The organism is Lutibacter sp., assembly GCF_021647475.1.
GTDB lineage: Bacteria > Bacteroidota > Bacteroidia > Flavobacteriales > Flavobacteriaceae > Lutibacter.
This window is the reverse complement of record NZ_JAKIUR010000016.1, coordinates 1-54,181: the sequence shown is the minus strand read 5'-3', so window position 1 is coordinate 54,181 and position 54,181 is coordinate 1. Positions and strand designations below refer to the sequence as shown.

Genomic DNA, 54,181 nt, shown 5'->3' with positions numbered 1-54,181 from the left:
AGATGTAAATTATTAGCTAGAATTTTTGCAACTATAAAACGACAAACACCTTATGTAGATATACTAAAATATGCTGCCTGAAAATATTTGAAATATATTTGGTGGAGTCATAGAATACGCAATGACGAAATAACCCGTCACTGCGAGGAGTTTTTAACGACGTGGCAGTCTTATTATAACAAACAAATTGCCACAGTTTTTCTCAAAACTTAGCAATGAGTAAGGCTAATTATTTTCAGTTCTGTAATTATATTATCGAACTCAGGTTAAAAGTAAAAATTACAATTTCATTTTTGTAAATTTGTATCAATTCAAAAAATAATGAAAGAAGAACAAGTAATTTTGGTAAATGAAAAAGATGAACAAATTGGATTAATGCCAAAAATGGAAGCTCACGAAAAAGCTATATTGCACAGGGCATTTTCAGTTTTTATTTTTAATGATAGAAATGAATTGTTATTACAGCAACGAGCTTCGGATAAATATCATTCGCCTTTATTGTGGACTAATACGTGCTGTAGCCATCAACGAAATGGGGAAACCAATATTGAAGCCGGTAAAAGACGCTTACAAGAAGAAATGGGTTTTGAATGTAAATTGACTGAAAAAACTTCATTTATCTATAAAGCACCTTTTGATAATGGCTTAACTGAACATGAATTAGATCATATTATGGTTGGGTTTTACAATAAAAACCCGATTATAAATAGGGAAGAAGTGGAAGATTTTAAATGGATGTTACTGGAAGATGTTAAAAAAGATATAGCTCAACAACCAGGGTTATATACCGAATGGTTTAAAATTATTTTTGCTAAATATTATAGTTTTTTAAATACCTAAGTTATGAAAGTTACCGTTAACAGAAAAGCACATTTTAACGCTGCACATAGATTGTATAATGCTGATTGGACAGATGCTAGAAATACAACCGTTTTCGGAAAATGTGCAAATCCGAATTATCACGGACATAATTATGAGTTAATTGTTTCGGTAAAAGGTGAAATTCATCCTGAAACAGGATTTGTTATGGATATGAAAATTTTAAAAAATTTGATTGAAACCGAAATAGAAGAAAAATTTGATCATAAAAATTTGAATGAAGAGTTAGAGGAATTTAAAACATTAAATCCAACTGCCGAAAATATTGTAGTGGTTATTTGGAATAAATTGCGTAAAAAAATTGATAAAAAATTAGAACTTTCTATTACGCTATATGAAACTCCAAGAAATTTTGTTTCATATTGTGGAGAATAAAATTAGAAGTTAATTAAATTAAAAAGGCTGTCTAAAAAGTAAAATCTTCGTCAACCTGAACTTGCCAGCAGTAGGCGGGCTTGGTTCAGGTTCTTATAATAACTAGTAGCTACTAAGATAAGATTCTAAATTAAATTCAGAATGACAATTTTTAAAACTTTTTAGGCAGTCTTTAATTCGTTTCTTAAAAACTTTTTATTCTTCTTTTACCTTGCAAGTATTTATCTTAAATATAGAATAAAGAGGACAAGAACTAATTAGGCTTGTTAGTAAGAAAATAGCTCCTACAATCAATAATACAATAGCAAGTGTGCCTGATATGATATCTTTCCAATATAAAACGGCAATAACAATGGCAATTAATATTCTGATAATTTTATCAGCAGAACCCATATTTTTTTTCATTTTTTCATTTTTTAAGATTAATAATGAGTTAAAAGTATCATTTTTTTTAAAAATAACTATTCTTTTTTTTGCTTATTTAATTCATCTTGTAACTTTCGCATTACTTTTTGTTCACGTTCTAAAGCTTTTGTTCTGTGTTCATTATATTCATCTTCTAACTCTTTTAAAGCTTCTTTTATATGTTGAGTTATGGTGTTACTTTGTTTAAATTTAGATATAAAAAGGACTAATAATAATGCTAATACACCAATTGTAAAAAATAAAATAGATTTAAAGGTGGCTTTTTTAATTAACATTCCTAAAAAGGAAATGCTTTGTTTTTCAACAGTTAAGGTTTCAATATTTTTATTAGAATTTTTTATACTTACTTGTAAACTATCAATTTTAGTTTTTTGAGAAGTAATAGTTTTGTAATTATTAACTATTTCTTTTTGTGATTTTGAAAGTGTATCTGCCACATTTCGTTTTAATTTTTGTAACCAATTATATTGTACTACTTTATAGTTTTGATATCTGTTAGATTTGTTTATTAAGTAGTTAAATTGATTTTTAACTGAACCAGTATCAATAAATTTTTTATTGATTTGGCTAAATCCATTCCAAGAAATTAGCATTACAGTAATTAATAAAGTTAACTGTTTTTTCATAAGTAAAATTAGTTTGTTTTAGTAACGATTTATGCAGTTACTTATTGTTTTTTTTTAAGATTATTGAAATCTATTATCCGATTTAAAATAATATTTATTTAAATCCTTTATATTAGCTAACCATCCTTTTTTTGTGCCTGTTCTATTATCAAAATCTTCAAAATAGGGTTTTATATCTAATAAAGGAGAATTATTCATCATATCAACATCTAATATATGAATTTTATTTCCTTCTAATTTTTCAATCTCTACTACGGAAACTCCTATTTTGTTTGGTCGTTTTGGCGATCGCGTTGCAAAAATACCTTTAGGAGTGTTATCCATAAATGGGATAACTTCAAGCTGTGGATTTTTTACCAAATGCAGTTGATAAATTAGCATAATATGAGAAAATCCATCAACGCCATTTAAACCTTTGCTAAATTTTGGATAAACCTCAACTATACCTTTTATCCCTTTTGCTCCAATAGGTTGAATTGGCATGTTTTCAGGAGTTTCCCAAGGTGTTTTTATAACTCCAATGGCTTCTAATTCAATAGTTTTTGTTTTCATTAATTATTTAATTTGTAATAATTTTCTAATTCCGTTAAATAAATTTGTTTTGTTTTATCATCTAAAAAGGAATATTGAAACGAATTTTTTACCAATTCATAGATGTCAGCTTTTGTTAAATTTAAAGCCTTTTGAATTTCAATAAAATTTTGATTTACTTGTCCGCCAAAATACGCAGGATCATCGGAGTTAATGGTTACTTTTAAACCTAAATTCATCATTTTTTTTAAAGGATGATCTTTTAAATCGGTTACCACCTGTAATGCCGTATTTGAAAGCGGACAAACGGTTAATGCTAAATCACGTTTTTTAATTTCTTCAATTAACTTTTCATCTTGTAGCGCATTATTTCCGTGGTCAATACGTTTAATTTTTAATAAATTAAGTGCTTCCCAAACATAATCGGCATTTCCTTCTTCACCTGCGTGAGCCACCGGAATATAACCTTCTTTAATGGAAGCTTCATAAACATTTTTAAATTTTGATGGAGGATTTCCTTTTTCGGAAGAATCTAATCCAACAGCGGTAATTTTATCTTTAAAAGGAATAGATTGTGCTAATGTTTTAAAAGCTTCTTCCTCACTTAAATGGCGTAAATAACTCATTATTAATAAAGAAGTAACACCTAAGTTTTCTTTAGCATCTTCACAAGCTTTTGATATTCCATTAATTACGGTTTTAAACTCAATTCCACGTTCGGTATGGGTTTGTGGATCGAACATAATTTCGGTATGTCTTACATTTTGAGTTGCACATTTTTGTAAATAACTATATGTTAAATCGTAAAAATCTTGTGCTGTTATTAAAACGCTTGCACCTTGATAATAAATATCTAAAAAATCTTGAAGGCAATTAAATTTGTATGCTTTTTCAATTTCTTCTACTGATTTATATGGAATATCAATTTTATTTCTGTTAGCTATTTTAAACATTAAAGCTGGCTCAAAAGAACCTTCAATATGTAAATGTAATTCTGCTTTTGGTAAATTTTCAATAAATGCTTTCATTTAATTCTATTTTTTTAATGGAAGTAATTAGCTTTAAAGTTTTTTACTTTAAAATCAATTAATGTACAAAATTACTGATTAAATATTTTTATTAGATATTTGTTTGAAAATAAATTATGAAAAAAATGAAAATTTTAATTATTGTAACAATTGTTTTAGGAGTTCTCATTTTAAAAAAAGAAGATAAGAATATGAAAAAGATTGAAGTTGGTGATGCTATTCCCACAATTAATTTAAAAGATGAAAATGGCGTTGAAGTAAATATTAATGCGATTAAAAAACCATTGATAATCTATTTTTATCCAAAAGATGAAACTCCGGGTTGTATTAAAGAAGCTTGTAAATTTAGAGATGAATTTCAGCGTTTTACAGATTTAGGCGTTCAAGTTTTTGGAATAAGTGGTGATTCTTCAGCTTCGCATAAAAAATTTAAAGAGAAATATCATTTACCTTTTACTTTATTGGCAGATACTAATAATGAGATTCGTAAAAAGTTTGGTGTACCAAAAAGTTTGCTTTTTTTACCGGGTAGAGTTACTTATGTAGTAAATAAAAACGGAATAGTAACATACATGTTTAACAGTCAGTTTGGTGCGGAAAAGCATATTGAAAAGACTTTAGAATTTTTAAATAAAAATAAGGCCGACATTAACTAATAATGGCAGTCTTAAATACTCAAAACTTGTTAAGAGGCTTTTGATATTGTTTCCTTAAATTCGAGCTTAAAAACAGCTTTGCAAATTAAGGATTGCATTTTTTTATTCTCTTTGTTAACTAAAACTAATAAATTTAGCTTTTCATTATTAATGGCTATTATCTCTGCTTTAAAACATAAATTATCGTTTAAATAAGCATTTTTTAACAATTTCAACTTTGTTAACTTCGGATTTTCTAAAATTAGATTATTTTGATCAGATATTAAAATAAAAACAAATTTTTCCATTTGTTGATATAATATATTTGGCAATAAGGCTTTGTTATTGTTTATATCATTTTTTGTGACTTTAAATTTTTTTTGAGGGTTTGAAAATAAATTTTGTAATGTTTTCATAATATTTTTTAAGAATTTTTTTCAGTGAGAAATTCTAGTTTGTTTTTATGTTATAATTATAGATGGAATTTTTTGACATTTATTTTAAAGTTTATCACAAAAAAAAAGCACCTTTTACAAAAAGCACTTTTAAATGATGTTATCGTTTTATTAATATTTAATCTATTTTATAAAAAGTACTTTTAGTTTATATATTGATTGACGCTTCATAGCATGCGAATTTCGCATTGTATAAAGAGAAATTATGGAAGACACACAAATACTAATAGTCTCCAAAATTGTTTTATATATATATGGTAACATTTTCATAATTAATTCAAATGTAGAATTATATATTTAAAATCAAATTATAAATAAATTTATTTAACAATTATGGTGTATTGTTTAAGTATTTAACAAACAAAAGTTAATTAATCTATAAAATATGCTTTAATTATAAACATTAAACAATAATAGTATATATTTAAAAAATCGAAATTATAGCACAATATAAATTTTCTTCTTTTTTTTGTAAAGAACTAAATTTAGGTTCGTCTATACTTCAAAATAATATTTAATTTAATTACTAATTTATGAAAAATTTCAAAAAAACCTCATTATTAACTGGCTCATTAGTTGCTGGTGTTTTACTTTCAACTTCTAATGTTGAAGCAGCAAACAACTTAACATTTGATTATTTAGGAACTGGTGCAACCGTGCGTACACAATTATTAGCTAACGGAACAGTTAATGTTTTAACTTCAGTTACGGATGGGTTAAAATCTATTGAAGGTAAATGCGGAGAAGGAAAATGTGGAGACAAAAAAACTGATAAAAAATCCGAAGCAAAATCTAAAGACGCCAAATGTGGAGAAGGAAAATGTGGAGATAAAAAAGCGGACACCATAAAAAAATCCGAGGCAAAGTCTAAAGATGCCAAATGTGGAGAAGGAAAATGTGGTGGTAAAAAGGCAACTAAAAAAGCTGAATCAAAATCTAAAGATGCCAAATGTGGTGAAGGTAAATGTGGTGGTAAATAATCACTAATTTATAATAGATATGGTTGATTAAAAATCAATTTTAATCAACCATATTAATTAAAGAAAAACAAAATGGTAGGTATTGGTTATCGAAAAGATTTTGCAGAAGAGTTTTCTGAAAATACATTAAATCCGGCTTTTATAGAAGTAGCTCCTGAAAATTGGATAAATGTTGGCGGTTATTACAAAAAAATGTTTGATAAAATTTTAGAAAAATATCCATTATTTGTTCATGGTTTGTCACTTTCTGTTGGAAGTCCTGAAGGAATTGATGTTGCTTTTGTAAAACAAGTAAAGCAGTTTTTAGATGAAACTAAAGCAGTTGAATATTCTGAACATTTAAGCTTCTCAAAATGTGAAAATGCACATCTTTTTGATTTGTTGCCTATACCGTTTACGGAAGATGCTGTTAAAAATGTTTCAAAAAATATTCGTCAAGTTCAAGATATTTTAGAGCGAAAAATTGCTATCGAAATTGTAAGCTATTATACGCCAATTGCACCTGAAATAAGCGAAATTGATTTTATAAATAGTATTGTTTCTGAAGCCGATTGTAATTTGTTATTAGATGTAAACAACGTTTATGTAAACGGATTTAATCATCAATATAATCCAAAGGAATTTATTCCAAAATTAGATTTATCTAAGGTAAAATATATTCATATGGCCGGCCACACTAAAGTTGCATCAGATTTAATTATTGATACACATGGCGAAAATATTATTGATCCTGTTTATGATTTATTTCAGTTTACTATGGAATTAATGCAAAGAGATGTTCCTATTTTATTAGAACGAGATTTCAATATTCCTGAATTAGAAGTTTTACAACACGAAATGGATAGACTTCAAATAATAAAAACAAATGCACTTAAACAACATAAGCATGCCATTATCTCTTAAAACTTTTCAATATCAGACTGATTTTGCAAATTACTGTAAAACAGGAATTTATAATGAAATACCTGGGGTAATTGAAAAAAACATAAAACAATATAGAAGACTAGTTTTTAATAATGTTTATGATAGTATTTCAGCGGCATATCCTATTACAAAAAAATTATTAGGAAAAAAGAAGTGGAAAAAATTAGTACATCGATTTTTTAGCTCGCAGAAAATTCAAAGCCCGCAAATTTGGTATATGCCAAAGGAATTTAAAGATTATATAATTGATAAAGAGTTAAAATTACAAAGCAAATATGTTTTTTTAGCAGATTTACTTCAATTTGAATGGTTAGAAATAGAAGTTTTTATGATGCCAGATGAAGCTATTGAATTTCTTTCTGAAACTAATCTCTATTATATTAATCCAGAAATAAGATTAATGAGCGTAGAGTATCCTATTCATTTAAAAAAAGCGAAAAAAATTACAGAAAAGGATAAAGGGAATTATTTTATCTCTTTACATAGAAATAGAGAAACTGGAGTGGTAGAATTTACTAATTTATCTATTCCGTTTGTAGATGTTTTAGAAAATTTATCAGAAAAGTCGTTAAATCAAAAATCTATTTTAAATATTTTACAAAAATATGTTGATGAAACTACAGCAAAAAATGTATTTTATCAGTTTGAACAAATAGCTATTAACAACCAATTATTATTCAAAAAATGAAAAAATTAATTACATTCAATCAAAATTTAGGAAAAAAATTAAGTAAGCTTGAAAGTTTACCACTATTATTATTTCGTTTAGTTTTAGCTTATGGTTTTTACGGGCCAGCTATGATGAAATTGAAAAATATAGATGGTATAATATCTTGGTTTACAGATATGGGCATGCCAATGCCAGCATTAAATGCCTATATGGCTACGGCAACAGAAAGTTTAGGGGTTCTATTTTTAATTTTAGGATTTTCAACACGTATTATTTCTGTTCCATTAATTGTAGTAATGTTAGTGGCTATTAAAACAGTTCATTTAGCAAATGGTTTTGAATCGGGGAATAACGGATTTGAAATTCCTTTATACTATATTTTTATGTTATTCGCTTTGTTTATTTATGGACCAGGAAAATATAGCTTAGATTATTTATTAAGCAAAAAAGTGAGATAATTTATTTACTTTTTTTACTGCTATTTTCAAAATGTTTAAAATGAAAATTGATTGTCCGTAATTAATCATAAAATGTTCGTCACCCTGAACTTGTTTCAGGGTCTCATCAATATAAATTGGTGATTAGTAAAAACTATGAGATGCTGAAACAAGCCCGCCTGCTGCTGGCAGGTTCAGGTTGACGGATAAATATGAAATATAACACAAAACGGATATACATAAATGAAATTATTTTTATGTTATTGCGTTTAAAACTTGTAAATTTGTAATAATCTAAAAATAGATATTATGGCAAGCATTAGAATTTTAAAAAAGGATATTAATTACGTATTAGGTGATATTATTGAAGAGTGTTATACTTGGGAACTATTAAATCCAAAGGCTGACACCAAAAAAAGTGAAGCAATTATTGAAGAAGCAATTACTACTTTTGATACGCTAATTGATAAAATTAATTTAAAAAGTGTTGATAAGAAAAAAGATCATTTTAAAAAAATAGAAGCAGAGTTAGACAAGAAAGCTAATGATTTGATAGCTAAAGTAAATAAGCTTTAAAAATCTTAGCTAAAGATTTGTTTTTTACGCTGTTTTTTATTAAATTTATACAATAAATAATAGTAATAATACGTTCTTAATTTACCAACTTAAACCTATAATTTATGGCAAGAGCAATGTTTGAGTACACTAAAGTGGTACTCCAAAAAGTTAGCTTTAATAAAGATTTATTTAAAAAAGAATTAGAAAAAGCAATTAACCGATTGCTACCGTACGAACTAAAAGAGTTGTATTTATGGTTGAAAGATTTTACGCATAACAAACCTAGTCTTCAGCCATGTTTAGCAATAATTAAAAATTAAAAAAAAAAGGAGCTTATTGCTCCTTTTTTTTATGTAATGGACTTATTATTTTTACATCATTAAAAGCTATTACGCCTCTAACAATACCATCAACTACATTTTTTAAGGTGTCAATTAAATGTAATTTTAATTGTGATTTATGATATATTATACTTACTTCTCTCGCAGGAACAGGATGATTAAAATTACGAAGATTTTTTTTGTCCGTTTCATTTAAGTCTAGCGTTTGTAAATAGGGTAATAAAGTCATTCCTAAACCTTCTTTAGAAAGTTTTATGAGTGTATTAAAGCTCCCACTCTGCAATTGAAAATTTGGAGAATTTACTTTATTAGCATTACATAAATTTAAAATATTTTCTTTAAAACAATGTCCATCTTCTAAAAGTAAAATATCATCAATATCTAAATCATCAACATTTAAATAGGTTTGTTTAAATAATCGATGTTCTTCAGGTACAAACCCAACAAAAGGTTCGTAATAAATCACTTTTTCTTTAATATTATCATTTTCTAACGGTGTTGCTGCAATTCCAACATCAATATGTCCATCTTCTAATTTTTTTATAATTTCTTCAGTTGTTAATTCTTCGATTTTTAAATTTACTTTTGGATATTTTTTAATAAATGTTTTTAAAAATAAAGGCAATAGCGTTGGCATAATGGTAGGTATTATACCCAATTTAAAATCACCACCAATATATCCTTTTTGTTGTTCCACAATGTCCGTAATTCTATTACTTTCATCAACAATAATTTTAGCCTGCTCAATAATTTTTTTACCAATTTCAGTTAATTGAATTGGTTTTTTACTTCTGTTAAAAATTTTAGTATCTAATTCATCCTCTAATTTTTGAATTTGCATACTTAAAGTGGGTTGTGTAACAAAACAATGTTCACTTGCAACAGTAAAATTTCTATGTTCGGCTACTGCCAAAACATATTTTAATTGTGTAATAGTCATAACTATAAATATTTTAGATAAAGATATAAAAACTATCAATAATAATTATGATTTATTGAGTATTTTTTTAAGGAATTTTGTTGAAGTAATAAAAAGGAATAATTAATTAAAATTTAGAAATATGAAAACAACATCAATAGGATTAAACATTAAAGAAACAGAAGAATTAATAGTTACTTTAAATGGATTATTAGCAAATTTTCAAGTGTATTACCAAAATTTAAGAGGTTTACATTGGAATATTAAAGGAAAATCATTTTTTGAATTACATATGAAATTTGAAGAGTTTTATACGGATTCTCAGGAAAAAGTAGATTTAATTGCGGAAAGAATTTTAACATTAGGAGGAACTCCGTTACATACTTTTAAAGATTACATAAATTTATCTAAGGTTAAAGTGGGTAAAAATATTGTAGAAGATGAAACTTCCGTGAAATTAATTGTAGATTCTTTGTCAATCTTACTTCAATTAGAACGTGCAATTTTAGAACAATCAGATAAAGCAAATGATGAAGGAACTAATGCAATGATGAGTGATTTTATTTCAGAACAAGAAAAAACAGTTTGGATGTTAAATGCTTGGTTAAATTAAATTACATTGTAATTTTTTAAGTGTTAAGTGTATTTTCTTTTTTATTATTTATTATAATTCTAAATGAAAATACACTTAATTTGCATTTAATAATGCTTAAAGTTATTAAATGAGAACGCTAACAAAAGAATTACAGGCAACAATTACTCCAAAAGATGCACATAAAATTTTAGTTGAAGGCAATCTTCGATTTATTAAAAATTTAAAGGCTGACCGTAACCATAAAGAGCAGGTACTGGCAACAAGCGATGGTCAATTTCCTTTTGCAGTTATATTGAGTTGCATGGATTCTAGAGTTCCGGCAGAATTAGTTTTTGACCAAGGTATTGGCGATATATTTAGTGTAAGGGTTGCGGGTAATATAATTAATGAAGATGTATTGGGCTCAATGGAATACGCTTGCAAAGAAATTGGATCGAAAATATTAGTAGTTATGGGGCATACTAATTGTGGAGCTGTTACTGCTGCTTGTAATCATTATGAAATGGGTAATATAACTACCTTACTTAGTAAAATTAAGCCTTCAGTTTTAGAAGTTAGTAAGGGTAAAGAAAAATTATCAATTTCAGAAATAGAAAAAGTTAGTCATTTAAATGTTATTCATGCTATAGAAAGAATTAGAGATGAAAGTCCAATTTTAGCTGCATTAGAAGTTAAAGGAAGTATTGAAATTGTTGGAGCAATGTACAGTGTAGAAACAGGAAAAGTTACTTTTTTAAATAACTAAGAAAAATTCCAAAATTTCCTTTTTTTGTTTAATTCTTCTTCTCGTTTTTTGTATTCTTCTTCTGAAATAACTTTTAATAGATTTGGATCTTGTTCAATTTCAAATTCAATCTTTTTTACAATTTCATCAATAGTTTCATTTTCATAATCAATATCCATTGGTTTTTTTATAACCATAGATTGTAGTACGTTTCGTTTTTTAATCATTAAACCTTTTTTATCAAAAGATCTTCTAAATCCATCAATTACAATAGGAACAACAATTGGTTTGTAGGTTTTAATAATATGAGCTGTACCTCTTCTAATAGGATTAAAAGGTTTTGTAGTTCCTTGAGGAAAGGTAATTACCCATCCATCTTTTAATGCCTTTCCTATATTACTTATGTCTGACATTTTCACTTGTCGGTTTACATTTTCACCTGCACTTCTCCAGGTTCTATCAATAGAAACGGAACCTGCATAAGCAAATAATTTTGGTAATAAACCAGATTTCATAGTTTCCTTGGCAGCTACAAAATAAATGTTAAGTTTTGGATTCCAGATATATCCAATATTTTTTATTGAATCAACTCTTCCTTTTAATGCCGCATTAAAAACGTGCATCATGGCTGCAACATCGGCAAAATAAGTCTGATGATTTGAAATAAAAAGGACATTAGTAGTTGGTAAATTTCTTATAATTTCAGAGCCTTCGATTTGAAGTTTATTAAATCTGCGATATCTACCGTGAGATACTACTCCAAAAATTCTAATAAGCCATTTTTTCAAAAATAAAATATGTCCAAAAGGATTCCTTTTAAATATTGGCATGTGGTTGGTTTAATTTGAATGAACTACAAATTTACTAAAAAATACTTTAAATATTTTTTAATAATTCTTTAATTTCACTTAACATCATTGCGGTTGCTCCCCAAACTATGGTATCATTTAGAATAAAACAAGGAACTTTCATATTTGTTGCATATGAGGTGGTAACTTTGGTTGTTGAAAGGCAATTTTCTGATAATAATTCTGATAATTTAACAGATATGATTTTTTCAACTTCATGATTTAATTTGAAAGTAGGAGCCAAAGATAAAAAGCCCATAAAAGGAGTAACTAAAAAATTACTTGGTGGAATATATACATCAGTTAATTGTTTAAAAATAGAGATGTCAGAAGGATTAATTCCAATTTCTTCATTGGTTTCTCGTATTGCAGTATTTTTAAGATTTTTATCGGAAGTTTCAAATTTACCTCCTGGAAAACTTATTTGGGAAGCATGAGTTCCTTTGTAATTAGCTCGTAAAGTTAAAATAAATACAGTTTCATTATTTTCATTTGGATAAAATAGGGCTAAAACAGCAGATTTTTTTGCATCATCACTAATAACTAGTTCTTTTAAATATGGTTTTCTAGATGCTGGAGCCAGTTTAAATTGGGCATCTAATCCGCCTAATTTTGTTAAGGCATACATATCAATTTTATTTTTGAAAATATTAAAATCCATTACATTTGTTGCGTATAATAATTATAATCTTTAATAATTGTGTTTACAAAATCAACAGCTCTTAAATCTGTTTTGACCTCTGTTAGTTCAATAATTTTTTCTTTTATTGCATTTATTGCGGTGTAATTTCTTTTTTTTAAAGCATTGTTGTACAGCAATTTAATAGTTTGCACATCTTTATCGCTGAGTAAGGTAACTTGTGGAAAAGTTGGTTTGTATTCTTCTGATAAATCAACATTTAAAGTGTCCTCAATAGTTATTCGTTTTTTTTCTGAAATTACGGTGGTATTTGCTGCTAAATCACCTAATCGTTGTCCTTTTCCGTTTAGTAAAATGGAGAGTAAAGCTACTGAACCTGAAGCTAAGCTAATATCAATTAAACGCAATATCCATCGTATTAAATAACTTCCAAAAGTTGGTTTTGATCCATCAATTTTTGTAACTCTAATATGTAAAAAATATTTACCAGGACTTTGTCCGTTCATTAAAACTTCAAATAGTAAATGATATAAAAATACAGGTAAACTTAGTAGTGCATAAACTACTATCAATGATTTTGAAGGTTTATAACCTAAGCTATTTAATATTAAAAACAGTATAATATAGTAACCTATTATAATGAGCATATCAATAATAAATGCTAAAATTCGATCACTTACTGGAGCAACGTTTTGCTTTATGATAATATTTTGAGCTGTTTCTATTTGAAAATTATTCATTTTTAGTGTATATCTTTTTGGCTGATAACTTTTGATTTTTTACATTCGTTAACTAAATTGATTATCTAAGGTTTTTATGTTAAGCAACAACAAAAATATAAAAAATGCGTGAAGCAGCATTTGTAAAAAAAAATAAAAAAAAGTGGTTGCTGTTTGAAGATGTTTTAAATAAAAAAATTGCACTATCACCTAATAAGCTTTCTGATTTGTATATTGAAGTTTCTGAGGATTTAAGCTATGCTAAAACGTTTTATCCAAATAGTAATACCGAATATTATTTAAATAGTATTGCAGCAAAATCGCATTTAAAAATTTATAAAACTAAAAAAGAAAGTAAAAATAGATTATTATCTTTTTTTAAAACGGAATTCCCTTTAGAATTTGTTAATTATCATAAAGAGTTATTGATTGCATTTGCTACTTTTCTCTTTTTTGTAATTATTGGTGCGTATTCAGCATCGCAAGATGCTTCTTTTGTTCGTTTAATATTAGGCGATAATTATGTAAACACAACTTTGGCTAATATTGAAAAAGGGGATCCTATGGCTATTTATAAAAATATGGGCGAAACAACAGCATTTTTGGTAATTACCCTTAATAATATAAAAGTAGCTATGATGGCTTTTGTATTTGGAATGTTGTTTTCCGTGGGAACATTATTTATAATGATGCGTAACGGAATAATGTTAGGCTCATTTGCATACTTTTTTTATGATAAAGGTTTGCTTTGGGAATCTTCTAGAACTATCTGGCTTCATGGAACTATTGAAATTTCGGTTATAATTATTGCTGGTTGTGCAGGCTTGGTACTAGGAAACGGTTTACTTTTTCCAGGAACTTATACAAGATTGGCTTCTTTTAAAAGAAGTTTTAAAGCAGGACTTAAAATTATGGTAAGTACCATTCCATTTTTTATTATTGCTGGTTTTTTAGAAGGTTTTGTTACACGACATACAGAAATGCCTGACTTTTTAGCCATTTTAATTATAATAGCATCATTAACATTAATACTATATTATTACATTTTTTATCCCATAAAACTAAACAAACAAAAAAATAATGGAAGATTATAATTTTATTGAATTTAAAAAAGAAAGAGATTTAGGAGCAATTATTACAGATACATTTGCCTTTATTCGCCAAAATTGGAAAAGCTATTTTTTAACTATTTTAAAATTAGTAGGTCCAGTACTTTTAATGACTTTAGCCGTATTAGTTTTTTATTTATTGGCAATGTCAGATGTGTTTAATAAATCATCTTTAGATAGCAATCCTGAAGGTGTATTTTCTAAATTAATTTCTTGGGTTTTTGCCTTAATGTTTGTCTATGTAATGTTATATTCATTACTATCTATGACTTCATTATTCTTTATTAAATCATATATTGATACCAAGGGAAAACCAGATTTTTATAAGATAAAAGAGCAAGTTTATCAAAATGTTTGGAAATTTTTAGGGTTAGGTTTTTTAGTTACTGTTGTAACTGTTTTTGGAATGGTATTTTGTTATATACCAGGTATTTATCTGGGTACAATTTTATCTTTAGCAACTTCTATATTAGTTTTTGAAGAGCGAACAGTTGGCGATTCTTTTTCACATTCCTTTACTTTAATAAAAGGTGAATGGTGGAATACTTTTGGTGTATTAATTGTAGTTTGGTTATTAATAGGAATACTTGGGCAAGTTTTTTCAATTCCAACTATTATTTATCAATTTATAAAAATGGGAACTGTTATGGGAGGAGATGATCCAACTAAATTTTTCGAAGTATTCAAAGAGCCCATCTATTTAGCCCTAAATATTGGTTCTTATGTGTTTCAATTTATGTTATACTCAATTCCACTTATATCTACCGTTTTTATCTATTTCGATTTAAATGAGCAAAAAAACTTGACGGGGACTTTTGAGAAAATTGATAATTTGGGAAACAATAATTAATTTTTTTTTGATGATAAGTAAATTCATTTTTTATAGTTTATTTCTTTTTACGTTAACAACTTTTTCGCAACAAAAAGATAGAATTATTAAAATGGATACTACTAAAGTTAGTCAAAAAAAGTTTGATGCTAAAAGTTTAGAAAAGTACAAATCCAATAAAGATTTTGATTATACTGAAGCTACAAAAAAAGAGCCTACTTTTATAGATAAAGTTTTAAATTGGTTATGGCGACAGTTATTACGGTTTTTTGAATGGATTTTTGGAGTTAAATATGCTAAGGGAATATTAGCAACTATTTTAATGGCTTTACCTTATGTTATTGGAGGAATTGTGTTGTTTTTGCTAATTAAATTTTTTGTGAAAACAAAAATTAAATCTGCAGTTTCATTCTCAAAAAACCCTGCGATTATAAATTTTTCAGAGGATGAAAAATTACTTCAAAAAGCTGATTTAGAGGCTTTAGTGCAAAAGGCTATTAAAAATAAAAATTATCGTTTAGCAGTGCGATTTTTATATTTAAAAACACTAAAATTACTTACAGATAATGAAGTAGTTAACTGGGAGCAACAGAAAACAAATGATGATTATATTAGTGAAATAGTTGATAATTCATTAAAAAAATCTTTTGAAAATACTACACGCATTTATGATTTTGTTTGGTATGGAAATTTTCATATAAATAATGTACAATTTAGCCGAATACAAATTGAGTTTACTGCTACTAATAATCTAATTAATCCTCAAAAAAATGGATAAACTATCTAAAACATATCTGGTAGCTTTTATCTTATTAATTTTGGGATTTATGTACATTGAAAGTACTAAAAAAAAGCCTGTTAATTGGTTTCCTAGTTATGTGGCAAAACATAAAATTCCATACGGAACTTATGTTTTAAAAAATGAATTACCCAAATTATTTCCAAAAATCAAAATTAAAGACAGTTTTGAACCACCATTTATACATTTAAAAGATACGACATTAACAGGTACTTATTTTTTTGTGGATGAAGCCATTAATTTTGGAAACGATGAATTTTATAGATTAATGAAATTTGTAAAAAAAGGAAATGATGTTTTTATAGCTACACACGGTATTAACATTGATACACTTGGTTTTAAAACGAAACGATTAATTGGAAAAAATTTAGATGAAAAAGTGTTTTTTAAATTTAAAAACAAAGTATTTAATAACAAAGAATTTTCTTTTGATAGAGATTTTAATAATCAAATATTTACTAAAATTGATACTTTAAACACCACAGTTTTAGGAATCACGGGTTATGTAAATAATCAAAATAAGCGAAGTGTTGAAGGCGTTAATTTTGTAAGATATAATTATGGTAAAGGGCATTTTTATTTTTACACGTTTCCTGAAGTTTTTACAAATTACACTATTTTAAAATCAGCTAACGTCCAACAAGTTGCTAACGTATTGTCTTATATTAGAGCTGATATTCCTATAATTTGGGATGCGTATTATAAAACTGGAAAAACTAAAATTACCTCACCAATACATTATTTATTAAGCTCAAAATCACTTAAATACGCGTATTACACATTACTTTTAGGGGTATTGTTCTTTATCGTTTTTAAAGGAAAACGAACTCAAAGAAGCATTCCAATTATAACTCCTTTAAAAAATCAAACCTTAGCTTTTACTCAAACTATTGCTAATATGTATTTTGAAAAAGAGGATCATAAATCCATTGCAGAACAACAAATAAATTATTTTTTAGATTATATAAGAACTAAATTTCACCTATCAACAGCTAATTTTAATGAAGAATTTTATAAAAAATTAGCAAGCAGAAGTGATAATTCTATTGAATTTGTTAAAAAAATAATTTCAGAATGCAATACTATTCATTTAAAAAATACAATTACCAAAGAAGAATTAATGGCACTAAATAAAAATATTGAAAAATTTAAAAATAAATACACTTATGGAAAATAATGATGTAAATTTTAATAATAGAATTGACTTAGAAGGTTTAAAACAAGCAGTTCAAAATATTAAGTTAGAATTAGGTAAAATAATTATAGGTCAAGAAAATTTTATTGAACTTTTGTTAATCGCTCTTTTAGCTGACGGTCATGTACTTATTGAAGGCGTTCCGGGAGTTGCCAAAACCATTACCGCTAAATTATTGGCAAAAACTATTGAAACAGGCTATAGTAGAATACAATTTACGCCAGATTTAATGCCGAGTGATATACTTGGTACTTCAGTTTTAAATATGAAAACTTCTGAATTTGAATTTAAAAAAGGACCAATTTTTTCAAACTTAATATTAATTGATGAAATTAATCGTGCTCCAGCAAAAACCCAAGCTGCCTTATTTGAAGTTATGGAAGAACGCCAAATTACTATGGATGGAATTACTTATAAAATGAATCCTCCATTTATGGTTTTGGCAACTCAAAATCCAATAGAACAAGAAGGTACTTATGCTTTGCCAGAAGCACAACTAGATCGTTTTTTGTTTAAAATAGCGGTGGGTTATCCAAATGAAAATGAAGAAGTACTCATTTTAAAAACACATCAAGAAAGAAAGGGCATTTTACCTCAAACAACAATTAAAACTACTATTAAAGAAGCTGAGTTAAAAAAATATAAAGCACTTATTTTTGAGGTTTTGGTAGAAGATAAATTGATGAATTATATTGCTCAGTTGATTACTAAAACTAGAAATCATCCACATTTATTTTTAGGAGGTTCCCCAAGGGCAAGTATTGCCGTTTTAAATGCTGCTAAGGCTTTTGCTGCTATTAGCGGAAGAGATTTTGTAATTCCTGAAGATATTAAAAAAGTGATAGTACCAGTATTAAGGCATCGACTTATTTTAACTCCAGAGCGTGAAATGGAAGGGCTTACAACTGAAAAAGTAATTGAAATGATTGTTCAATCCGTTGAAGTACCAAGGTAAATTTAATTAAATAATAATTGTTACACTGAACTTGTTGAAGTGTTTTCAATACTAAAAACCAGATAATTTTCAGGTGCAAATTGAATTGATTTATAATGAATATTTTTAAAAATTTATACATACACGAGCGTTTTTTCAATTACTTAAGTGTAATTGTAATTGTGTTTTTATTGTCTTTTTGGTTTTCTGTGTTTTACAATATTGCTTGGGTTTTACTATTTGTATTAAGTATTTTATTTTTAATGGATATTTATCTTCTTTTTAAAAAGAAAAAAGGAGTACAAGCAAGTCGAATACTCGGCAATAAATTTTCAAATTCTGATGAAAATAAAGTGCCAATTACCATTAAAAATAATTATAATTTTAAAGTTGAGGTTAAAATTATTGACGAACTACCAGTACAATTTCAGAAAAGAAATTTTCTTCAATTAGCTAGTGTAGAGGCTTCTGAAGATTATAATTTTGAATATAAGGTAACTCCTTTTGAACGTGGAGAATATGTTTTTGGTAATCTAAATGTATATGTATCTTCATTTTTTAAAATAGTTTCACGGCGGTATAAGTTTGAAGAAAATAAAATGGTAGCTGTTTATCCTTCCTATTTACAAATGCGTAAATATGAATTTTTAGCAATGAGTAATCGGCTTACTGAATTTGGTTTAAAAAAAATTAGAAGAATAGGGCATACGTTAGAATTTGAACAAATAAAAAATTATGTTCAAGGTGATGATGCAAGAACTATAAATTGGAAAGCCACTGCCAAAAAAGCCCAATTAATGGTGAATCAATATCAAGATGAAAAAGCACAACCCATTTACTCAATTATTGATGTTGGTAGAGTTATGAAAATGCCTTTTGAAGGTTTAAAATTATTAGATTATGCTATAAATGCAACCTTAGCTTTTTCAAATATAGCCATTAAAAAAAACGATAAAGCAGGATTAATTACCTTTTCAAAAAAAGTAGATGCTATAGTTGCTGCAAGTAATAAAAAAACTCACTTAAATAGTATAAATGAATCGCTTTATAATGTTGATACCAAATTTACAGATTCAGATTTTGGCTATTTATATGCCATAACTAAAAGGGTAATTAAGCAGCGGAGTTTAATACTATTATATACCAATTTTGAGCATATATCATCATTAAAACGGCAATTACCTTATTTACAGGCTATTTCAAGACATCATTTATTGGTAATAGTATTTTTTGAAAATACGGAATTACAAAAATTATTGAAAGAAAATGCGAAAGATTTGCAAACTATTTACCATAAAACGATTGCTGAAAAATTTAATTTCGAAAAGAAACTTATTGTTAAAGAAATTGAAAGTAGGGGAATGTATGCTATTCTTACCAAGCCAAAAAATTTAACATTAAATGTAATTAATAAATATTTAGAATTTAAATCTAAAGGGTTTATTTAACAGGGCAAACTCACACTTTTATTTTTAGCACCTTTAATAAATACTGATTATCCCAGCCTGCTTTTAGTCTTTTTCCTTTAATTCCTTGCTTCTCTGTTTTTTCGTTTTTTAATAAATTTAAAGCGATTTTTAATAGTACGGAATAATTCTGTGAAGCATTTCCTGCTCTTTTTCTTGATGCGTCTTCTGAAAAACCAACATCCAATGTCCAGTGCAATTTATTTTCAACAGCCCAATGAGAACGTATTGCAGATTGAAAATACGAGGCGTCATTTTTTAGACTTGATATATAATAACGTATAGATGTTTCCTTTTCTTTATCGCTATTTTTAAATTCTCGAATACTTTCTATTCGTAGTATACTTCTTAAATTCATCCATTCGTTTTGTTTTTCAATAAATTGAAAATCAGTTATTACACTACAAATACGTGTTTCTATTCTTCCGTGTCCTAAATCTTCGTTTTTATCTATTTCTAGTTGTTTTGAAAACCTAAATTCATCTTCTATATGTTCTAATAACTGTGGTTGATTACCTTTTACTGCCAAGATATAATTAGCATCATTATCAATTATTTTTTTTGCAATTTCTTTTTGAGTTCCCATAGCATCAATACTCACTGTATTTCCAGATATATCAAGAATCTCCAATAGATTTGGTATAGCAGTAATTTCATTAGATTTCTCGTCTGTTTTTACTTGCCCTAATACAAGGTTATTTTCACAAGCCCAAGCACTAACCATATGAATAGGTGATTTTTTGCCTTTATGTTTTTGCCATCGATTGCAATTATTTGTCCTAAACTTAAATCTGCAATAGAACTTACCCATTCTATAAAACAATTTTCTAATTGAATACTATCAATTGATGTAAACAGTCTATTTATAGTGTCTTCCGAAGGTATTCCGTTTGGTAATTCAAGAAAGGTTCTTAGGAAATCTTCTTTTGATTTTGCAAAACCAACCATTTGTTTCCAAGTTTCTGCTCCACAAATCACTGAAATCATACCTATAAGAAGGATGTCAATTAGATTGTGTAGTTTGTTTATATGGCTTCTAGGATCTTCTACTTGGTTAAAAATACTGACTAACTTATTCTGCTTATCCATTGATCTAAATTATTGACTATCAGTATAATATACAAATAAAAAATAACTTAATAGACTATTAATCAGTCAATTATTGTGAATATTTAATTTTAAAAGTGTGAGTTTGCCCTGGTTTATTTAAGCTTATATTTTGCAGCCAATGCAGCTCCAATTATTCCCGCATTATTTTCAGCTTTAGCAGGAACAATTTTAGTTTCAATATCAATTTGTTTTTCAAATTTAGCTAACTTTTTACTAGCACCACCACCAACAATAAATAAATCAGGTGATAGAATAAAATTTATATGCTGAAAATATTCGTGTAAACGTTTTCCCCATTGTTTTTTACTTAAATCATCTCTTTTTCTAGCTGCATCAGAAGCATATTTTTCAAAAATTTCACCATTTTTATATAAAACATGACCTAATTCAGAATTCGGTAATAATTTTCCGTCTAAAAAAAGACCAGAACCAATTCCAGTGCCAATTGTTATCATAATTACAACTCCTTTTACATCTTTTCCTGCTCCAAAATTCATTTCGGATAAACCTGCAGCATCAGCATCATTTATAATGTAAAAATCATTTCCAGTTTCTTTTTTAAAAAGCACATCTACTTGAGTATTTTTCCAATCTTTATGTAAATTTCCACCAGTTTGACATTTTCCATGTTGTAAAGGTGTTGGAAACCCGCATCCAACATCACCTTTCCAGTTAAAATGATTTACCAATTCTTTTATGGTTTTTGCTATATTTTCAGGAGTGGCAGGTCTTGGAGTTGAAATTCTATGTCTTTCTGAGGTTAATTCTCCTGTTGTCAAGTTTACAATAGCACCTTTAATACCGCTTCCTCCAACATCAATTCCTAATATTTCCATTTTTATGAGTTGTGTTTTATTTAGTAAACTTGTTGTACATTATAATAAAATTTCGTCAATTCGAGTGAATTTTAGCCTTTTTAGGCTTAAAATTAGTATCGAGAATAGATTATTTTAAATAAAAAACCTAATCTATTCTCGATACAATTTTTTATCAAAAATTACCTGCCTTGCCGTCAGGCAGGCTCGAACGGACGTAATAGTATGTTTAAAGAATCAAAATGCACAATGGGTTTAATAATTTATTTTATAAACTAATGGTTGAAATTAAAATTAACCAAAAAGACCATCACAACTGGAACTACAATCCAGTGCTGAATCTTTTTAGTTAATTTATTCAAAATTACAATTTTTATTCTTTACAATTTTTAAACTCTTTCTTCTAGCCATTTTTTAAAATCGAAAAAATTTGGAGGAGAAACTCCGTGACCAATTGGATAGGTTTTAAAAGTAGTTTTTATTCCTAATTTTTGTAAAAAACTAGGTGCTTTTTCCGCCCAACTAATTGGAATAACCTGATCTACAGTTCCATGTGATATAAAAAAATCTAATAAATGATAATCCTTATCTTCCAAATTTCCTGATAATAATTTTTCATTAACGTAGCCACTTAATGCAATCACTTTCTGTATTTTTTTAGGGTAATTTAAAGCAATAGCATAGCTTAAAATAGTACCTTGACTGAATCCTAATAAAATGGTATTTGAAGGTTTTATTTTATACAATTGTTGTAATTCATCAATAAAAATAGCAATTTTTTCACGTACTTTAATCGCTTCCGGAATATCTGAATAGTTACCGTTTATGGTATCAAAATTAATAGTGTACCAAGCATAGCTGTTAAAACCCAATTCTAACGGAGCTTGAGCACTTATAATTAATAAGTTTTCATCAAGTTCCTGAGCAAAAGAAAATAAATCTTGTTCATTACTTCCATAACCGTGTAACAATAATAGGAGAGCGGTATCTTCAGAATATTTTTTAGGTTCTTTTACAATGTATTTTAAGGTTAGTTCTTTCATTAGGATAAGTAAAATTGTGTTTAAAAGATTTTTTAAAATTAATTAAGCAATTCCTTTAAACCAATCTTGAAATAAATCTCCTATAAGTGGAATTTTCTTTTCTTCTCCTTGTAATGCTCCGATAAAACCAATGATCCACAGAATGAATAACAAAAAATTGATTGTTCCATAAACCCAATAGCCAGTAAATCTGGTAATAATAAAGGTATTAGCTAGTGAAAATAAGGCTAATCCAATCATTTGGCGGATATGAAATGCTGCGAAAGCATTCTTTTTATCTTTATTCATTAGATAAGCAACTAAAGGGCCAAACCAAGTTATATAACTTATAATTGCCGTTGTTTTTCCTTCATTTACTGTTTGATTGTCCATAATTTATGTTATTTAGTTAATTTTTGATTTATTATTTGCAATAACGCCATAAACTTTTCCTTTTAATTTTTTATTTAAAAATACGGAATTTTTTGAAGTTGATGAAATATATTTTTCATGAAATACATATTCTTCATTTGGATTGAATAAGGTAATATTTGCTTTGTTACCAACAGCTATTGAATTAGAAGTGATGTTAAATATTTTTGAAGGGTTTGTAGTTAAACATTTTACAATAGTATCTATATCCAAAACTGTATTAATTGCTCCAAAACAACTTTCTAATCCAATAGTTCCAAACTTGGCTTTTTCATATTCTAACTTTTTATGTTCAATATCAATTGGGTTGTGGTCGCTTGTAATAACATCAATAACTCCATTTTTTACCCCTTTAATTAATGCTTTGGTATCTTTTAAAGTTCTTAACGGTGGTAAAACTTTAGTGTTTGCATCAAAATTACTAATTTCTTCATCGGTTAAAATTAAATGATGAGCAGCAACGCTGCAAGTAACGTTTAAACCTTTCTTTTTTGCTTCTTTAACTAGTTTTATGGCATTTTTTGTTGAAATAGTTGGAATGTGCAATTTGCCGCCCGTATATTCTAAAATATACAAATCACGAGCTATTTGTAGCTCTTCAGCTAAGGCTGGAATGCCTTTAAGACCAAGTTTAGTGCTGTTTTTTTCTTCATTTACCAATCCGTTTTGGGCAATGGAATTATATTGAGGAAAACTCAGTACCAATCCGTCAAAATTTTGAGCGTATAACAATCCTATTTTCAATAAGTTAGCATTTGGAATGGCTTTATTGTAATCGCCAAAAGCTATGGCACCAGAGTTTTGCATATCAAATAATTCGGCTAAATCTTTTCCATTAGAATTTTTTGTGAAAGCACCAATAGGATATAATTGTGTTAGTGTTTTTGTGGCTTTATTTTTCAGAAATTCAATGGAAGCTTTATTGTCGGTAACAGGATTTGTATTTGGATTAACTGCAACAGCTGTAAATCCACTTTTTGCGGCAGTTTCTAATCCGTTTTTTATAGTTTCTCGTTCTTCAAAACCAGGCTCTCCAAAACAAACGCTGCTGTCAAACCAACCTAGTGAAATATGTAAATTTTCTAAAACTAATTCTTTGTAGTTTTCAATATTTTTAATGTTAGATGCTATTTTAGTAATTACACCATTTTCAATTAATACATCCATTTTTTTATGATGAAATTTGCTAGTTTCATCGATAATAGTAGCTAATTTTAAAAGATAATTCATTGTTTAAAATATTTTAAGATCCATATTTCTAAAAGTAAAAATAGCACAGCTAATGCTAAAAACCACTTAAAAAGAGTTTTGATTTTTTGTTCGTTAGCTATTTTTTCAAAAACTTTAGGTATTGAGGTTGCAATAGTTATGTTTTTTTGATTGTTAAAAGTATTTTTAAGATTTAAATATTCCAATATACTTTCATTTCGGTTATAGTTAAATGCAAGCGTTGTAACTATTTTGTTTTTAGCTAAAACTTGGTAAAATCCACTTTTTTTAATCTGATTTTTAAAATTTAATTGCACTTTATTTTGATAACTTTTTTGAAGTGGAATAAAATGAGTTTTATCATTTTTGACGCTAATTACTTCATCTTTAGGTAGTTTGTAATTTATATCAATATTATTATTATCATTAATAATATGATAAATTTTTGATGCATTAAATTGTTGCGTTGCCATATTATAAAATATAGGTACAATTAGTGGTGATTGAGTGAAGTTAGAAGTACTTCTGTTTAATGGACTTGCAAACCAATAAATAGTTATTAAATGATGTTTAAATGAAGAAATAAAAGGAGTGTTTGAATCATATTTTAAAATAGGCAAGCTATTTTTTAACGATGTTTTATAAGAAATTTTGGTTTTTGGATAATCGAAATTTTTTATTGTTTTTTCAAAAACCTTTTTAAACAAAGGATGCTTAAAGTTTATAGAAGTTATCAAATGTTCTTTTTCTATTTTTTGTTTAATGTTTCCTAATTTTAAACTTTTAAAGAGCGTGTTGTATGAATTTAGATTTATATCTTCAGAAGGAATTATAATTAAAATGCCTCCTTTTGAAGTATAATCGTTTAAAAAAGTAACCAAATCAGCATTAATTTCATCAAGTTCATTAAGGATAATTACATGCTGATTTTGAATCTGATTATAATCTAAATTACTCAATGAATAATGATGATAATTAAATCCAGATTGAGTATAAATTTTAGATAAAAAAGTACTGTTATTTCCAATACTTAATATGCTTAATTTTGTAGGTTTATTTATAGTGAAATAAAGACTATTATCAAATGAAATGGCATCATTATCAATAGCTAATTTGCCTAAAAAATTAATGGTATTTGGAATTGAAAATTGTACTTTTTCACTTGTTGTTTTATTAAAATTACAAGTTGCTTTTCCAGATAATACTGCGTTATTAAAAAGAGATATTGCTATTTTTTCTGATGATTTTTGATTGCTATTAATTACTACATTTAGTAAAATATCATCAATAGTTTTGTTGGAAATGTAAACAGAATCAATATAAAAATTTTGATTATTTTTTGGAGTGGTTTGAATTAAAATATTCTTATTGTTTACATTTGTAAAACCAAGTTTATTTATTGAATTAATATTTTGAAAATCAGATATTAATATATTTTCACATAAAGCATTTGTTTTATTTTTTTTAACTGAATTTATCTTAAATAATAATGAGTTTAAAAATTCGTTTTTAGGTGAATAATCTAATTTTAACAGTGTAGTTTTTAATCTTTTTGAATCTAAATTAAAATAAGTTTTGTTATTGGTATATACGTTAAATTTTTCTTTAGAATATTCGGTAGCTTTAATTAATTTTTGAATATTGTTTTTAAATAATGCTCCACTTTTTCCTTCCGCTTGCATGCTAAAAGAATTATCTAAATAAATATTAGTTATAATTTTTTTATTAGCTTTTTTACTAGGCCAAAATGGCTGTGCAAAAGCAATAATTAAGTTGGTAAAAATGAGTAGGCGAGTTAATAATAAAATGAGTTTTTTTAACTGTTGACTTTTACGTGTTTGATGCTGTATGTTTTTTAAAAATTGAACGTTGGTAAAGGCTTCTTTTTTGTAACGTTGAAAGTTGAATAAATGAATAACTATCGGAATGATAAGTAGGAAAAGTGCGAATAAAATTTCCGGATGCTTAAATTGCATTATTCTAAAAGTTTTTCAAAGATATAAAATTTAGCGTGTTTTATGCAAAATAGTTTTTTAAAATTCCTAAAGCATAATAACTTGCTATTTTATGTGAAAATTTTGAAAAATCGATTGTGGCATTATCATTTGCTTTGTCAGAAATAATTCTAATTATAGAAAATGGTACATTATATTCATAACAAACTTGGGCTACTGCAGCTCCTTCCATTTCAACACAGGTAGCTGTTGGAATTAGTTTATTTAGCTTTTTAATTTTTTTTACACTTGAAATAAATTGATCACCGCTTGCAATATCTCCTAAAATTACTTTTGGTTTGGTAATATTAAAATTTCGAGCATCTTCAGTTGAAATGTAGTTGTTGTAATTTTTTATAAAATGAACGGTAGCTTCTAAAAGTTGGTTTGCATTGGTTGTTTTTAAATATTTCTTTTTAAGAATTGGAATTTCCAATCTTTCATAAAATGGACTTGCATTTAAATCGTGTTGATATAAATTTTTCCCAATAACAACATCGCCAATATTTAATTCTTCAATAATACCACCTGCAACTCCTGTAAAAATTATTTCATTTACATCAAAATCGTTTATAAGTTGTGTGGTTGTTGCTGCTGAAGCTACTTTTCCCCAACGTGAAAACACTAAAATTATTTTTCTGTTATATAAAGTTCCGGCATAGTAAGTCCGCATACCTTTAACTGTTGTTGAAACGTTTTGAAGTTGATGCAGTAGTGCTTGAATTTCTTCTTGCATTGCACTTATAATACCAATCATGTAAAATTAATTAATGATTTTTCCATCCTTCATTTCTAACTCTCTATCTGCCATATCAGCTAATTCTCTGTTATGAGTTACTATTACAAAAGTTTGATTAAATTTTTTTCGAAGTTCAAAAAAGAGTTCATGTAATTGTTTTGCAGCGGTAGAATCTAAATTTCCACTAGGTTCATCAGCAAAAATTACATCAGGATGGTTAATTAACGCTCTAGCAACTGCAACTCGTTGTTGTTCGCCACCAGATAATTCATTTGGTTTATGATTTAATCTATCCGAAAGCCCTAAAAAATTGAGTAGTTCTGTGGCTTCTTTTTCTGCTTCTTTTTTACTTTTATTTGCAATAAACGCAGGAATACAAACATTTTCTAATGCTGTAAATTCTGGTAATAATTGATGAAATTGAAAGATAAATCCGATATGTTTATTTCTAAAATCAGATAAATTTTTATCGTTAAATTCTAAAACGTTTTTATGATTTATTTTAATTTCAGAAGTATCAGAATTGCTAGGTTTATCTAAAGTTCCTAAAAGTTGAAGTAAGGTTGTTTTACCAGCCCCAGAAGGACCAACTATTGCAACAATTTCTCCTTTTTTAATCGCTAAATTGATTCCTTTTAATACTTCTAAATCTCCGTAAAATTTGTGTATGTTTTTTGCTGTAATCATTATAAAAAATAATACGGTGAAAATACGGAATTAAATTAAAACTACAACCAACGTTTTACATTGTTATAATCTAAATAATAAATTAATTTAATTGAAAAAATATTGGTTTTAGGTTGTTTAAATAAATTATTCAAATTTTGAGAGAAACTTAAATCTGCCATTTCATCAGAATTGAATATTGAATTTCTGTACAATACAATTAATTGACTTCCAGGAGCAAATTCCCAATTATAACTCAAATCTAAATTCCAAATATTATAATTAATATCATGAACAGCAGTGTAATTACTAGCCTCTAAAGTACCGTTGTTATTTAACTCGTAATAATTATCAGCATATTTTACAGGAGACCAGTAATACCTAAAAGAAAGGTTTAAGGCATTCTTAATGTTAAAATTATAACTACTTATTAATGTGTTAGTTAGCGTTCTAATATTTCTGTTTCCAAATATAATTGCCCCATTATCCAGTTCATTAACCCAACCTTTTTCTTCGGTCATATTACTATAATTTATTCGATATATTAGCTGAAATTTATCAGAAAAGCGATATCTTGGAGAGAACGTTATGGTTCTGTAAAGATTGTTGTTTTTATGTCTAATTCCATAGCCAGCCCTTAAATCCATAGCAAACTTTTTTCTATAATCGGTTGAAATCCAACCCATAGAAAAGAAAACAGCATTTTGTTTAAAAAACCGACCTGTAACTCTAGGTTCATAAAAATCATACTGGCTTCCAATATTTTTCATGATATTAGCTCCAAAAGCAAAACGACTTTTTGTTATAAAAAAAGCATCTAAATTAATGGAACTACTTTGATAATTATTAGGCTTATTTTGGTAATTAAGATCGCCATTTAAAGAAACTCTATATTGATTAAAATGTTTGGTTGGTTTAAAAATACGATAAGAAATTCCACCAGAATAGTTTGCATAATTATTGTTTCTTTGAAATCCTAAATCATTAATATCATAAGTATCATTACTTCTTGAATGTGCTATTTCGTACTGAAAATTTCCATAAGTTTTCTCAAATTTTAAATAACCTGCATAACCTGTAGTTTTATCACTATTTTCATATACGTTACTTAATTTATAGGCTCCCGATAAATTATATTTACTTTTTTTATCTGCTAAATTAAATAAAAGGGCAGAAACATTGGCATCTCTAAAATCGCCATTACGTATTACGCTGGTATTTACAAAACTTACTGATGAGTTTTTGTTAAATTGCTGATCTAAAACTAAAACATTATAGTTTGCTAAAGGTTCTGTGGTTTCGTTTCTAATTTTATTAGTAATTATATTTTTAATTTTAGCAAATGTTTTTTCGGTGATAGCATTAAAAAAACCAATACCTAATCCTTTTGAGGTTCTGCCGGATACTTTAATAGCATTTAGCATATTAACCTTGCTTGGGTTGTCAATTATTTCTTCATTTGAACCCAAATTTGCTTCAACAGCATAAAAATTTGTTGGAGTATTCCCAATTCTTCTAGAATAAAACAAACCACCTTTACTAAACAATTCTGTTCCTTCTGTAAAAAAAGAGCGTTGTTCTTGATATTGTTGTTCAAAAGGTCCTAAATTTAAAACTAAATCGTCAAAAGCAGTTTGACCAAAATCGGGAATTAAAGTAGCATCCAATGTAAAGCTTTCATTAATTCCATATTTTAAATCCATTCCAATATTGTTATCAAAGCTATGTGTTCCATCAAAAGAGCTATAATTAGAAGAAGCGTAAGGCGAAAAGCTTAAACGAGTTGGAGGTGTAATATTTTCAATTCCTGTTAATTTTCCACTATATTGTGTAAATGAGCCTACTTTTTTATCTACATAATTCCATACATATTGTTCATCCAATTTATTAAACTTTCTACTAAAATTTATTCCCCAAGTTTTAGATTTTGTATTGTTAAAACGCAATTCAGAATAAGGAATTTTTATTTCAACAGTCCAGTTATCCTTATTTAATTTAACTGCACTTTTCCATACCGCATTCCAGCTAAAATCTTCACCGTTTAAAGATAATTTAGCATCCGCTTGATTACCAGTACTCATTACTATGAATTCAGTGTCATTTTGACCATCATTTTCAGGATTGATGGTTACCACAAAAAAATCGGTTATTCCAAAATTATCTCTAGTAGAAAATTGCATAGGAATTTCATTCGGTTTATTGTCGTACAATGTTGCTCCTATGTATATTGCTTCATTATTGTAAGCAATTTTAACAATCGTTTTTTTATCAGACCTTTCTGCTTCACCATCTCCTGGATTGAACATTACGAAATCTTTGGCTGGTTCAGCATTATTCCAAAACGCTTCGTTTAAAATTCCATCAATAATTGGAGATTTATCTATTTTTAATGCTTTTACCGTTTTTGGGTTTTGTTGTGCTTTCGAAAAAGTAAAAATAGTAATAAAAATAATGGTTAAGTAATATTTCATCATTAAGAATAAGGTGTAATTTTCAAAGTTCAAAATTATTTAACTGTTATTCGATATTATCTTAAATAAATGTTAATAAAATAGATTTTTTGTTATTTTTTATGTAACCAAATAAGGAAAACTTTTTTTATTATTCAAATAGAAATTTTGATAAAATGATTACATTTGTACATATTTAATAAAACCGTTATTTCTAATGAATTTACACGAATATCAAGGAAAAGAATTACTAAGTAGTTTTGGTGTAAGAATACAAAGAGGTATTGTTGCCGATAATCATAAAAAAGCGGTGGAAGCTGCAAAACAATTAAGTACTGAAACAGGTACGCAGTGGTGGGTTGTTAAAGCTCAAGTTCATGCTGGTGGACGTGGTAAAGGAGGAGGAGTTAAACTTGCTAAAAGTTTACAAGAAGTTGATACCATTTCAGAAGCTATGATTGGAATGATGTTAAAAACACCTCAAACTCCACCACAAGGGAAAAAAGTAAATCAGGTATTAATTGCTGAAGATGTTTATTATCCAGGTGAATCTGAAACAAAAGAATATTATATGTCTGTTTTACTAAACAGAACAACTAGTAAAAATATGGTAATGTATTCTACAGAAGGTGGAATGAACATTGAAGCGGTTGCAGATAAAACACCTCACTTAATTTTTACAGAAGAAATTGATCCAGAATTAGGATTATTACCTTTTCAAGCTAGAAAAATTGCTTTTAATTTAGGCTTATCAGGTTCTGCATTAAAAGAAATGATAAAATTTGTGACTTCATTATATACTGCTTTTGTAAAATCAGATGCATCATTATTTGAAATAAATCCTGTTTTAAAAACATCAGATAATAAAATTTTAGCGGTAGATTCTAAAGTAGTTTTAGATAATAGTGCTTTATTTCGTCATAAAGATTTAGCAGAATTACGTGATTTACGTGAAGAAAATCCGATTGAAGTTGAAGCAAATGCTGCAGGATTAAATTATGTGGATTTAGATGGTAATGTTGGTTGTATGGTAAACGGAGCAGGTTTGGCAATGAGCACTATGGATTTAATTAAACAATCTGGTGGCGAGCCTGCTAACTTTTTAGATGTTGGTGGTACTGCAGATGCAAAACGTGTTGAAATTGCGTTTAGAATTATTTTAAAAGAACCAAATGTAAAAGCAATTTTAGTGAATATTTTTGGTGGAATTGTGCGTTGCGATAGAGTAGCTCAAGGTGTAATTGATGCTTATAAAAATATGGGTGATGCAATTAAAATACCTATTATTGTACGACTACAAGGTACTAATGCGATTGAAGCTAAAGAATTAATTGATGCTAGTGGTTTAGATGTTATTTCGGCTACAGAGTTTCAAGAAGCTGCTGATAAAGTGCATGAAGTTATTTCTTAAATTTCACTTAATAATAAAACATAAAAAAGCCGATGAATTTTCATCGGCTTTTTTGTAAATATGTATCAATACTTTTTTAAATATCTTCAAATTTTACGTCAGTAAAACTTTCTGTGCTGTTGTTGCTATCAGTAGTTTCAACATTCAACTCAGAAGGTCTTTTAAAGTCTTTTTGGTGACGTTCTGAAATCACTTCTTCACCTTTTTCCTCTAAAATGTAGTCGGTAGCAGCTTTGAGCATTTCATTAAATTCAGAAAAATCTTCTTTGTATAAATAAATTTTGTGTTTTTTGTAATGGAAAGAACCATCATCATGTGTGAATTTTTTACTTTCTGTAATAGTTAAGTAATAGTCTTCAGCTTTTGTTGCTCTTACATCAAAAAAGTAAGTTCTTCTTCCTGCTCTTAGAACCTGAGAAAATATTTCTTCTTGTTCCAAATGATCTTTTTCGTTCATATTTAACTTTCTAAAATTATTTAATCTTTTTATTAGATTTATTCACAAATCTATAAAATTATTTTACTATTTAAGCCATTTTTAAATTTCTTTTTCTAAAAGTTGTTGTTCATATAACGCTTTATAATAACCTTTTGAGTTAACTAATTCATTGTGTGAACCTTGCTGTATTATTTTACCGTGGTCAAGTACTACAATTTTGTCTGCGTTTTTAACGGATGAAATTCTATGGCTTATAATTAGGGTAGTTTTATGTTTACTTATTTTATACAAATTGTTTAAGATAATTTCTTCAGTTTCTGTATCAACTGCAGACAAGCAATCGTCAAAAATTAAAATTTTAGGATTTTTAATAATAGCTCTAGCAATAGAAATACGCTGTTTTTGTCCCCCAGAAAGTGTTACACCACGTTCTCCAACATAAGTATTATAACCTTTATTAAAGGCTTTAATGTTGTTATGGATGTAAGCATCTTTAGCGGCTTGTTCTATTTCGATATCAGAAGCATTTTCTTTTCCGAATTTTATATTGTTTTTAATAGTATCTGAAAATAAAAAGGCTTCTTGTGGTACAAAACCAATACTTTGACGTAAATCATTTAAGTTTACATTTTCAATATTTAAATCATCTATTAAAATTTCTCCAGAGGTAACATCATATAATCGAGCAATTAAATTGATAATAGTAGTTTTACCAGAACCAGTATTTCCTAAAATTGCCAATGTTTTTCCAGTTTCAATTTTAAAACTTACATTTTTTAAAGCGGTTATTTCAGTATCATCATAGGTGTATGAAACATTTTTAAATTCTATATTTCCTTTAATATTTGAATGTAAAGAGGTGTTGTTTTGAATTTCTGGTTTTTGATTTAAGAATTCATTTATTCGTTTTTGAGAAGCTTCGGCTTGTTGAACCATTGAGGTAACCCAGCCTACAACGGCAACTGGCCATGTAAGCATATTTACATACATTATAAATTCTGCAATAACACCTAATGAGATGGAACCTTCAATATACCGTAAACCTCCTACATAAATTACTAAAATATTACTTAACCCTATCAATAAAATCATTAATGGGAAAAATAAAGCTTGTGCTTTATAAAAATTTATGTTTTTTTCTTTGGCTGTATTAGCTAAATTTCCAAAAGTTAACATTGCATTTTGCTCTATTCCGTATGATTTTATAATGCTGATCCCAGAAAAGGTTTCTTGTGCATTTGCAGTTAATTTTGATAAATATTCTTGAATTGAGGTGCTTCTTTTGTTAATAACTCTACTTAAAAGATAAATAGAAACTGATAATATAGGTAACGGCAACAAAGTGTAGTTTGTTAAAACGGTATCAATTTGATACATTTTTATAATAGCTACAATAAATAATACTAACATGTTTATAGTGTACATTACCGCAGGACCAAAATACATACGAACTTTAGAAACATCTTCACTTATCCGATTCATTAAATCGCCAGTTCTATTTTTTTTGTAAAAGTTAAGTGAGAGGTTTTGGTATTGTTGATAAATTTCGTTTTTTAAATCGAACTCAATTAAACGAGACATTACAATGATAGTTTGCCTCATTAAAAAAGTGAAAAAACCTGAAAGAATTGCTGCACCAATTATTAGAAGAATATTTGTTAATAATTCAGATTTTACATCAGCTAAATTAGTTGTCAAACCATTTTTGTAATCTCCTGCAATATTAATAGATTCTCTTATTATTTGAGGAATTTGAAGTGCTAAAAATTTAGAAGCAATAGTAATAATAATACCTAATAATAATCGATATTTATATTTTAAAAAGTATTTATTTAAATATTGTAAAGCCTTCATAAAAAATTAAAAAAATCATTTTTTTTAAGAGTACGAATATACAGTATTTAAATTTTACTCGATCATTTTAATAAAAATTAAATGCTATTAAAAATGATGAAACATAATCTGTTTATTAAAAATAATATGGTATTTTTGCCAAAAATTAACGATTAAATTTATAAAGTTCTTTCTATGATTAACAGGCGCCATATTAGAGTTAAAGTAATGCAATCAGTTTATGCCATATTGCAATCTAAAAGTGATAATTTAGATATTGAAGAAAAATTCTTATTGACTAGTATTGATAAAATGTATGATTTATATGTGGTGTTGCTTCAACTGTTAGTGGAAGTAAAGAACAAGGAAGCAAATTATATTAAAATTGCAAAAAAGAAATTTTTAGCAACTAAAGAAGAATTAAATCCATCTACAAAATTTATTGACAACCAAGTATTTAAGCTATTGGAGGAAAGTGGATCGTTGAATCAATATGTTACGGCTAATAAATTAAATTTTTGGAAGTTAGATTCGGAATACACTACAGAAGTTTGGAATAAAACAAAAAAAAGCACTTTATATCAAGATTATATAAATTCAAATAAATCTTCATTTGAAGATGATAAAGAATTTGTAATTAAAATGTTTAAAGAATTCGTTGCTCCAAATGATAAATTAGCTGAATATTTTGAAGATAAAAATATAACATGGGTTGATGATATTCCGTTTGTAAATACTTGGATTGTAAAATCTTTGACTAAATTAAAATCAACAAGTCCATTTCTACTAAAAGAGTTGTACAAAGATGACGATGACAAAAAATTTGTTTTAGACTTATTTAGAAAAGTAGTGTTAAACCAGAAGGAATTTGAAAAAGATATTATTGATAGAACTCCAAATTGGGATACAGATCGAATTGCAGAAATAGATATGATTTTAATTAAAATGGCTATTGCAGAGTTTTTAAAATTTCCATCAATTCCAGCACGAGTAACCATTAATGAATATATTGAAATTTCAAAAGATTATTCTACTGAAAAAAGTAGTTATTTTATTAATGGTGTTTTAGATAAAATTTTAAAAGATTTTACAACTTCAAAAAGAATTAAAAAAATAGGTAGAGGATTGTTATAATTTAGTATTTTTACGAAAATTTTTAATACATGAAAAAAATAACTATAATTTTAACCGTATTGGTAAGTTTAGCAGTATTATCTTGTAAAGATAATGCCGCTGCAAAAGTAAAATCTTCAAATCTTGAAACTGCTAAAGCACGTGATGCTAAAATGAATATGGGAATGCCAATAATTGCATTTGATAAAAAAGCATATGATTTTGGAACTATCAATGAAGGAGATAAAATTGATGGTGCTTTTACTATTTATAATAAAGGTAAAGCAGATTTGGTAATTACAGGAGCAAGAGCTTCTTGTGGTTGTACAGTTCCTTCTTGGCCAAAAGAAGCTATTAAACCAGGTGATTCAGCAAAATTAAATTTTGTATTTAACTCTAGAGGTAAACGAGGTAAACAAAATAAATCCATAACCTTAAGAACAAATACAGAAAATGTAAACGAAATAATAAGAGTTACAGGTAATGTAACTCCAAAACCAAAAACTAAATCAATGTTAAAGCGGGACAAGAAATTGAACGCAATTAAAGTAAAACCTTATTAAAATTTTAAATATGTATAACACTATATTTTTAGCAGAAGGAGGAGGCAACTCTTTAACAACTATGTTACCATTTTTATTAATGTTTGTGGTAATCTATTTTTTTATGATTCGACCTCAAATGAAACGTCAAAAAAATGAAAAGAAATTTCAATCAGCTTTAGCAAAAGGAAATAAAATAATCACTACAAGTGGTATTCATGGTAAAATTGTGGATATTGTTGCAAGTGATAACACTGTTATTATTGAAACAGGAGCTGGAAAAATTAAGTTTGAAAGATCTTCAATTTCTATGGAATTAAGTAAACGATATTTAGCTCCAAAAGATAAAAAATAATAAAAATTACTTCTAAAAAAAAGTGAGCTATATAGCTCACTTTTTTTGTATATTTAATATTTATTTTATAATAATGAAATCTAAATCAAAACCATCAGGCTTTTCTAATGCAACTAAACGTAAAGTTAAAGAGTTTACTATTTTTTTAGTATTAACCTCAATTATCTGGCTATTGATGGAGTTGTCTAAAACATATACAAGTACTGCAGTTTTTAAGGTTAATTATAAAAATTTACCTGCAAATAAATTAATTCAAAATAAACCAGTTGAGGCCGTAGAAGTGGCTTTAAAAGCTCCCGGGTTTTCATTGTTAAGATATAAAGTTTGGAATAATACTGTTAATTTAAGCTTGTCAAATATGCGAAAGATAAAAGCTAAATACATATTATTACCAAATTTGCAATTAGCTTATATAAATTCTCAATTACCTAATGAAACTGAAGTTATTAGAGTTTTAAAAGATACAATTTCATTTGATTTAGGAGTTAATATAACAAAAAAAGTAGTTGTAATTTCTTCTATTAAATTAAATTTTAAATTAGGTTTTGGATTAACAAAATCGTTAAAAATAAGTCCTGATTCTATATTAATTACAGGTCCTAAGAAATATATAGATTCTATTAATGAAATAGAAATGATACCAATTAAACTAAATAATATTAATAGTAATATTAGCCTTACTGCAAATTTAAAATTACCATTAAATACAGAACATATTTTAATGAGTACTAAAAAAGTGAAAATTACTGGAGAAGTAGATAAGTTTACAGAAGGAAGTTTTACCATTCCTGTTACCATAATTAATAAACCTAAAAATGTGGTAATTAATACTTTACCAAACGTTGTAAAAGTTGTTTTTCAAACAGGATTAACCAATTATTCCAAAATTAATGATAAAAGTGTTTTAGTAGTTTATGATTACAATCAATATAAAAAGGACACATTAATACAGTTTTTAACTCCAATTATTAAACAAAAAAGTGATTTAATTACATCACTTAAAATAAACCCAAGTCAAATAGAATTTTTTATTCAAAAATGAAAATAATTGGTTTAACAGGAGGTATAGGAAGTGGTAAAAGTACGGTTTTACAGTTTTTTAAAGAAATTGGTGCTAAAACTTATATTGCAGATATAGAAGCCAAAAAACTGATGAATTCTGATGAAGAATTAAAATTTCAAATAATACAATTATTTGGAGATAAAGTGTACAACAGTGGTGCTGTTGATAGAAAATACTTGGCAAATATTGTTTTTAATGATACTTCAAAATTAGAAAAGCTAAATAAATTGGTTCATCCAAAAGTGCAGCAACACTTTTTAAACTTTGTAAAAAAATGTAATTGTGGAATTATAATTTATGAATCTGCAATTTTATTTGAAAGTGGAAGTAACAAACTTTGTGATTATGTAATTACGGTATATGCAGATTATAAAACTAAAATGGAACGGCTTAAGTTACGTGATGGTTCTTCAGAAGAAGAAATTAGGGTAAGAATGCAACATCAATTAAATGACAACTACAAATTAGCAAAAGCTAACTTTATAATAAATAATAATAATATAGAAAACACAAAACGCCAAGTTTCAATAATTTATGAAATTTTACAAAAAACGGGTATTGAATAAGCTTTATTTTAATAATATGTTAAATTATTAAATTTTTGTTAATATTTAGTACAACTACAATATTGTAAATGTTAAAAGTTTAAATTTGAATAATGAGAAAACGAGTATTTTTACTCATCACTATTTTAATGAGTATTGCTTTAATAGGTATTATTTCAGTTCAAGTTTTTTGGATTAAAAATACCATTCAAATAAGTAATGCACAATTTACTTCTAATGTAAAATTTGCATTAGCCAAAGTTTCTGAAGAAATAAAAGATCGCGAATTTTCTCAGTTTTATAATAAATTAAATGGTTTATACCAACAAGGTAAAAAATTAAAAGATTTAGATGTTCGTAGGTTTATTTATGAAAAAATAGATACCACAAACAATGAAAAGTTTACCTATTCACAAAGTATAATCGAAGCAAATTATAAAGTACCAACAGAGTTCTTTGACAATGATTCTATAAATTTTAAAAAAATATTTAGCAAAGAGAAAATTGTAGTGGTAAAAAATCAAACTATGGATGATAATTTAAAAACATCCAATCCTCCGCAAGAGAGCTATGTTAGATTGAGTAGATTTAAAAGTGCTGAAAAAGCTTATTTGGAACGATATTTTGACATAATTACACATAGATTACCAATAAATAAACGAGTTAGTAATAGAGAATTAACTATGAGATTAACTCAAGAACTGAAAAAAAGAGGAATAGTAACCAAGTTTAAATATGGTATTTATAGTAACGGATTAGCCACACAAGTAAAATCGGGTTATTTTAGAAAAGAAGAAGGTAAAAGTTATAAAGTGCCAATGTTTATTAATCAAGATGGTGAAAGTAATTATCAATTATATGTAAATTTTCCAGACAAGAAAAATTTTATTTTAGGATCTATATCTAAAATATTAATTTTATCTGTTTTTTTTATCTTAATCATTATTTTAACTTTTGCAACTGCATTGTATCAATTAGTTAAGCAAAAACAAATTTCAGAAATAAAAACGGACTTTATTAATAATATGACGCATGAATTTAAAACGCCAATTGCAACTATTAATTTAGCCTTAGATGCCATTAAAAACCCTAAAGTTATTGATGATAGAGAAAAGGTAAATAAATATGTAAAAATGATTCGTGAAGAAAATAAACGAATGCACGCACAAGTAGAAAACGTTTTAAGAATATCTAAATTAGAAAAAAATCAACTAGATGTTAGTAAGGAAAAAGTAGAGGTTCACGACCTATTAAGAAAAGCGGTTACTCATGTAGATTTGCTTATTAAAGATAGTAGTGGTTACATCAATTTGAATTTAAACGCACATTCAACCGAAGTTTTAGCAAATCCGTTTCATTTAGAAAGTATATTTGTAAATATGTTAGATAATGCCATAAAATATTCAAATGAAGCTCCTAAAATAACAATTAGCACTGAAAATTCACCCAAAAATTTAATTATAAAAATTGCAGATAAAGGAATTGGAATGAATAAAAACGTTCAAAAAAATATATTTAAAAAATTCTATAGAGAAGAAACAGGAAATATTCATAATGTAAAAGGTCATGGTTTAGGCCTTGCATATGTCAAAAAAATAGTAGAAATTCATCAAGGAGAAATTTATGTAGAAAGTGAAAAAGGAAAAGGAAGCACTTTTTTTATTAAATTACCTTTGATTTAAAACATTAAAACATGGAGAATAAAAGAATTTTATTAGTAGAAGACGATCCAAATTTCGGTACCGTTTTAAAAGATTATTTAGGTTTAAACGACTATAATGTTACCTTAGCTAAAGACGGCTTAGAAGGTTTAATAATGTTTAAAAATAACGATTACGACTTATGTATTTTGGACGTTATGATGCCTAGAAAAGATGGGTTTTCATTAGCACAGGATATTCGCTCAACAAACACTGAAATCCCAATTATTTTTTTGACGGCTAAAACTATGAAGGAAGATGTTTTAAGAGGATATCAAGTTGGTGCTGATGATTATTTAAATAAACCTTTTGATTCCGAAGTTTTATTGTACAAAATAAAAGCAATTTTGCAACGTAAGGAGAGTGAAGAAAGTAAAGAAGAAGAAATTTTTGAATTTGAATTAGGTAAATTTCATTTTAATTCGAAGCTACGTCATTTATCTTTTGATGGTGGAGAGATACAAAAACTATCTCCAAAAGAGAGTAAATTGTTAAAATTACTTACACAATATAAAAACGACTTAATGCCTCGCGAACTTGCTTTAACAAAAATTTGGAGAGACGATAATTACTTTACTTCTAGAAGTATGGATGTATATATTGCAAAATTAAGAAAGTATCTAAAGCTAGATGAAAATGTAGAAATACTAAACATTCATGGAGAAGGGTTTAGGTTAATTGATAAAAGCTAAATTAAAAAAAATCTGCTTGAGTAGATTTTTTTATTGGAATTTAGTTATAAATTTGACTAAATTGCATTTATGGCAAAATTAATTAAAATATATGAAGAAAATCCTAATGAAAAGGAAATTGAAAAAGTAGTTTCCGTGTTAAAAAAAGGAGGACTTATTATTTATCCAACAGATACGGTTTATGGTGTTGGTTGTGATATTACCAATGCAAAAGCTATGGAAAAAGTAGCTAAAATAAAAGGTGTAAAACTTAATAAAGCTAATTTTTCATTTATTTGTAATAATTTAAGTAATCTTTCTGATTATGTGAAGCAGATTGATACACCAACGTATAAAATTTTAAAAAAAGCATTTCCAGGTCCATTTACTTTTATATTGAAAGGAAATACGAATTTACCAAAATCATTTAAAAATAAAAAAACCGTTGGAATTCGCATTCCTGCTAACAATATTATAAGAGCATTGATCGAAAAATTAGGAAATCCTATTGTGTCAACTTCTATTTATGATGAAGATGATTTAATTGAATATACTACCGATCCTGAATTAATTTTTGAAAAATGGCAAAATAAAGTCGATATAGTAATTGATGGAGGTTTTGGAGGAAATATTCCATCAACTGTTATTGATTTGTCTGATGGAAAATTTGAAATATTGCGTGAAGGAAAAGGAGATGCTACTTTATTATAAAATTTTTAAATATTTTCTTCTTTAAAATAAAATAATTCCAAACAGCACTTTTAACCAAAAAATAATCTTTTTTCTGATTAGCTTTATCTCTTTTATTCAACATTTTATTTAGGTTTTTATAAAAACTAAAATGTGCTTTTATAATAGCAAAAGTATGTTTAGGTTTTAGTTCAAATATAAATTTAATTCCTGCTACACCATCTAAAATTAAACGCATAAAAATAATGGAAAATAAGGATTTTTTTGGTAGATTTTTAACCAATGAAAATAAACTATTTCTGAAATTTAAAAATGTTTTTTTAGGATTTGTTTCTTTTAACGTTGCTCCGCCAATGTGGTAAACCGTTGATAATCCTACATATTTAATAATTTTATTTTTATTTTGAACTCTCCAGCATAAATCTATTTCTTCCTGGTGAGCAAAATAATCTTCATCAAAACCATTTGATTCAAAAAATACTTTTGATCGAATAAAAAAACAAGCACCTGACGCCCAAAATATTTCTTTTATATCATTAAATTGAGTGGTATCTTTTTCAATTTCATTGAAAATTCTTCCTCTGCAAAAAGGATATCCATATTTATCTATAAATCCACCAGCCGCACCAGCATATTCAAACTTTAAATTAGATTTATAATCTAAAATTTTAGGCTGAATAATTACCGTATCTTTTTCATTTTCAAAAATAGAAATGATGGGTTGTAACCAATTTTTAGTAACTTCAATATCAGAGTTTAATAAACAAAAAATATCTGCGTTTACATGTTTTAAAGCATCATTATAACCTTTTGCAAATCCGCCATTTACCTTGTTTTTTATAATTTGTATCGTAGGGTAATTTTCTTTTAAAAAAGTTATAGAATTGTCAGTTGAAGCATTATCAGCTACAAATATTTCAGTATTTGGTAAGTTGCTGTATTTTAAAATTGATGGAAGAAATTTTTCCAATAAGTTTTTTCCATTCCAGTTTAATATTACAATAGCTGTTTTTAACACCATTCAATAAATTTATAAATTATATTTTTTTATGAATAATTTAGAAATAAGCAAATAACTTAAATTTATTAAAATAATAATAAAAGTGATTATTGCAAAAATCCATTTTAAGGAAGTAAAAATAGAAGTTAAATTGCAAATACTACTTAGTTTTTCCGGATATTTTGTTAGCATTATAATTATTCCAGTGTTTTCTAAAATATCAAAAAAACTAATTAATAATGGAGCTGAAATTAAGTAGTTCAAATTTTTTATTTTATTTCTTTTTAGTAAAAAAATCACTAAAAAAGCATAAGTATATCCGTAAATAATAGCATACGGAATATCTATAAATAATTCAGATAATGTATAAGCAACTCTGCCATTTTCACCCAGATTTTTGAATAAAGTATAAGCCACGGTTGTAGTATAGGAAAATTTAATATCTAAAATAGATTTTATGTCAATTTTTGTATTTAAAAATAGTTCAGAAAATTTTGGCAATAAAAAAATATTAAATACGATAATTAAAAGTATTCCAATTAGTATGTTTTTTTTGCTAGCGTATTTATTTAAATAATTAAAAATCAACTTAGAATCATTTAGTTTTTGTAAAGGTTTTACTTATTATTTTCCACTGATTATTAATTTTTAAAAGCGATAAATAATCTGTATAAGAAAATTTAGAATAACTAAATTTAGTTTTAAAATTGGCAATATTCCCAGTAATGTCACCATCTAAAATTTGAGTAGCTACTTTCTGCTTTCCATCGGTTTTAACTTTATCTAAATAGGATTTCAGAGGAATTATTAATTCAGTATTTTCTTTAACAGTGTATAATTTTGCATCGTTTGAAAAGGCACTTTGTAATTGAGTTATATTGGCATTTTTTCTTCCTTCAAAATAGTTAGCAATTGTTTTTTCTACTTCTAAATATTCATCTTTTTCATTCAAAAAATCACGTAACACTTTATTGTATTCATTTGAAGCATTGATATAAGGAAAATGTCCTTCATTATGAAATGTATAAACTTTGGCATCTGAATAAAGTTCTTTAAGTTTTTTTCTTAATTCAGGTTGAATAAGCGGATCATTATCCGATTCTAGTATTAATTTCGGAATTCGTTTAATTTTATAAGAAGTTGGGTTTGCAGTAAACGGGTCAATAACCACAGAATATCTATTCATAAATTGTTTTTTACTAAAAGGTAAACTTGGCAGAAAAGCTTTTAATAACTTTGAGTTTTTTGAAGCCGGAATTAGCTCATTATTTAACTTTTTTTCTCCCAATTTTGAAATCAATATTTCTGGTAAAAAAGGAATAACTTTACTTTTAGTAGCATTTTCTTGTGCAATTAGGGTATTTGGTGGAAATGTATTTCCAAAAACTGCTTTTTCAACTCTGTTTGGAATTAGGTTTACCAAATATTGTGTAATGTATCCACCCATTGAAGTACCAACCGCATAGAATTTGTTCACATGCTCTTTTTTTAAAATGGCTAAAATTCCTTCAGAAGCTTTTTTTAACGAATTTATTTTTTCCGGAAGCGTATAGCTTATTACTTTATAATCTTTTTCAAATGCCGCTATTTGCTGCCACCATAAATCGTAAGCGCCACCCATTCCGTGTAAAAATAAAATGGTTTTAGTTCCGTTTCCGCCAGTATAATAATCCCACGTTACACCATCCACCATAATTTTTTTGGTAGGCTTGGCTTGTAGTTTTTTTAAACTTTTAGAAATGGTATTGTCCGTTTTATAAAGTTTAAAAAAATTAGCTTGTGGAGCAGGAATTAAATAGATAATAATTAGCACTATAATAATTACCGCTAAGCTTATTTTAAAATACATATGTTTCATTTTATAAAGATTTATAATTTGGAATGCTTTTTAGAAAAACATACGTTTCATTTATTTTATCCATTTTGCAGTAATAATGTTGTAATCCGTTGGAAACAACTAAATAATTTGCATTCAATTTTAAATTATATCTAGCAATTTGGTCAAAAGCATTTTGATTTATTTTTATGGATGGTGCCTTGCATTCAACAATAATATCAGGTTTTCCTTTGTTGTTAAACACTAAAATATCGGTTCTTTTTGTCAAATTATTTAAAATTAATTTTTTTTCAACAGCGATTAATGAAATTGGATATTTTTTTTCTTCAATTAAAAAATGGATTATATGTTGCCTAACCCATTCTTCTGGAGTTAAAACCACATATTTTTTTCTGATAATATCAAAAATAGCATAGTTATTTTCGTTACTTTTGATTCTGAAATTATATTTAGGCAAATTCAATGTTTGCATATCACAAAAATGCTAATTTTTTTTTATAAATGAGTGACGTTACTAAAATTGTTTCTGATATTAAAAACAGAAATTTCAAACCTGTCTATTTTTTAATGGGTGAAGAGCCCTATTATATTGATAAAATTTCTGAATATATTGAAAATAATGTACTTACAGAAGAGGAAAAAGGGTTTAATCAAATGGTTTTATACGGAAGAGATGTTACCATAGGTGATATTATTGATAATGCCAAACGATTTCCAATGATGGCTGATTATCAAGTTATTGTAATTAAAGAAGCTCAAGATTTAATAAAAACGATTGAGAATTTATCAGAATATGTTGAAAATCCATCACCAACTACCATTTTGGTACTTTGTTATAAATATAAAACGCTTGATAAACGAAAAAAACTATATAAAACCATCAAAAAAAATGGTGTTGTTTTTGAAAGTAAAAAGTTATATAGTAATCAGGTAGTTGACTGGTTAAAGAAAATTTTAGCTAAAAAAGATTTAAAAATTGAACCAAAAGCAGCCATAATGTTGGTGGAATTTTTAGGCGTTGATTTAAGTAAAATTAGTAATGAAATTACTAAGCTAGCTGTGGTTTTGCCAAAAGGAGCTACCATTACGCCAGATTCAATTGAAGAAAACATTGGAATAAGTAAAGATTTCAATAATTTTGAATTACGTAAAGCCATAGGAAGTAGAGATGTGGTTAAAGCGAATAGAATTATCAACTATTTTGGCCAAAACCAAAAAGCAAACCATATTGTTGTTACAGTTTCCTCATTAAATAGTTTTTTTACTCAAATTTTAATTTATCATAGCTTAAAAGATAAATCGAGTAATAGTGTGACAAGAGCATTAGGTGTAAATCCTTATTTTGTTTCTGATTATAAAATGGCTGCACAAAATTATCCAATGCGTAAAGTTTCTAAAATCATAGGGCTTATTAGAGAAGCAGATTTAAAAAGCAAAGGTGTTGGAGCAAGCGGACTTCCTGCTGGTGAAATTTTAAAAGAATTAATTTTTAAAATAATTCATTAATTATTTAAGGAAATTCGGTTTACCCGATTTGCAATTTCCCAAGCAGTATAAAATACTAATTTTGTTCTTTTTGCCAATAAATCATAATTAATTTTATCAGGAGTATCCGTTATCTTATGGTAATCTTTATGAGTTCCATTAAAATAAAAGATAATGGGAATGTTGTTTTTAGCAAAATTATAATGATCAGATCGGTAGTAAAAACGATTTGGATCATTTTCATTATCAAAAGTATAATCTAATTTTAAGTGTGTGAATTTGTTATTAATTTCTTCTGATAGTAAATGCAACTCTGTGCTAAGTTTATCAGAACCAATTAAATACACATAATTTGAGTTGTTTTTATGAGCATCATCCACTCTGCCAATCATGTCCATATTTAAGTCTGTTACTGTTTTGTCTAAAGGAAAAATAGGGAATTCGGTATAATATTTAGAGCCAAGCAATCCTTTTTCTTCACCAGTTACGTGTAAAAATAAAATAGAACGTTTTGGTCCATTACTATCTTCAACTGCTTTTTCAAAAGCTTCCGCTATTTCTAAAAGTGCAACTGTTCCTGAACCATCATCATCAGCACCGTAATAAATATCGCCTTCAGGTTTTCCTAAATGATCATAATGAGCAGAAATAACCACAATTTCATCTGGTTTTTCAGATCCTTTTATAAAGGCAACCACATTTTCAGAAGGATTCAAATTTGGTTTTAAATGCGATGTTGGTATAGATTGATAATAATCTTCTCCACCATAAGGCGATGCAATATTATGAGTGATATAAAAAGTTTTTAGGTAGGCTGCAGCAAGTTTTTGACCAGGTTCACCCGTTTCTCTTCCTTCAAATTTATCGGAAGCAAATTTATATAAATGAGTTTTTAAATCATTAGGTGTTATTGAATTAGCATATTTTGTAGCAGTAGTATTGGTAACTAAATCTATAGTTGTAGCTTGGTTTGTTATGTGAGTATTGCTACCACAACTTAACAAAAAGATACAAAACAATAGTACTATTTTTTTCATATAGATGAGTTAATTACTTCAAATATATCAAAAAAATATTAGCTATTTAAAATGGTAAATTGTTTCAATTTTTTATTAAAATGAATTAAATCTGAATTGAAAAGAGTGTTTAATTGGTTATTTTCAATTAGATCATTGGTTTTACCCGTAACAAATTTTTGAGGTGTCATCAACCAGAGCTGGTCAGCTAGTTGTAATGCTAAATTAATTTCATGAGTAGAAATTAGTATAGTTTTTCCAAATTCTTTAGCTAATTTTTTTAGTAAAGTAAAAGTTTCAATAGTATGATGAATATCTAAGTGAGCCGTAGGTTCATCTAAAACAATAATAGCTGTATTTTGAGCTAAAGCTCTGGCAATTAATACTTTTTGTAGCTGACCATCACTTAACTGATAATATTTTGCTTGTGCTAACTGTTTTGTGTTTGTTTCTTTTAAAGCCATTTCAACTATTTCAATATCCTTGGCATTTAATTGTCCAACCCAATTCGTATAAGGTTGTCTGCCTAATGCCACCAATTCAAAAACGGTTAAGCTACTTTCGGGTAATTTTTCAGTTAAAACTACGCTTAATTGTTTGGATAAATTTAGGTTTGAAATTTCATTTAAGTTTATCTGATTTATAAAAATAGTTCCATTAATTGCAGGTTGAACTTTAGTTAAAGTCCGTAATAAAGTAGATTTTCCAATACCGTTTTCACCCAATAAACAAACCAAATTTCCCTCTTCTAAAGTAATATTCAAATTAGAAGCTATAATTTTTTGATGCTTTTTAGAAGTATATCCAATACTTAAATTCGTTGTTTTTATAATATGATTTTGAGTATTTTTCAATTCTAATAAATTTTTCTTTTTCTAATTAGTAACCAAATAATTATAGGTGCTCCAAATAATGAAGTTATGGCATTTATGGGTAATGTATATTCGCTATTTGGAAGTTGAGCAATGCTATCGCAAATGAGCATAATAATGGCTCCGCTTATAGCAACTGCAGGTATTAAAGTTTTATGATTAGAAGTTTTAAATAATAATTTAGTTAAATGAGGTACAGCCAACCCAATAAATGCAATTGGACCAGAAAAAGCGGTGATTACGCCAGTTAATAAACTAGTTGCAATTAGAGTTATATTTCTGGTAAGTTTTATGTTTACGCCTAAACTTTTGGCATAATTTTCACCTAATAATAAACTATTTAAAGGTTTTATAATGAACACAACTAACAATAATCCTATCAAAAATATGACAAAAAAGGTGGTAATTTCATGCCAAGTCAAATTTCCTAAACTTCCAAAACTCCAAAATAAATATTGTTGTAATTGACTTGCACTGCTAAAATAGGCGAGGACACTTATTACCGCAGCAGTTAAACTTCCAAACATTAAGCCAATAATTAAAATAGACATGGTATTTCTCACTTTTATTGCTGCCAATAAAACTGCTGATAAAACTAAAAAAGCTCCCAAACTTGCTGCAATTGCCAAGCCCCAGTTGGTATAGGCAAATGCCGTATTGTTAACGCCAATAAATGAAGCTCCTAATATTAAAATGGCAACTCCTAAACTTGCTCCAGAACTAATACCTAACACAAATGGTCCTGCTAATGGATTTCTAAATAAAGTTTGCATTAACAAACCGCTTATTGATAATCCAGAACCAACCAAAATAGCGGTAATTGCTTTTGGCAGTCGATAGTTAAGTATGATGGTTTTCCAAGCATCATTTTGAGTGTTTTCATTTAATAATGCAAGCAGTGTTTGTTTAAAAGGAATAAAAACAGATCCTAAACTTACATTTAATATAAAAATTAAAACAAGTGAAATTGATAGTACAATAAATGTTTTTTGATATGATTTTATTGGATAAATCAAGTATTAGTATTTAAAAATTTAATTAATTTATGTATTGCTTTTCCTCTGTGGCTAATTTCTCCTTTTTCTTCTAAACTCATTTGAGCAAAAGATTTTTTATATCCTAAAGGTTGAAAAATAGGATCGTATCCAAAACCACTTTCTCCTTGTTTTTTTTCTAAAATATTTCCTTTACAAATGCCTTCAAATAGATATTGATTTCCATCCAAATTTAAGGCAACAACCGTTCTAAATTGAGCTTTTCTATCTTTTTTATTTGTAAGATTTTCAAGCAGTTTATTCATGTTTTTTTCTGAATTATTTTCTTTCCCAGCATAACGTGCAGAATACACTCCTGGCTCGTTATTTAAAGCTGCTACTTCTAAACCTGTATCATCGGCAAAACAATTATATCCAAATTTTTTGGTAATATAATTTGCTTTTAAAATGGCATTGCCTTGTAGTGTGTTTTCAGTTTCTGGAATATCATCAAAACAATTAATTTCGGCTAAACTAATAATTTTATATTCGGGTAGTAATTGTCTAACTTCTAATAATTTATGATTATTGTTGGTGGCAAATACTAATGTTTTTTTATTCATGATGATAGGGTTCGTTTTTTAAAATAGTTAAAGCTCTGTATATTTGTTCTACAACAAATAAACGAATCATTTGGTGAGAGAAAGTCATTTTTGATAAAGAAATTTTTCCTTGGGATTTTTTATAAATTATATCAGAAAAACCATAAGGTCCACCAATAACAAAAACTAGCTGTTTTATGCCTGAATTCATTTTTTTTTGAAGGTATTTTGAAAATTCGATTGATCGCATTTCTTTTCCTTTTTCATCTAGTAAAATTAAAACATCCGTAGGTAATAATTTCTTTATAATTAATGCTCCTTCTTTTTCTTTTTGTTGAACTTCAGTTAAATTTTTAATATTTTTAATATCAGGAATTATTTCTAACTCAAAATTTATATAATGTTTTAATCTATTTTGGTAACTATCTATCAAAGAAATTAAATATTTATTGTCAGTTTTACCAATAGCAAGTAATTTAATTTTCATGCGGTAAATATAAAAAGAAATAAAGAGGTATTTTTTGAAAATAAAAAAGTTATTTTTGTTTTTAAAATGTAGTTGATATGATTTCAAAAAAACAGTTTGAAAAAGAGATTGATATTATAATAAAAAATGCTATTCGTGAAGATGTTGGTGATGGCGATTTTAGTTCGTTGGCCTGTATTCCAGCCACTGCAAAAGGAAAAGCTAAGCTATTAGTTAAAGAAGCTGGAATTATTGCTGGAGTACAATTAGCGGTTAAAATTTTTAAATCTATTGATAAAGATTTAAAAGTTGAAATTTTTATTGAAGATGGTGAGCAAGTTGCAGTTGGAGATATTGTTTTTTACGTAGCAGGCAGCTCTCAATCTATTTTAAAAGCAGAACGATTGGTGCTAAACGCTATGCAACGGATGAGTGCCATTGCCACAAAAACGAAACAATTTGCTAAAATACTTCAAGGAACAACCACTAAAATTTTAGATACACGCAAAACTACACCAGGAATTAGAGCCCTTGAAAAATGGGCCGTTAAAATTGGTGGAGGAGAAAATCATAGATTTGCGTTATATGATATGATTATGTTAAAAGATAACCATATTGATTTTGCTGGCGGAATTACTTCTGCAATTACTAAAACAAAAAAGTATTTGACTAAAAATAATCTCGATTTAAAAATTATAGTTGAAGCTAGAAATTTAAAGGAAATAAAAGAAATTTTAAATAATGATGGTGTTTATCGGATTTTAATTGATAATTTTAATTTTGAAGATACCAAAAAAGCGGTAAAATTGATAGGAAATAAATGTTTAACGGAATCTTCTGGAGGAATAACCTTAAAAACTGCAAAAGAATATGCTAATTGTGGCGTAGATTTTATTTCATCTGGTGCGTTAACGCATTCCGTTTATAATATGGATTTAAGTTTAAAAGCTGTACATGAGTAAACCTGTAGAAGATAATTTGAATAAAATTCCAATAGTAAATTGGATTGTAAAACTTGGAAAATCTATAAAAATTCCAGGGCTAGAAGGAATGTCTTTATACGATATACTTGAAATGTATGTTTTAGGAATTGTTAAAGGTGCGTTAACCTCACGAGCTGGTGGAATTTCATTTAGCTTTTTTATGGCACTTTTTCCTTTTTTACTGTTCATTTTAACGCTAATTCCTTATGTTCCTATTGATGGATTTCAACATGATTTTTTGTTTATGATTGAACAATTATTACCTCCAAATACTGCTAGTTCGGTTGAGGAAGTAATTGCAGATATCGCAAATAATAGGTATGGTGGTTTATTATCATTCGGATTTGTAGCTTCTATTTTTTTAATGACCAATGGTGTAAATGCTATTTTAGGCGGATTTGAATATTCGTATCACATCACAGAAATGCGTAATATTCTTCGCCAATATTTTATTGCTATGGCAATGGCATTTTTTTTATCATTTATATTAGTAATAACAGTTGCAGTTGCTATCTATTTTGAAATTTTCATTAATGATTTAAAAGCGAATGGATGGCTAGAAAACGATGTTTTTTGGATTGAAAAAGGACGATTTTTACTTTTTATACTCTTGTTATTTGTTTCTGTTTCATTTCTCTATAAATATGGAACTAAAGAAACAAAACGATATTCATTTTTTTCACCAGGAACTGTTTTAACCACGTTGCTAACCATACTAAATTTTAAACTTTTTGCCATTTATGTTTTAAAATTTTCAACCTATAATAAATTGTACGGTTCTATTGGGACTTTATTGGTATTAATGTTATTCGTTTGGCTAAATTCTATCATTTTATTATTGGGTTTTGAATTAAATGCAAGTATCAATAGTTTAAAGAAGAAACATATAAAATATAATAATTCATGAAAGTAATTGCAATGATTCCTGCTCGTTATGAAGCTAGCAGATTTCCAGGTAAACTAATGAAAGATTTAGCAGGCAAATCCGTTATTTTAAGAACTTATCAAGCAGTTAAAAATTCTAAATTGTTTGAAGAAGTATATGTAGTTACGGATAGTGATATTATTTTTAATGAAATTGTTTCTAACAATGGTAAAGCCATAAAAAGTAAAAAGGTACACGAATCGGGTAGTGATAGAATTGCAGAAGCTGTTGAAAATTTAAAGGTAGATATTGTAATAAATGTGCAAGGTGATGAGCCTTTTACTCAAACGGAACCTTTATCAAATTTAATAGAAGTATTTAAAAAGGATAAAAATAAAGAAATTGACATCGCTTCCTTAATGCTTAAAATGGAAGATAAAGAGGAAATAAATAACCCAAATAATGTTAAAGTGGTTACTGATGAACAAAATTTTGCTATGTATTTTTCACGTTCTCCAATTCCGTATCCACGGGAAAAATCAAAAGCTATTTATTATAAACATATAGGTATTTATGCTTTTAGGAAGGATGCAATATTGAAATTCACTAAATTGCCAATAAATAACCTTGAAGCCACTGAAAAATTAGAAAATTTACGTTTTTTAGCAAATGGTTTAAAAGTAAAAATGGTAAAAACAGAACATGTTGCAATTGGCATTGATACTCCAGAAGATTTGGAAAAAGCCAATGCAATTTTTAATAGTAATAAAATTAATTAAACACTTAAAGTTTATGAGCTATACCAATCAACAACCAAGAGATTTTATGATGTCGTTACAAATCATTCATTTTATTTTAATGATGGTTATTATTGCATTTTCAGCTTACATTTCAATACATTTAAATGGAATATTAAATTTTTCTTATGCTAGTGATAGAACATTTCTTTTTATTGCGATAACTATTTCATTTATAGGTACTTTATTAAGTAAAAGTATATTCTTAAAGTTGATAAAGAAAATCCCAGAGAATGCTAATTTACTTGAAAAAACAAAAAAATATAGTATTGCACATTTATTAAGATTAATACTATTATTATTACCAGCTTTTATGTGTATTATTTTTGTAATGGAATCTCACAACAGTTTTTATTTCATTTTAGTAGGTATATTATTATTAATGATGTTAGCTATTTTTCCTAATAAAATAAAATTTGCAAATAAGGTACCATTATCAGATAAGGAAAAATCAATATTGCAAAAACTTTAATAACCTTTTAAAATTTCGGATATTTGCAAACTAATTTTTTATAATGGCACAAAAACCAAGCATACCAAAAGGAACACGCGATTTTTCACCAACAGAAGTTGCTAAACGTAATTACATATTTTTTACCATAAAACAAGTTTTTGAAACCTACGGATTTCAACCAATTGAAACGCCATCTTTTGAAAATTCTTCAACATTAATGGGAAAATATGGTGAAGAAGGAGATCGATTAATCTTTAAAATATTAAATTCTGGTGATTATTTAAAAAAGGTTGATGAAGCTCTTTTAGTTTCAAAAAATAGTTTGCAAACTACTTCAAAAATTTCAGAAAAAGCATTGCGTTACGATTTAACTGTTCCGTTTGCACGGTATGTGGTGCAACATCAAAATGATATTGTATTTCCTTTTAAACGGTATCAAATGCAACCTGTTTGGCGTGCCGATAGACCACAAAAAGGTCGTTTTCGTGAATTTTATCAATGTGATGCAGATGTGGTTGGAAGCAAAAGTTTATGGCAGGAAGTGGAGTTTGTTCAATTGTACGATGCTGTTTTTAGCAAGTTAAAGTTAATTGGCACGACTATTAAATTGAATAACCGAAAAATTTTATCTGGTATTGCTGAAATTATTGGTGAAAAAGATAAATTAATAGATTTTACAATTGCTTTAGATAAGTTAGATAAAATTGGCGAGGAAGGTGTAGCTAAAGAAATGCTAGCAAAAGGAATTTCAGAAAACGCTATTAAAAAAGTAAAACCACTATTTAGTTTTAAAGGAAGTAATCAAGAAAAATTAAATCAATTACAAGAATTATTGGCAAATTCAGTTGAAGGAACACAAGGAGTTCATGATTTAAGATTTGTAGTAAATGCTATTGAAAACTTAGGTTTACAATCTGCTAATTTAGAGTTAGATGTAACTTTAGCACGCGGTTTAAATTATTATACTGGTGCAATTTATGAAGTTTCTGCACCTAAAAATGTAAAAATGGGTTCTATTGGTGGAGGTGGTAGATATGATGATTTAACAGGAATATTTGGATTGAAAAATGTAAGTGGTGTAGGAATTTCATTTGGGTTAGATCGTATTTATTTAGTGTTGGAAGAACTAAATCTATTTGACCAAGTGGAGCTGCCAAAACCCAAAGTTTTATTTTTGAATTTAGGAGAGCAAGAAGCTACTTATTGTATGAAAGCCTTGCTAAAATTGAGAAAGCATCAAGTAAAATCAGAATTATATCCTGATGCTTCAAAAATGAAAAAGCAATTAAATTATGCAAATAGAAGAGCAATTCAATTTGTTGTAATTGTTGGAACTAGTGAAATGGAAAATAAAAAGTTCACTTTAAAAAATATGCAAAGCGGTGAACAACAAACGTGCAACCTGCAAGAATTAGTAGATATTACTACTTCACTTTAAATAATATTGTAAATTTGCACTCTAATTAAATAATTATGTTTGAAGGTAAAAAAGGTATGGTAAACAGCATAGATGATATTGGAGATAATCATGTTGGGTCTTCAGCAAAAACACCTTTAAGAGATGATGCTTTTGTTTTATCAGATGAAGAAAAAATGGAGAGAATTCAAAAAAGTGTTAAAGAAATATTAGACACTTTAGGCATGGATTTAACTGATGATAGTTTAAAAGGAACGCCGAAAAGAGTTGCAAAAGCTTATGTAAAAGAACTTTTTGGAGGATTAAATCCCGCAAATAAACCAAGATTGTCAACATTTGATAATAATTATAAATATGGCGAAATGTTGGTTGAAAAAAATATTGTGGTGTATTCTACTTGTGAGCATCATTTATTACCAATTGTTGGTCGAGCTCATGTTGCTTATATATCTAACGGTCAAGTAATTGGTTTATCTAAAATGAACCGAATTGTTGATTATTATGCTCGTCGTCCACAAGTGCAGGAACGCTTAACAATGCAAGTAGTTCAGGCATTACAAGAAGCAATGGGAACTAAAGATGTAGCTTGTGTAATTGATGCAAAACATTTATGTGTAAACTCTCGTGGAATTCGTGATATTGAAAGTAGCACGGTTACTTCAGAATTTGGAGGTAGATTTAAAGAAAAGGAAGTTAGGAGAGAATTTTTAGACTATATTAAAATGGATACGGACTTTGAATAGTTTACATAAAAATAAATCATAAAAAAGCACTCATTTGAGTGCTTTTTTTATTAAATAGTCGAACCTATTTTATTACAAGAAGATAGTTTTAATAGTGTTTTCAGTTGTTTTTATTACCAAAATAGGGTTCAAAAAAGACCAGTTTTTAGTATCTTGGTGCATAAAACCTTGTCAAATGCGTTCACATAAAATCGATACAAATCAATATAATTTTTTAGGAAATACGCTA

61 protein-coding genes and 1 pseudogene are annotated in these 54,181 nt (G+C 27.3%); 33 read left to right on the top strand and 29 right to left on the bottom strand.

From position 1 onward, the window contains the following. The first annotated feature begins 321 nt into the window (after window positions 1-321). The gene (idi, locus tag L3J60_RS05795; protein ID WP_291974546.1) at window positions 322-840 is read left to right on the top strand and encodes an isopentenyl-diphosphate Delta-isomerase; all 519 of its coding nucleotides are present in this window, start codon (window positions 322-324) and stop codon (window positions 838-840) included. 3 nt (window positions 841-843) lie between these two features. Then, window positions 844-1,254, top strand: coding sequence for a 6-carboxytetrahydropterin synthase (locus tag L3J60_RS05790; RefSeq protein WP_291974545.1), 411 nt, complete (start codon window positions 844-846; stop codon window positions 1,252-1,254). A gap of 195 nt (window positions 1,255-1,449) precedes the next feature. Here L3J60_RS05790 and L3J60_RS05785 read toward each other — a convergent pair whose 3' ends face one another. Genes L3J60_RS05785 through L3J60_RS05770 form a run of 4 tightly spaced genes read right to left on the bottom strand, consistent with a single transcriptional unit; the run spans window position 1,450 to window position 3,865 of the window. After that, a complete protein-coding gene (locus L3J60_RS05785) occupies window positions 1,450-1,659 on the bottom strand; it encodes a DUF2892 domain-containing protein (RefSeq protein ID WP_291974544.1) in 210 nt (69 codons plus the stop codon). Window positions 1,660-1,715: 56 nt separating this feature from the next. After that, window positions 1,716-2,306 carry a tRNA (guanine-N1)-methyltransferase gene (locus L3J60_RS05780; RefSeq protein ID WP_291974543.1) on the bottom strand — a complete coding sequence of 197 codons (591 nt, stop codon included), beginning with the start codon at window positions 2,304-2,306 and terminating at the stop codon, window positions 1,716-1,718. 60 nt (window positions 2,307-2,366) lie between these two features. Beyond that, window positions 2,367-2,858 carry a tRNA (N6-threonylcarbamoyladenosine(37)-N6)-methyltransferase TrmO gene (tsaA, locus tag L3J60_RS05775; RefSeq protein WP_291974542.1) on the bottom strand — a complete coding sequence of 164 codons (492 nt, stop codon included), beginning with the start codon at window positions 2,856-2,858 and terminating at the stop codon, window positions 2,367-2,369. Further along, a complete protein-coding gene (locus L3J60_RS05770) occupies window positions 2,858-3,865 on the bottom strand; it encodes an adenosine deaminase (RefSeq protein ID WP_291974541.1) in 1,008 nt (335 codons plus the stop codon). The genes tsaA and L3J60_RS05770 overlap by 1 nt, the downstream gene beginning before the upstream one ends. 116 nt (window positions 3,866-3,981) lie before the next feature. Between L3J60_RS05770 and L3J60_RS05765 the strand changes: the two genes are divergently transcribed. Continuing rightward, entirely contained in the window at window positions 3,982-4,521 is a 540-nt protein-coding gene (locus tag L3J60_RS05765) for a peroxiredoxin (RefSeq protein WP_291974540.1), read from the top strand. A gap of 29 nt (window positions 4,522-4,550) precedes the next feature. On the opposite strand, the gene L3J60_RS05760 is transcribed toward L3J60_RS05765, so the two are convergent. Further along, the gene (locus L3J60_RS05760) at window positions 4,551-4,916 is read right to left on the bottom strand and encodes a hypothetical protein (RefSeq protein WP_291974539.1); all 366 of its coding nucleotides are present in this window, start codon (window positions 4,914-4,916) and stop codon (window positions 4,551-4,553) included. Between the two features lie 572 nt (window positions 4,917-5,488). On the opposite strand from L3J60_RS05760, the gene L3J60_RS05755 reads away from it, so the two are divergent. The 6 genes from L3J60_RS05755 (at window position 5,489) to L3J60_RS05730 (ending at window position 8,844) form a co-directional block, all read left to right on the top strand. Continuing rightward, a complete protein-coding gene (locus L3J60_RS05755; RefSeq protein WP_291974538.1) occupies window positions 5,489-5,935 on the top strand; it encodes a hypothetical protein in 447 nt (148 codons plus the stop codon). Window positions 5,936-6,007: 72 nt separating this feature from the next. Further along, window positions 6,008-6,838, top strand: a complete 831-nt coding sequence (locus L3J60_RS05750) for a DUF692 domain-containing protein (protein WP_291974537.1) — start codon at window positions 6,008-6,010, stop codon at window positions 6,836-6,838. After that, window positions 6,822-7,547 (top strand): putative DNA-binding domain-containing protein, encoded by a 726-nt coding sequence (locus L3J60_RS05745; protein WP_291974536.1) that lies wholly within the window; start codon window positions 6,822-6,824, stop codon window positions 7,545-7,547. Before L3J60_RS05750 ends, L3J60_RS05745 begins: the two co-directional genes overlap by 17 nt. Continuing rightward, window positions 7,544-7,987 (top strand): DoxX family protein, encoded by a 444-nt coding sequence (locus L3J60_RS05740; RefSeq protein WP_291974535.1) that lies wholly within the window; start codon window positions 7,544-7,546, stop codon window positions 7,985-7,987. The genes L3J60_RS05745 and L3J60_RS05740 overlap by 4 nt, the downstream gene beginning before the upstream one ends. 288 nt (window positions 7,988-8,275) lie before the next feature. Next, window positions 8,276-8,542, top strand: coding sequence for a hypothetical protein (locus L3J60_RS05735; protein WP_291974534.1), 267 nt, complete (start codon window positions 8,276-8,278; stop codon window positions 8,540-8,542). 104 nt (window positions 8,543-8,646) lie between these two features. After that, window positions 8,647-8,844, top strand: coding sequence for a hypothetical protein (locus tag L3J60_RS05730; protein WP_291974533.1), 198 nt, complete (start codon window positions 8,647-8,649; stop codon window positions 8,842-8,844). A gap of 13 nt (window positions 8,845-8,857) precedes the next feature. Here L3J60_RS05730 and L3J60_RS05725 read toward each other — a convergent pair whose 3' ends face one another. After that, on the bottom strand, window positions 8,858-9,805 hold the full coding sequence (locus tag L3J60_RS05725; RefSeq protein ID WP_291974532.1) for a LysR substrate-binding domain-containing protein: 948 nt from the start codon (window positions 9,803-9,805) through the stop codon (window positions 8,858-8,860). 121 nt (window positions 9,806-9,926) lie between these two features. On the opposite strand from L3J60_RS05725, the gene L3J60_RS05720 reads away from it, so the two are divergent. Together L3J60_RS05720 and L3J60_RS05715 are read left to right on the top strand one after the other, a co-directional pair. Then, on the top strand, window positions 9,927-10,397 hold the full coding sequence (locus L3J60_RS05720; protein WP_291974531.1) for a Dps family protein: 471 nt from the start codon (window positions 9,927-9,929) through the stop codon (window positions 10,395-10,397). 109 nt (window positions 10,398-10,506) lie between these two features. After that, a complete protein-coding gene (locus L3J60_RS05715; RefSeq protein ID WP_291974530.1) occupies window positions 10,507-11,124 on the top strand; it encodes a carbonic anhydrase family protein in 618 nt (205 codons plus the stop codon). On the opposite strand, the gene L3J60_RS05710 is transcribed toward L3J60_RS05715, so the two are convergent. From L3J60_RS05710 to L3J60_RS05700, 3 genes are read right to left on the bottom strand one after another with little or no spacing between them, the layout of a single operon-like run. Then, the gene (locus L3J60_RS05710; protein ID WP_291974529.1) at window positions 11,121-11,933 is read right to left on the bottom strand and encodes a lysophospholipid acyltransferase family protein; all 813 of its coding nucleotides are present in this window, start codon (window positions 11,931-11,933) and stop codon (window positions 11,121-11,123) included. The genes L3J60_RS05715 and L3J60_RS05710 overlap by 4 nt on opposite strands. Before the next feature lie 46 nt (window positions 11,934-11,979). After that, window positions 11,980-12,579 carry a CoA pyrophosphatase gene (locus tag L3J60_RS05705; RefSeq protein ID WP_291974528.1) on the bottom strand — a complete coding sequence of 200 codons (600 nt, stop codon included), beginning with the start codon at window positions 12,577-12,579 and terminating at the stop codon, window positions 11,980-11,982. Window positions 12,580-12,611: 32 nt separating this feature from the next. Then, on the bottom strand, window positions 12,612-13,331 hold the full coding sequence (locus L3J60_RS05700; protein WP_291974527.1) for an RDD family protein: 720 nt from the start codon (window positions 13,329-13,331) through the stop codon (window positions 12,612-12,614). A gap of 104 nt (window positions 13,332-13,435) precedes the next feature. Between L3J60_RS05700 and L3J60_RS05695 the strand changes: the two genes are divergently transcribed. The 6 genes from L3J60_RS05695 (at window position 13,436) to L3J60_RS05670 (ending at window position 19,624) form a co-directional block, all read left to right on the top strand. Further along, window positions 13,436-14,404, top strand: coding sequence for a stage II sporulation protein M (locus L3J60_RS05695; protein ID WP_291974526.1), 969 nt, complete (start codon window positions 13,436-13,438; stop codon window positions 14,402-14,404). Next, window positions 14,391-15,269: a YciC family protein gene (locus L3J60_RS05690; RefSeq protein WP_291974525.1), complete on the top strand. Its 879-nt coding sequence runs from the start codon at window positions 14,391-14,393 to the stop codon at window positions 15,267-15,269. The genes L3J60_RS05695 and L3J60_RS05690 overlap by 14 nt, the downstream gene beginning before the upstream one ends. A 10-nt stretch (window positions 15,270-15,279) precedes the next feature. Then, on the top strand, window positions 15,280-16,026 hold the full coding sequence (locus tag L3J60_RS05685; protein WP_291974524.1) for a DUF4129 domain-containing protein: 747 nt from the start codon (window positions 15,280-15,282) through the stop codon (window positions 16,024-16,026). Beyond that, a complete protein-coding gene (locus tag L3J60_RS05680; protein WP_291974523.1) occupies window positions 16,019-17,224 on the top strand; it encodes a DUF4350 domain-containing protein in 1,206 nt (401 codons plus the stop codon). Before L3J60_RS05685 ends, L3J60_RS05680 begins: the two co-directional genes overlap by 8 nt. After that, the gene (locus L3J60_RS05675) at window positions 17,214-18,197 is read left to right on the top strand and encodes a MoxR family ATPase (RefSeq protein WP_291974522.1); all 984 of its coding nucleotides are present in this window, start codon (window positions 17,214-17,216) and stop codon (window positions 18,195-18,197) included. The genes L3J60_RS05680 and L3J60_RS05675 overlap by 11 nt, the downstream gene beginning before the upstream one ends. A gap of 95 nt (window positions 18,198-18,292) precedes the next feature. After that, the gene (locus L3J60_RS05670) at window positions 18,293-19,624 is read left to right on the top strand and encodes a DUF58 domain-containing protein (RefSeq protein ID WP_291974521.1); all 1,332 of its coding nucleotides are present in this window, start codon (window positions 18,293-18,295) and stop codon (window positions 19,622-19,624) included. A gap of 10 nt (window positions 19,625-19,634) precedes the next feature. On the opposite strand, the pseudogene L3J60_RS05665 reads toward L3J60_RS05670, so the two are convergent. From L3J60_RS05665 to L3J60_RS05625, 9 genes and pseudogenes are all read right to left on the bottom strand, one after another. Then, window positions 19,635-20,731: pseudogene (locus L3J60_RS05665) on the bottom strand (ISAs1 family transposase). 113 nt (window positions 20,732-20,844) lie between these two features. Further along, complete coding sequence (gene ppgK / locus L3J60_RS05660; RefSeq protein ID WP_291974520.1) at window positions 20,845-21,588, bottom strand: polyphosphate--glucose phosphotransferase; 744 nt, start codon at window positions 21,586-21,588, stop codon at window positions 20,845-20,847. A 368-nt stretch (window positions 21,589-21,956) separates the two neighbouring features. After that, entirely contained in the window at window positions 21,957-22,610 is a 654-nt protein-coding gene (locus L3J60_RS05655; protein ID WP_291974519.1) for an alpha/beta fold hydrolase, read from the bottom strand. Between the two features lie 42 nt (window positions 22,611-22,652). Beyond that, a complete protein-coding gene (locus L3J60_RS05650) occupies window positions 22,653-22,982 on the bottom strand; it encodes a hypothetical protein (protein ID WP_291974518.1) in 330 nt (109 codons plus the stop codon). A gap of 12 nt (window positions 22,983-22,994) precedes the next feature. Continuing rightward, complete coding sequence (locus L3J60_RS05645) at window positions 22,995-24,251, bottom strand: dihydroorotase (protein WP_291974517.1); 1,257 nt, start codon at window positions 24,249-24,251, stop codon at window positions 22,995-22,997. After that, window positions 24,248-26,206, bottom strand: a complete 1,959-nt coding sequence (locus L3J60_RS05640; RefSeq protein WP_291974516.1) for a BatA domain-containing protein — start codon at window positions 26,204-26,206, stop codon at window positions 24,248-24,250. The genes L3J60_RS05645 and L3J60_RS05640 overlap by 4 nt, the downstream gene beginning before the upstream one ends. Window positions 26,207-26,246: 40 nt before the next feature. Further along, window positions 26,247-26,981: a 5'-methylthioadenosine/adenosylhomocysteine nucleosidase gene (locus L3J60_RS05635; protein WP_291974515.1), complete on the bottom strand. Its 735-nt coding sequence runs from the start codon at window positions 26,979-26,981 to the stop codon at window positions 26,247-26,249. Window positions 26,982-26,987: 6 nt separating this feature from the next. After that, complete coding sequence (locus tag L3J60_RS05630; protein ID WP_291974514.1) at window positions 26,988-27,650, bottom strand: ABC transporter ATP-binding protein; 663 nt, start codon at window positions 27,648-27,650, stop codon at window positions 26,988-26,990. Between the two features lie 41 nt (window positions 27,651-27,691). Then, window positions 27,692-30,100, bottom strand: coding sequence for a DUF5916 domain-containing protein (locus tag L3J60_RS05625; protein WP_291974513.1), 2,409 nt, complete (start codon window positions 30,098-30,100; stop codon window positions 27,692-27,694). A gap of 196 nt (window positions 30,101-30,296) precedes the next feature. On the opposite strand from L3J60_RS05625, the gene sucC reads away from it, so the two are divergent. Further along, the gene (sucC, locus tag L3J60_RS05620; RefSeq protein WP_291974512.1) at window positions 30,297-31,490 is read left to right on the top strand and encodes an ADP-forming succinate--CoA ligase subunit beta; all 1,194 of its coding nucleotides are present in this window, start codon (window positions 30,297-30,299) and stop codon (window positions 31,488-31,490) included. Window positions 31,491-31,566: 76 nt separating this feature from the next. Here the strand turns inward: sucC and L3J60_RS05615 are convergent, their stop codons facing one another. Continuing rightward, on the bottom strand, window positions 31,567-31,947 hold the full coding sequence (locus L3J60_RS05615) for a PUR family DNA/RNA-binding protein (protein WP_291974511.1): 381 nt from the start codon (window positions 31,945-31,947) through the stop codon (window positions 31,567-31,569). 81 nt (window positions 31,948-32,028) lie between these two features. After that, window positions 32,029-33,783 (bottom strand): ABC transporter ATP-binding protein, encoded by a 1,755-nt coding sequence (locus L3J60_RS05610; protein ID WP_291974510.1) that lies wholly within the window; start codon window positions 33,781-33,783, stop codon window positions 32,029-32,031. Window positions 33,784-33,957: 174 nt separating this feature from the next. On the opposite strand from L3J60_RS05610, the gene nusB reads away from it, so the two are divergent. From nusB to L3J60_RS05570, 8 genes are all read left to right on the top strand, one after another. Then, entirely contained in the window at window positions 33,958-34,896 is a 939-nt protein-coding gene (gene nusB / locus L3J60_RS05605) for a transcription antitermination factor NusB (RefSeq protein ID WP_291974509.1), read from the top strand. Between the two features lie 29 nt (window positions 34,897-34,925). Next, on the top strand, window positions 34,926-35,438 hold the full coding sequence (locus L3J60_RS05600; RefSeq protein WP_291974508.1) for a DUF1573 domain-containing protein: 513 nt from the start codon (window positions 34,926-34,928) through the stop codon (window positions 35,436-35,438). A gap of 10 nt (window positions 35,439-35,448) precedes the next feature. Next, the gene (gene yajC, locus L3J60_RS05595) at window positions 35,449-35,772 is read left to right on the top strand and encodes a preprotein translocase subunit YajC (protein WP_291974507.1); all 324 of its coding nucleotides are present in this window, start codon (window positions 35,449-35,451) and stop codon (window positions 35,770-35,772) included. 73 nt (window positions 35,773-35,845) lie between these two features. Continuing rightward, complete coding sequence (locus tag L3J60_RS05590) at window positions 35,846-36,814, top strand: YbbR-like domain-containing protein (RefSeq protein ID WP_291974506.1); 969 nt, start codon at window positions 35,846-35,848, stop codon at window positions 36,812-36,814. Beyond that, window positions 36,811-37,401 (top strand): dephospho-CoA kinase, encoded by a 591-nt coding sequence (coaE, locus tag L3J60_RS05585; RefSeq protein WP_291974505.1) that lies wholly within the window; start codon window positions 36,811-36,813, stop codon window positions 37,399-37,401. Before L3J60_RS05590 ends, coaE begins: the two co-directional genes overlap by 4 nt. 92 nt (window positions 37,402-37,493) lie before the next feature. Next, complete coding sequence (locus L3J60_RS05580) at window positions 37,494-39,062, top strand: HAMP domain-containing sensor histidine kinase (protein ID WP_291974504.1); 1,569 nt, start codon at window positions 37,494-37,496, stop codon at window positions 39,060-39,062. Between the two features lie 11 nt (window positions 39,063-39,073). Beyond that, window positions 39,074-39,772, top strand: a complete 699-nt coding sequence (locus L3J60_RS05575; RefSeq protein WP_291974503.1) for a response regulator transcription factor — start codon at window positions 39,074-39,076, stop codon at window positions 39,770-39,772. 69 nt (window positions 39,773-39,841) lie between these two features. Continuing rightward, window positions 39,842-40,462: an L-threonylcarbamoyladenylate synthase gene (locus L3J60_RS05570; protein WP_291974502.1), complete on the top strand. Its 621-nt coding sequence runs from the start codon at window positions 39,842-39,844 to the stop codon at window positions 40,460-40,462. Here L3J60_RS05570 and L3J60_RS05565 read toward each other — a convergent pair. From L3J60_RS05565 to L3J60_RS05550, 4 genes are all read right to left on the bottom strand, one after another. Further along, window positions 40,449-41,462 carry a glycosyltransferase family 2 protein gene (locus L3J60_RS05565; RefSeq protein ID WP_291974501.1) on the bottom strand — a complete coding sequence of 338 codons (1,014 nt, stop codon included), beginning with the start codon at window positions 41,460-41,462 and terminating at the stop codon, window positions 40,449-40,451. The genes L3J60_RS05570 and L3J60_RS05565 overlap by 14 nt on opposite strands. A gap of 9 nt (window positions 41,463-41,471) precedes the next feature. After that, window positions 41,472-41,942: a hypothetical protein gene (locus L3J60_RS05560; RefSeq protein ID WP_291974500.1), complete on the bottom strand. Its 471-nt coding sequence runs from the start codon at window positions 41,940-41,942 to the stop codon at window positions 41,472-41,474. Window positions 41,943-42,036: 94 nt separating this feature from the next. Continuing rightward, on the bottom strand, window positions 42,037-43,299 hold the full coding sequence (locus L3J60_RS05555; protein ID WP_291974499.1) for an alpha/beta fold hydrolase: 1,263 nt from the start codon (window positions 43,297-43,299) through the stop codon (window positions 42,037-42,039). A gap of 1 nt (window position 43,300) precedes the next feature. Beyond that, window positions 43,301-43,750, bottom strand: coding sequence for a type I restriction enzyme HsdR N-terminal domain-containing protein (locus tag L3J60_RS05550; RefSeq protein WP_291974498.1), 450 nt, complete (start codon window positions 43,748-43,750; stop codon window positions 43,301-43,303). Window positions 43,751-43,779: 29 nt separating this feature from the next. Between L3J60_RS05550 and holA the strand changes: the two genes are divergently transcribed. Continuing rightward, window positions 43,780-44,784, top strand: coding sequence for a DNA polymerase III subunit delta (gene holA, locus L3J60_RS05545; RefSeq protein WP_291974497.1), 1,005 nt, complete (start codon window positions 43,780-43,782; stop codon window positions 44,782-44,784). On the opposite strand, the gene L3J60_RS05540 is transcribed toward holA, so the two are convergent. The 5 genes from L3J60_RS05540 to rlmH are packed head-to-tail and all read right to left on the bottom strand — an operon-like array spanning window position 44,781 to window position 48,714. Then, window positions 44,781-45,800 carry a M28 family metallopeptidase gene (locus tag L3J60_RS05540; RefSeq protein ID WP_291974496.1) on the bottom strand — a complete coding sequence of 340 codons (1,020 nt, stop codon included), beginning with the start codon at window positions 45,798-45,800 and terminating at the stop codon, window positions 44,781-44,783. The two genes, holA and L3J60_RS05540, sit on opposite strands and share 4 nt — an antisense overlap. Before the next feature lie 38 nt (window positions 45,801-45,838). After that, window positions 45,839-46,633 (bottom strand): ABC transporter ATP-binding protein, encoded by a 795-nt coding sequence (locus tag L3J60_RS05535; RefSeq protein ID WP_291974495.1) that lies wholly within the window; start codon window positions 46,631-46,633, stop codon window positions 45,839-45,841. Between the two features lie 2 nt (window positions 46,634-46,635). Next, entirely contained in the window at window positions 46,636-47,664 is a 1,029-nt protein-coding gene (locus tag L3J60_RS05530; RefSeq protein WP_291974548.1) for an iron ABC transporter permease, read from the bottom strand. Beyond that, window positions 47,664-48,248 carry a non-canonical purine NTP diphosphatase gene (locus L3J60_RS05525; protein ID WP_291974494.1) on the bottom strand — a complete coding sequence of 195 codons (585 nt, stop codon included), beginning with the start codon at window positions 48,246-48,248 and terminating at the stop codon, window positions 47,664-47,666. The genes L3J60_RS05530 and L3J60_RS05525 overlap by 1 nt, the downstream gene beginning before the upstream one ends. Then, window positions 48,241-48,714 (bottom strand): 23S rRNA (pseudouridine(1915)-N(3))-methyltransferase RlmH, encoded by a 474-nt coding sequence (rlmH, locus tag L3J60_RS05520; protein WP_291974493.1) that lies wholly within the window; start codon window positions 48,712-48,714, stop codon window positions 48,241-48,243. Before rlmH ends, L3J60_RS05525 begins: the two co-directional genes overlap by 8 nt. Window positions 48,715-48,791: 77 nt before the next feature. Between rlmH and nadC the strand changes: the two genes are divergently transcribed. From nadC to folE, 6 genes are read left to right on the top strand one after another with little or no spacing between them, the layout of a single operon-like run. Continuing rightward, window positions 48,792-49,655: a carboxylating nicotinate-nucleotide diphosphorylase gene (gene nadC, locus L3J60_RS05515; RefSeq protein WP_291974492.1), complete on the top strand. Its 864-nt coding sequence runs from the start codon at window positions 48,792-48,794 to the stop codon at window positions 49,653-49,655. Further along, entirely contained in the window at window positions 49,648-50,583 is a 936-nt protein-coding gene (locus L3J60_RS05510) for a YihY/virulence factor BrkB family protein (RefSeq protein ID WP_291974491.1), read from the top strand. The genes nadC and L3J60_RS05510 overlap by 8 nt, the downstream gene beginning before the upstream one ends. After that, entirely contained in the window at window positions 50,580-51,320 is a 741-nt protein-coding gene (gene kdsB, locus L3J60_RS05505; protein ID WP_291974490.1) for a 3-deoxy-manno-octulosonate cytidylyltransferase, read from the top strand. The genes L3J60_RS05510 and kdsB overlap by 4 nt, the downstream gene beginning before the upstream one ends. Window positions 51,321-51,333: 13 nt before the next feature. Next, a complete protein-coding gene (locus L3J60_RS05500; protein WP_291974489.1) occupies window positions 51,334-51,810 on the top strand; it encodes a hypothetical protein in 477 nt (158 codons plus the stop codon). Window positions 51,811-51,853: 43 nt separating this feature from the next. Further along, the gene (gene hisS, locus L3J60_RS05495) at window positions 51,854-53,230 is read left to right on the top strand and encodes a histidine--tRNA ligase (protein ID WP_291974488.1); all 1,377 of its coding nucleotides are present in this window, start codon (window positions 51,854-51,856) and stop codon (window positions 53,228-53,230) included. Window positions 53,231-53,286: 56 nt separating this feature from the next. Further along, a complete protein-coding gene (gene folE / locus L3J60_RS05490) occupies window positions 53,287-53,952 on the top strand; it encodes a GTP cyclohydrolase I FolE (RefSeq protein WP_291974547.1) in 666 nt (221 codons plus the stop codon). The last annotated feature ends 229 nt before the right edge of the window (window positions 53,953-54,181 follow it).

Bases quoted from the DNA above. Each gene is read 5' to 3' on its own strand.
- idi (WP_291974546.1), top strand. From the start codon at position 322: ATGAAAGAAGAACAAGTAATTTTGGTAAATGAAAAAGATGAACAAATT.
- L3J60_RS05790 (WP_291974545.1), top strand. From the start codon at position 844: ATGAAAGTTACCGTTAACAGAAAAGCACATTTTAACGCTGCACATAGA.
- L3J60_RS05785 (WP_291974544.1), bottom strand. From the start codon at position 1,659: ATGAAAAAAAATATGGGTTCTGCTGATAAAATTATCAGAATATTAATT.
- L3J60_RS05780 (WP_291974543.1), bottom strand. From the start codon at position 2,306: ATGAAAAAACAGTTAACTTTATTAATTACTGTAATGCTAATTTCTTGG.
- tsaA (WP_291974542.1), bottom strand. From the start codon at position 2,858: ATGAAAACAAAAACTATTGAATTAGAAGCCATTGGAGTTATAAAAACA.
- L3J60_RS05770 (WP_291974541.1), bottom strand. From the start codon at position 3,865: ATGAAAGCATTTATTGAAAATTTACCAAAAGCAGAATTACATTTACAT.
- L3J60_RS05765 (WP_291974540.1), top strand. From the start codon at position 3,982: ATGAAAAAAATGAAAATTTTAATTATTGTAACAATTGTTTTAGGAGTT.
- L3J60_RS05760 (WP_291974539.1), bottom strand. From the start codon at position 4,916: ATGAAAACATTACAAAATTTATTTTCAAACCCTCAAAAAAAATTTAAA.
- L3J60_RS05755 (WP_291974538.1), top strand. From the start codon at position 5,489: ATGAAAAATTTCAAAAAAACCTCATTATTAACTGGCTCATTAGTTGCT.
- L3J60_RS05750 (WP_291974537.1), top strand. From the start codon at position 6,008: ATGGTAGGTATTGGTTATCGAAAAGATTTTGCAGAAGAGTTTTCTGAA.
- L3J60_RS05745 (WP_291974536.1), top strand. From the start codon at position 6,822: ATGCCATTATCTCTTAAAACTTTTCAATATCAGACTGATTTTGCAAAT.
- L3J60_RS05740 (WP_291974535.1), top strand. From the start codon at position 7,544: ATGAAAAAATTAATTACATTCAATCAAAATTTAGGAAAAAAATTAAGT.
- L3J60_RS05735 (WP_291974534.1), top strand. From the start codon at position 8,276: ATGGCAAGCATTAGAATTTTAAAAAAGGATATTAATTACGTATTAGGT.
- L3J60_RS05730 (WP_291974533.1), top strand. From the start codon at position 8,647: ATGGCAAGAGCAATGTTTGAGTACACTAAAGTGGTACTCCAAAAAGTT.
- L3J60_RS05725 (WP_291974532.1), bottom strand. From the start codon at position 9,805: ATGACTATTACACAATTAAAATATGTTTTGGCAGTAGCCGAACATAGA.
- L3J60_RS05720 (WP_291974531.1), top strand. From the start codon at position 9,927: ATGAAAACAACATCAATAGGATTAAACATTAAAGAAACAGAAGAATTA.
- L3J60_RS05715 (WP_291974530.1), top strand. From the start codon at position 10,507: ATGAGAACGCTAACAAAAGAATTACAGGCAACAATTACTCCAAAAGAT.
- L3J60_RS05710 (WP_291974529.1), bottom strand. From the start codon at position 11,933: ATGCCAATATTTAAAAGGAATCCTTTTGGACATATTTTATTTTTGAAA.
- L3J60_RS05705 (WP_291974528.1), bottom strand. From the start codon at position 12,579: ATGTATGCCTTAACAAAATTAGGCGGATTAGATGCCCAATTTAAACTG.
- L3J60_RS05700 (WP_291974527.1), bottom strand. From the start codon at position 13,331: ATGAATAATTTTCAAATAGAAACAGCTCAAAATATTATCATAAAGCAA.
- L3J60_RS05695 (WP_291974526.1), top strand. From the start codon at position 13,436: ATGCGTGAAGCAGCATTTGTAAAAAAAAATAAAAAAAAGTGGTTGCTG.
- L3J60_RS05690 (WP_291974525.1), top strand. From the start codon at position 14,391: ATGGAAGATTATAATTTTATTGAATTTAAAAAAGAAAGAGATTTAGGA.
- L3J60_RS05685 (WP_291974524.1), top strand. From the start codon at position 15,280: ATGATAAGTAAATTCATTTTTTATAGTTTATTTCTTTTTACGTTAACA.
- L3J60_RS05680 (WP_291974523.1), top strand. From the start codon at position 16,019: ATGGATAAACTATCTAAAACATATCTGGTAGCTTTTATCTTATTAATT.
- L3J60_RS05675 (WP_291974522.1), top strand. From the start codon at position 17,214: ATGGAAAATAATGATGTAAATTTTAATAATAGAATTGACTTAGAAGGT.
- L3J60_RS05670 (WP_291974521.1), top strand. From the start codon at position 18,293: ATGAATATTTTTAAAAATTTATACATACACGAGCGTTTTTTCAATTAC.
- ppgK (WP_291974520.1), bottom strand. From the start codon at position 21,588: ATGGAAATATTAGGAATTGATGTTGGAGGAAGCGGTATTAAAGGTGCT.
- L3J60_RS05655 (WP_291974519.1), bottom strand. From the start codon at position 22,610: ATGAAAGAACTAACCTTAAAATACATTGTAAAAGAACCTAAAAAATAT.
- L3J60_RS05650 (WP_291974518.1), bottom strand. From the start codon at position 22,982: ATGGACAATCAAACAGTAAATGAAGGAAAAACAACGGCAATTATAAGT.
- L3J60_RS05645 (WP_291974517.1), bottom strand. From the start codon at position 24,251: ATGAATTATCTTTTAAAATTAGCTACTATTATCGATGAAACTAGCAAA.
- L3J60_RS05640 (WP_291974516.1), bottom strand. From the start codon at position 26,206: ATGCAATTTAAGCATCCGGAAATTTTATTCGCACTTTTCCTACTTATC.
- L3J60_RS05635 (WP_291974515.1), bottom strand. From the start codon at position 26,981: ATGATTGGTATTATAAGTGCAATGCAAGAAGAAATTCAAGCACTACTG.
- L3J60_RS05630 (WP_291974514.1), bottom strand. From the start codon at position 27,650: ATGATTACAGCAAAAAACATACACAAATTTTACGGAGATTTAGAAGTA.
- L3J60_RS05625 (WP_291974513.1), bottom strand. From the start codon at position 30,100: ATGAAATATTACTTAACCATTATTTTTATTACTATTTTTACTTTTTCG.
- sucC (WP_291974512.1), top strand. From the start codon at position 30,297: ATGAATTTACACGAATATCAAGGAAAAGAATTACTAAGTAGTTTTGGT.
- L3J60_RS05615 (WP_291974511.1), bottom strand. From the start codon at position 31,947: ATGAACGAAAAAGATCATTTGGAACAAGAAGAAATATTTTCTCAGGTT.
- L3J60_RS05610 (WP_291974510.1), bottom strand. From the start codon at position 33,783: ATGAAGGCTTTACAATATTTAAATAAATACTTTTTAAAATATAAATAT.
- nusB (WP_291974509.1), top strand. From the start codon at position 33,958: ATGATTAACAGGCGCCATATTAGAGTTAAAGTAATGCAATCAGTTTAT.
- L3J60_RS05600 (WP_291974508.1), top strand. From the start codon at position 34,926: ATGAAAAAAATAACTATAATTTTAACCGTATTGGTAAGTTTAGCAGTA.
- yajC (WP_291974507.1), top strand. From the start codon at position 35,449: ATGTATAACACTATATTTTTAGCAGAAGGAGGAGGCAACTCTTTAACA.
- L3J60_RS05590 (WP_291974506.1), top strand. From the start codon at position 35,846: ATGAAATCTAAATCAAAACCATCAGGCTTTTCTAATGCAACTAAACGT.
- coaE (WP_291974505.1), top strand. From the start codon at position 36,811: ATGAAAATAATTGGTTTAACAGGAGGTATAGGAAGTGGTAAAAGTACG.
- L3J60_RS05580 (WP_291974504.1), top strand. From the start codon at position 37,494: ATGAGAAAACGAGTATTTTTACTCATCACTATTTTAATGAGTATTGCT.
- L3J60_RS05575 (WP_291974503.1), top strand. From the start codon at position 39,074: ATGGAGAATAAAAGAATTTTATTAGTAGAAGACGATCCAAATTTCGGT.
- L3J60_RS05570 (WP_291974502.1), top strand. From the start codon at position 39,842: ATGGCAAAATTAATTAAAATATATGAAGAAAATCCTAATGAAAAGGAA.
- L3J60_RS05565 (WP_291974501.1), bottom strand. From the start codon at position 41,462: ATGGTGTTAAAAACAGCTATTGTAATATTAAACTGGAATGGAAAAAAC.
- L3J60_RS05555 (WP_291974499.1), bottom strand. From the start codon at position 43,299: ATGAAACATATGTATTTTAAAATAAGCTTAGCGGTAATTATTATAGTG.
- L3J60_RS05550 (WP_291974498.1), bottom strand. From the start codon at position 43,750: ATGCAAACATTGAATTTGCCTAAATATAATTTCAGAATCAAAAGTAAC.
- holA (WP_291974497.1), top strand. From the start codon at position 43,780: ATGAGTGACGTTACTAAAATTGTTTCTGATATTAAAAACAGAAATTTC.
- L3J60_RS05540 (WP_291974496.1), bottom strand. From the start codon at position 45,800: ATGAAAAAAATAGTACTATTGTTTTGTATCTTTTTGTTAAGTTGTGGT.
- L3J60_RS05525 (WP_291974494.1), bottom strand. From the start codon at position 48,248: ATGAATAAAAAAACATTAGTATTTGCCACCAACAATAATCATAAATTA.
- rlmH (WP_291974493.1), bottom strand. From the start codon at position 48,714: ATGAAAATTAAATTACTTGCTATTGGTAAAACTGACAATAAATATTTA.
- nadC (WP_291974492.1), top strand. From the start codon at position 48,792: ATGATTTCAAAAAAACAGTTTGAAAAAGAGATTGATATTATAATAAAA.
- L3J60_RS05510 (WP_291974491.1), top strand. From the start codon at position 49,648: ATGAGTAAACCTGTAGAAGATAATTTGAATAAAATTCCAATAGTAAAT.
- kdsB (WP_291974490.1), top strand. From the start codon at position 50,580: ATGAAAGTAATTGCAATGATTCCTGCTCGTTATGAAGCTAGCAGATTT.
- L3J60_RS05500 (WP_291974489.1), top strand. From the start codon at position 51,334: ATGAGCTATACCAATCAACAACCAAGAGATTTTATGATGTCGTTACAA.
- hisS (WP_291974488.1), top strand. From the start codon at position 51,854: ATGGCACAAAAACCAAGCATACCAAAAGGAACACGCGATTTTTCACCA.
- folE (WP_291974547.1), top strand. From the start codon at position 53,287: ATGGTAAACAGCATAGATGATATTGGAGATAATCATGTTGGGTCTTCA.